The organism is Streptomyces sp. NPDC053426, assembly GCF_055585405.1.
On record NZ_JBVJKE010000019.1, the window covers coordinates 112,489 to 156,535 of the forward strand.

39 protein-coding genes and 1 tRNA gene (1 of these 40 cut by a window edge) are annotated in these 44,047 nt (G+C 71.7%); 22 read left to right on the plus strand and 18 right to left on the minus strand.

What is annotated here, in order from left to right:
- Together ACZ62B_RS31890 and ACZ62B_RS31895 are read right to left on the minus strand one after the other, a co-directional pair.
- Window positions 1–169: the beginning of a YidH family protein gene (locus tag ACZ62B_RS31890; RefSeq protein ID WP_030867186.1), read on the minus strand. Its footprint begins 224 nt before the window's first position; the window shows 169 of its 393 coding nt (coding positions 1–169); it begins with the start codon at window positions 167–169; its stop codon lies beyond the left edge, outside the window.
- Between the two features lie 62 nt (window positions 170–231).
- Window positions 232–780, minus strand: coding sequence for an NUDIX hydrolase (locus tag ACZ62B_RS31895; protein ID WP_469693017.1), 549 nt, complete (start codon window positions 778–780; stop codon window positions 232–234).
- A gap of 289 nt (window positions 781–1,069) precedes the next feature.
- On the opposite strand from ACZ62B_RS31895, the gene ACZ62B_RS31900 reads away from it, so the two are divergent.
- The 4 genes from ACZ62B_RS31900 (at window position 1,070) to ACZ62B_RS31915 (ending at window position 5,062) form a co-directional block, all read left to right on the plus strand.
- On the plus strand, window positions 1,070–2,020 hold the full coding sequence (locus ACZ62B_RS31900) for a DUF982 domain-containing protein (protein WP_469693019.1): 951 nt from the start codon (window positions 1,070–1,072) through the stop codon (window positions 2,018–2,020).
- A 62-nt stretch (window positions 2,021–2,082) separates the two neighbouring features.
- The gene (locus tag ACZ62B_RS31905; RefSeq protein ID WP_344560477.1) at window positions 2,083–3,633 is read left to right on the plus strand and encodes an APC family permease; all 1,551 of its coding nucleotides are present in this window, start codon (window positions 2,083–2,085) and stop codon (window positions 3,631–3,633) included.
- Window positions 3,634–3,708: 75 nt separating this feature from the next.
- Window positions 3,709–4,455 carry a molybdopterin-dependent oxidoreductase gene (locus ACZ62B_RS31910; RefSeq protein WP_468723281.1) on the plus strand — a complete coding sequence of 249 codons (747 nt, stop codon included), beginning with the start codon at window positions 3,709–3,711 and terminating at the stop codon, window positions 4,453–4,455.
- Window positions 4,439–5,062 (plus strand): cytochrome b/b6 domain-containing protein, encoded by a 624-nt coding sequence (locus tag ACZ62B_RS31915; RefSeq protein ID WP_344560479.1) that lies wholly within the window; start codon window positions 4,439–4,441, stop codon window positions 5,060–5,062. Before ACZ62B_RS31910 ends, ACZ62B_RS31915 begins: the two co-directional genes overlap by 17 nt.
- A gap of 80 nt (window positions 5,063–5,142) precedes the next feature.
- Here ACZ62B_RS31915 and ACZ62B_RS31920 read toward each other — a convergent pair whose 3' ends face one another.
- Complete coding sequence (locus ACZ62B_RS31920; protein ID WP_344560480.1) at window positions 5,143–6,540, minus strand: GntT/GntP/DsdX family permease; 1,398 nt, start codon at window positions 6,538–6,540, stop codon at window positions 5,143–5,145.
- 82 nt (window positions 6,541–6,622) lie between these two features.
- A complete protein-coding gene (locus ACZ62B_RS31925; protein WP_344560481.1) occupies window positions 6,623–7,141 on the minus strand; it encodes a gluconokinase in 519 nt (172 codons plus the stop codon).
- Between the two features lie 137 nt (window positions 7,142–7,278).
- On the opposite strand from ACZ62B_RS31925, the gene ACZ62B_RS31930 reads away from it, so the two are divergent.
- A complete protein-coding gene (locus ACZ62B_RS31930) occupies window positions 7,279–7,980 on the plus strand; it encodes a FadR/GntR family transcriptional regulator (RefSeq protein ID WP_344560482.1) in 702 nt (233 codons plus the stop codon).
- 122 nt (window positions 7,981–8,102) lie between these two features.
- Complete coding sequence (locus tag ACZ62B_RS31935) at window positions 8,103–8,819, plus strand: hypothetical protein (RefSeq protein ID WP_469693023.1); 717 nt, start codon at window positions 8,103–8,105, stop codon at window positions 8,817–8,819.
- A 20-nt stretch (window positions 8,820–8,839) separates the two neighbouring features.
- Here ACZ62B_RS31935 and ACZ62B_RS31940 read toward each other — a convergent pair whose 3' ends face one another.
- Complete coding sequence (locus ACZ62B_RS31940) at window positions 8,840–9,214, minus strand: YchJ family protein (protein ID WP_344560484.1); 375 nt, start codon at window positions 9,212–9,214, stop codon at window positions 8,840–8,842.
- A 63-nt stretch (window positions 9,215–9,277) separates the two neighbouring features.
- Window positions 9,278–9,362 (minus strand) — tRNA-Leu (locus ACZ62B_RS31945).
- A 204-nt stretch (window positions 9,363–9,566) separates the two neighbouring features.
- On the opposite strand from ACZ62B_RS31945, the gene ACZ62B_RS31950 reads away from it, so the two are divergent.
- The 3 genes from ACZ62B_RS31950 to ACZ62B_RS31960 all read left to right on the plus strand — a co-directional run bounded on the left by ACZ62B_RS31950 (window position 9,567) and on the right by ACZ62B_RS31960 (window position 12,320).
- Window positions 9,567–10,892, plus strand: coding sequence for a M20/M25/M40 family metallo-hydrolase (locus ACZ62B_RS31950; protein WP_344560485.1), 1,326 nt, complete (start codon window positions 9,567–9,569; stop codon window positions 10,890–10,892).
- A 152-nt stretch (window positions 10,893–11,044) separates the two neighbouring features.
- The gene (gene chpH / locus ACZ62B_RS31955) at window positions 11,045–11,278 is read left to right on the plus strand and encodes a chaplin ChpH (RefSeq protein ID WP_344560717.1); all 234 of its coding nucleotides are present in this window, start codon (window positions 11,045–11,047) and stop codon (window positions 11,276–11,278) included.
- 169 nt (window positions 11,279–11,447) lie between these two features.
- Entirely contained in the window at window positions 11,448–12,320 is an 873-nt protein-coding gene (locus ACZ62B_RS31960; protein ID WP_469693025.1) for a chaplin, read from the plus strand.
- 73 nt (window positions 12,321–12,393) lie between these two features.
- On the opposite strand, the gene ACZ62B_RS31965 is transcribed toward ACZ62B_RS31960, so the two are convergent.
- Window positions 12,394–12,582 carry a DUF5703 family protein gene (locus ACZ62B_RS31965; protein ID WP_026085313.1) on the minus strand — a complete coding sequence of 63 codons (189 nt, stop codon included), beginning with the start codon at window positions 12,580–12,582 and terminating at the stop codon, window positions 12,394–12,396.
- A 47-nt stretch (window positions 12,583–12,629) separates the two neighbouring features.
- Between ACZ62B_RS31965 and ACZ62B_RS31970 the strand changes: the two genes are divergently transcribed.
- Complete coding sequence (locus tag ACZ62B_RS31970) at window positions 12,630–13,340, plus strand: hypothetical protein (RefSeq protein ID WP_469693027.1); 711 nt, start codon at window positions 12,630–12,632, stop codon at window positions 13,338–13,340.
- Window positions 13,341–13,400: 60 nt separating this feature from the next.
- On the opposite strand, the gene ACZ62B_RS31975 is transcribed toward ACZ62B_RS31970, so the two are convergent.
- The gene (locus ACZ62B_RS31975; RefSeq protein WP_468885074.1) at window positions 13,401–15,455 is read right to left on the minus strand and encodes a helix-hairpin-helix domain-containing protein; all 2,055 of its coding nucleotides are present in this window, start codon (window positions 15,453–15,455) and stop codon (window positions 13,401–13,403) included.
- Window positions 15,452–16,438, minus strand: coding sequence for an aldo/keto reductase (locus ACZ62B_RS31980; protein WP_468890027.1), 987 nt, complete (start codon window positions 16,436–16,438; stop codon window positions 15,452–15,454). The genes ACZ62B_RS31975 and ACZ62B_RS31980 overlap by 4 nt, the downstream gene beginning before the upstream one ends.
- 746 nt (window positions 16,439–17,184) lie before the next feature.
- On the opposite strand from ACZ62B_RS31980, the gene ACZ62B_RS31985 reads away from it, so the two are divergent.
- Both ACZ62B_RS31985 and ACZ62B_RS31990 read left to right on the plus strand, forming a co-directional pair.
- Window positions 17,185–18,240, plus strand: coding sequence for an LLM class F420-dependent oxidoreductase (locus tag ACZ62B_RS31985; protein WP_468728585.1), 1,056 nt, complete (start codon window positions 17,185–17,187; stop codon window positions 18,238–18,240).
- A gap of 217 nt (window positions 18,241–18,457) precedes the next feature.
- The gene (locus ACZ62B_RS31990) at window positions 18,458–19,246 is read left to right on the plus strand and encodes a ferritin-like domain-containing protein (protein WP_344560491.1); all 789 of its coding nucleotides are present in this window, start codon (window positions 18,458–18,460) and stop codon (window positions 19,244–19,246) included.
- 34 nt (window positions 19,247–19,280) lie between these two features.
- Here the strand turns inward: ACZ62B_RS31990 and corA are convergent, their stop codons facing one another.
- Window positions 19,281–20,276 (minus strand): magnesium/cobalt transporter CorA, encoded by a 996-nt coding sequence (gene corA, locus ACZ62B_RS31995; protein WP_344560492.1) that lies wholly within the window; start codon window positions 20,274–20,276, stop codon window positions 19,281–19,283.
- Between the two features lie 62 nt (window positions 20,277–20,338).
- Here corA and ACZ62B_RS32000 point away from each other — a divergent pair, with 62 nt between their 5' ends.
- The 4 genes from ACZ62B_RS32000 to mshC all read left to right on the plus strand — a co-directional run bounded on the left by ACZ62B_RS32000 (window position 20,339) and on the right by mshC (window position 23,972).
- Window positions 20,339–21,025, plus strand: coding sequence for a histidine phosphatase family protein (locus tag ACZ62B_RS32000; protein WP_344560493.1), 687 nt, complete (start codon window positions 20,339–20,341; stop codon window positions 21,023–21,025).
- A gap of 89 nt (window positions 21,026–21,114) precedes the next feature.
- Window positions 21,115–21,705 carry a DUF3090 domain-containing protein gene (locus ACZ62B_RS32005; protein ID WP_073933622.1) on the plus strand — a complete coding sequence of 197 codons (591 nt, stop codon included), beginning with the start codon at window positions 21,115–21,117 and terminating at the stop codon, window positions 21,703–21,705.
- Window positions 21,669–22,502: an SCO1664 family protein gene (locus ACZ62B_RS32010; RefSeq protein ID WP_344560494.1), complete on the plus strand. Its 834-nt coding sequence runs from the start codon at window positions 21,669–21,671 to the stop codon at window positions 22,500–22,502. Before ACZ62B_RS32005 ends, ACZ62B_RS32010 begins: the two co-directional genes overlap by 37 nt.
- A gap of 240 nt (window positions 22,503–22,742) precedes the next feature.
- Window positions 22,743–23,972 carry a cysteine--1-D-myo-inosityl 2-amino-2-deoxy-alpha-D-glucopyranoside ligase gene (mshC, locus tag ACZ62B_RS32015; RefSeq protein ID WP_344560495.1) on the plus strand — a complete coding sequence of 410 codons (1,230 nt, stop codon included), beginning with the start codon at window positions 22,743–22,745 and terminating at the stop codon, window positions 23,970–23,972.
- Between the two features lie 74 nt (window positions 23,973–24,046).
- Here mshC and ACZ62B_RS32020 read toward each other — a convergent pair whose 3' ends face one another.
- The 6 genes from ACZ62B_RS32020 to ACZ62B_RS32045 form a co-directional block, all read right to left on the minus strand.
- Complete coding sequence (locus ACZ62B_RS32020; RefSeq protein WP_469693031.1) at window positions 24,047–25,117, minus strand: PAC2 family protein; 1,071 nt, start codon at window positions 25,115–25,117, stop codon at window positions 24,047–24,049.
- A 126-nt stretch (window positions 25,118–25,243) separates the two neighbouring features.
- Window positions 25,244–25,915 carry a FadR/GntR family transcriptional regulator gene (locus tag ACZ62B_RS32025; RefSeq protein WP_344560497.1) on the minus strand — a complete coding sequence of 224 codons (672 nt, stop codon included), beginning with the start codon at window positions 25,913–25,915 and terminating at the stop codon, window positions 25,244–25,246.
- 132 nt (window positions 25,916–26,047) lie between these two features.
- Window positions 26,048–27,664, minus strand: a complete 1,617-nt coding sequence (locus ACZ62B_RS32030) for a glycerol-3-phosphate dehydrogenase/oxidase (protein ID WP_344560498.1) — start codon at window positions 27,662–27,664, stop codon at window positions 26,048–26,050.
- Window positions 27,665–27,672: 8 nt separating this feature from the next.
- Complete coding sequence (glpK, locus tag ACZ62B_RS32035) at window positions 27,673–29,211, minus strand: glycerol kinase GlpK (protein WP_344560499.1); 1,539 nt, start codon at window positions 29,209–29,211, stop codon at window positions 27,673–27,675.
- A 65-nt stretch (window positions 29,212–29,276) separates the two neighbouring features.
- Window positions 29,277–30,071, minus strand: coding sequence for an MIP/aquaporin family protein (locus ACZ62B_RS32040; protein ID WP_073933629.1), 795 nt, complete (start codon window positions 30,069–30,071; stop codon window positions 29,277–29,279).
- 333 nt (window positions 30,072–30,404) lie between these two features.
- A complete protein-coding gene (locus tag ACZ62B_RS32045) occupies window positions 30,405–31,169 on the minus strand; it encodes an IclR family transcriptional regulator (protein ID WP_344560500.1) in 765 nt (254 codons plus the stop codon).
- Between the two features lie 298 nt (window positions 31,170–31,467).
- On the opposite strand from ACZ62B_RS32045, the gene metH reads away from it, so the two are divergent.
- The 4 genes from metH (at window position 31,468) to ACZ62B_RS32065 (ending at window position 39,507) form a co-directional block, all read left to right on the plus strand.
- Window positions 31,468–34,980: a methionine synthase gene (gene metH / locus ACZ62B_RS32050; protein WP_344560501.1), complete on the plus strand. Its 3,513-nt coding sequence runs from the start codon at window positions 31,468–31,470 to the stop codon at window positions 34,978–34,980.
- A gap of 116 nt (window positions 34,981–35,096) precedes the next feature.
- On the plus strand, window positions 35,097–35,798 hold the full coding sequence (locus ACZ62B_RS32055) for an HAD family hydrolase (protein WP_469693035.1): 702 nt from the start codon (window positions 35,097–35,099) through the stop codon (window positions 35,796–35,798).
- 444 nt (window positions 35,799–36,242) lie between these two features.
- The gene (locus ACZ62B_RS32060; protein ID WP_344560503.1) at window positions 36,243–37,850 is read left to right on the plus strand and encodes an ABC transporter substrate-binding protein; all 1,608 of its coding nucleotides are present in this window, start codon (window positions 36,243–36,245) and stop codon (window positions 37,848–37,850) included.
- 73 nt (window positions 37,851–37,923) lie between these two features.
- Window positions 37,924–39,507, plus strand: a complete 1,584-nt coding sequence (locus tag ACZ62B_RS32065) for an ABC transporter substrate-binding protein (RefSeq protein WP_468885066.1) — start codon at window positions 37,924–37,926, stop codon at window positions 39,505–39,507.
- 65 nt (window positions 39,508–39,572) lie between these two features.
- Here the strand turns inward: ACZ62B_RS32065 and ACZ62B_RS32070 are convergent, their stop codons facing one another.
- Together ACZ62B_RS32070 and ACZ62B_RS32075 are read right to left on the minus strand one after the other, a co-directional pair.
- Window positions 39,573–40,244 carry a response regulator gene (locus ACZ62B_RS32070; protein WP_073933635.1) on the minus strand — a complete coding sequence of 224 codons (672 nt, stop codon included), beginning with the start codon at window positions 40,242–40,244 and terminating at the stop codon, window positions 39,573–39,575.
- A 14-nt stretch (window positions 40,245–40,258) separates the two neighbouring features.
- Complete coding sequence (locus tag ACZ62B_RS32075; RefSeq protein WP_344560505.1) at window positions 40,259–41,191, minus strand: RecB family exonuclease; 933 nt, start codon at window positions 41,189–41,191, stop codon at window positions 40,259–40,261.
- A gap of 170 nt (window positions 41,192–41,361) precedes the next feature.
- Between ACZ62B_RS32075 and ACZ62B_RS32080 the strand changes: the two genes are divergently transcribed.
- On the plus strand, window positions 41,362–42,951 hold the full coding sequence (locus ACZ62B_RS32080) for a site-2 protease family protein (RefSeq protein ID WP_469693037.1): 1,590 nt from the start codon (window positions 41,362–41,364) through the stop codon (window positions 42,949–42,951).
- A 59-nt stretch (window positions 42,952–43,010) separates the two neighbouring features.
- The gene (locus ACZ62B_RS32085) at window positions 43,011–43,913 is read left to right on the plus strand and encodes a tRNA (adenine-N1)-methyltransferase (RefSeq protein WP_073933638.1); all 903 of its coding nucleotides are present in this window, start codon (window positions 43,011–43,013) and stop codon (window positions 43,911–43,913) included.
- The last annotated feature ends 134 nt before the right edge of the window (window positions 43,914–44,047 follow it).

Genomic DNA, 44,047 nt, shown 5'->3' on the forward strand with positions numbered 1-44,047 from the left:
GGAACTGGTCCACGGCGAACCCGCCCCCGATCAGCGCGAGCGCGGTGCGCAGCCAGGCGAGGAACGTCCGCTCGTTCGCCAGTGAGAACCGGTAGTCGGGCGTGTCGCCCTCCCGCCGCACCTCGCCGGGCGCGAACCACAACCGAACGTTCCGCACAAAATCGATCACGCCGCGACCCTACCGGGGCCACCCGCACCGGGCCGAGGGCCGGGACGAGGACGGACCCGTACTCAGCCCTCCGACCGCTCCGCCCGCTCCGACCGCTCCGCCCGCCCGGACCGGTACGCCTTGAGCCGCTGATACGCCACCAGCCCGTCCGGAGCCCACTCCCACTCCCCGAGCCGCCGCTCCAGCTCCGCCTCCGACAGGAAGTCCCACCAGGCCACCTCCTCCGGCTGCGGCCGTACGGGCCGGTCGCAGCGCACCTCGTACACCGCCGACCACCAGCTCCGGCCCGCCCCGTCGTCGTACAGGAACGTGAAGACGTGCTCGGGGCGCGGCAGCCCGTTCACGCCCAGCTCCTCCTCGGCCTCCCGCAGCGCCGCCTCGTCGTAGCTCTCGCCCGCGCCGACGACCCCGCCGACGAACATGTCGTACAGGGAGGGGAAGACCTGCTTGGCCGCGGTGCGGCGGTGGACGAAGATCCGCCCCCCGGCGTCCCGGGCGAGGATGAAGGCGCAGCGGTGGCGCAGCCCCCGCGCGTAGGCCTCCCCGCGCGGGGACCGCCCGACCACCCGGTCGTTCTCGTCGACGATGTCGATGATCTCCTCAGCACTCATACGACCATCCAAGCAGCGGCCGGCCCTCGCCCGACGTGGACCCGACGAGGCTCTGACGAGGACCCGACCGCTCACCCCACCCGAGCGGCCGTCCGCCCCCGGACGTCACAAGTAGCCCGTTCGTGACCGCAGTTGACGCGAGTAACACCCGGTACGCCCTTGACGTGATCCGTTCGCTGACGGTTTGCTGTCTGTGATCAGCTCATGGCAATCGGCAGCCGACCACTGCCGCACCGACCACCCGCCGTGAGCCGGCGACCACAAGAAGAGCGCGTGAGGAAGTCCCGCGGTGTCCCCACCCCCGCCTCCCCTCGGCCGTGCCCGCAGACGGGCGGCACAGGCCTTCGACGAGGCCCTCGACGACGCCGAACTCGTCGCCGCGCGGACCGCGCTGGCACAGGGCCGATGGCAGAACACCCGCTCGCTGCTGGTCCGTACGGGGGAGGACTGGGACCGCCGGGGCCACCGCGTCACGGTGCTCGCCCGGGAGTCGTCCAGCGTCGCCTGGGCCCGCGAGTGGCTGCTCGCCGAACCCGACTCCGGTGACGCGTCCGTGCTGCTCGCCCTGGCCCAGGTGCGGCGCGCGCTGCGCGGCAAGGAGAAACCGGCCCGTGCCCGCGAGGCCTGCCACCGGGCGGCGGAGCTGGTGCCCACCGACCCCACCCCCTGGCTCGGACTGCTCCTGCTGGAGTGCGCCCAGGGGGCCGAGGGGGACGTGGTCCGGCTCTTCGAGCAGATCCGCACCCGGTACGCGGACCACCACCACGCCCACCACCTGGTGGTCGCCTGGCTCGCCGAGCGCCGCGTGGAGGCGGGCCCGGACCCGCTGCACGAGGTGTACGACTTCGCCAACTGGGCCGCCGAGCAGGCACCCGCCGACTCGCCGCTGGCGATCCTGCCGGTCATCGCGCACGCCGAGCGCTACCGCACCCTGGCCGCCGCCGGACAGGAACCCGCCGACCCGGTCGCCTCCGGCCACTGGGTCGGCCGCCGTGCCCGGCAGGTGATGAAGGCCGCCTTCGACTGGTGGCTGGAGTGGGAGCACGAAGGCCACCCGCGCCGCCTGGTCGACCTCAACTTCCTCGCCCACGCCAAGGTCTGCGAGGGCCGGGGCGCCGAGGCCGCCGCCCTCTTCCACCGCATCGGAGACCACGCCACACCCACCCCTTGGTCGTACCCCGACCGTGACGCCCTGACCGCCTTCCGCACCGCCCGTGCCGCAGCCCTGGGCACGGTCTGACCCCAGCCCCCACCCCCCGCATCCGCCCGCCGCAACCACAACCGACCAAGGACGGCCTTTCGATGACGACGGACAGTTCGAGCACTTCGAGCAGGAGCAGAGCGACAGCCGACGGCATCAGTACCTTCAAGGGGCAGGAGCGCGCCCTGCGCGCCGACCGCCTCGGCACGGGGGGCCTACTGCTCTCCGTCCTCGCCGCGACCGCCCCCCTCATGGTGGTCGCCGGTGTCATGCCCACCACATTCGCGGTGATGGGCATCGTCGGCCAGCCGCTGCTCTTCGTGATCCTCGGCGTCGTACTGGTCCTCTTCAGCCTCGGCTACGCCGAGATGAGCCGGCACGTCCACAACGCCGGCGCCTTCTACGCCTACATCTCCCGAGGCCTCGGCGGCACCGCCGGATCGGGCGCCGCCCTGGTCGCGCTCGTCGCCTACAACTCCCTCCAGGTCGGCATCTACGGCATCTTCGGCTTCGAGGTCTCCGGCCTCTTCGCCACCTACGCCGACCTCGAGATCGCCTGGTGGATACCGGCGCTCGTGGCCGTCCTCGCCGTCGGCGCGCTGGGCTGGCTGAAGATCGACGTCAACGCGCGCGTGCTCGGCGTGCTGCTGGTCATCGAGGTGCTGCTGGTCGTCGTCTTCGACATCGCCGCCATCGCCGACCCCGGCAAGGAGGGCCTGTCGCTGCACGCCTTCAACCCGGACACGCTCAGCGGCGCCGGCGTCGGCACCGCCCTGTGCTTCTGCATCGCCGCCTTCCTCGGCTTCGAACAGGCCCCCGTCTACGCCGAGGAGACCAGCAAGCCGCACGAGATCGTGCCGCGCGTGATGTTCCTCGCGGTCACCGGAGTCGCCGTCTTCTTCGCCCTCAGCAGCTGGGCGCTCACCGTCGCCACCGGCCCCTCCGGGATCGTCGGCGCCTCCCAGGAGCAGAGCGCCGGCCTGCTGTTCTTCCTCACCGAGGACCGCCTGGGCGGAACCTTCACCGACGTCCTGCACATCCTCTTCGTGACCGGCATGTTCGCGGCCATGCTCAGCTTCCACAACGTCGTCGCCCGGTACGCCTTCGCCATGGGCCGCGAGGGCCTGCTGCCCGCCGCCTTCGGCCGCACCACCGGCACCAGCGGCGCCCCCGGCACCGGCTCCCTGCTCCAGACCGTCATCGCCGCCGTGCTGGTCCTCGCCTTCGCGCTCACCGACGACAAGCCGACCGGCGATCCGACCGCGCCGGTCCTGCACCTGTTCACCTGGGGCGGCAACATCGGAGCCCTCGGCGTGATCGTGCTGATGGCGATCGCCTCCCTGTCCGTCGTCGTCTTCTTCGTCCGGCGCGGCGCCGCGGGCGCGCAGAGCTGGCGGCTGGTCACCTCCGCGCTGGCGGGCATCGCCCTGGTCGTCATCGCCGGCTACACGGTCAAGGACTTCGACGTACTGGTCGGCGCGGGCCCCGACTCCTCGCTGAGCTGGATCCTGCCCGGCATCATCGGGCTCGCCCTGGTCGTCGGCCTGGTCCAGGGCGCCGTCCTGCGCGCCCGCGCCCCCGAGAAGCACGCCCGCATCGGGCTCGGCAACGAGGCGTTCCAGCTCGAGAAGGAGGCCGAGCGCACCTCGTAGAGGAGCCGCTTACGAAAGTCTGACGGGCACCCGCGCTCCCTGGTCCGACGGGAACGCGGGTGCTCGAATGGAGAAGTGAACCCCGAACAGCCACCGCGGCCTCCCGGCGAGGGGGACGCGCGGGGCAAACCCGTCGGCCGCCGCGTCCTCCTCGGCACCCTCGGTCTGGGCGCCCTCGGCGTGGTCACCGCGCCGACCCTCCAGCGCGGCCTGGAATCCTTCCTCGCCGGAGCCTCCGACAAGGACCCCACCGGCCTGACCGGACTGCTCCCCAACGGCGGCGGCTTCCGCTACTACTCGGTCACCTCGTCCGTCCCGCGGAAGAACGCCGACACCTACCGCCTCGCGGTCGACGGCCTCGTCGACCGCCCCACCTCCTACACCCTGGCCGAACTGAAGGCCCTGCCGCAGACCCGCACGGTCCGGGACGTCCAGTGCGTCACCGGCTGGCGGGTGCCGGACACGCCGTTCGAGGGGGTGCGTCTGTCCCGGCTGCTGGACGCCGCGGGAGTGCGCCCTTCGGCCGGGGCGGTGCGCTTCACCTGCTTCGACGGCGCGTACTCCGAGAGCCTCACCCTCGACCAGGCCCGCCGCGCCGACGTCCTGGTCGCGCTGCGCATGCGGGACGAGGACCTCGGCCACGCCCACGGCGGCCCGGTCCGCCTCTACGTGGCCCCGATGTACTTCTACAAGTCCGCCAAGTGGCTCTCCGGCATCACCGTCACCGAGGACGTCGAACCCGGCTACTGGGAGGAGCGCGGCTACGACATCGACGCCTGGGTCGGCCGCTCGAACGGACGCGACGATGAGCCTACGGACTGACACCCCGCCCGCCGCCACCGCCGTACGGCGCTTCGGCCGCGCCGAACGCCGGGTGCACCGCGCCACGGCCGTACTGATGGGCGTCTGCGTCTTCACCGCCGCCTGCCTCTACGTCCCCCAGCTCGCCCAGCTCGTGGGCCGCCGCGCCCTCGTCGTCACCCTCCACCAGTGGTCCGGGCTCGCCCTGCCCGTCCCCGTCCTCGCCGGTCTCGTCTCCCGCGCCTTCCGCGCCGACCTGGGCCGCCTCAACCGCTTCGGCCCGCACGACCGCACCTGGCTGCGGGCCGCCCTGCGCCGCGACAGGCGCCCCTCGTCCCGCCCGGCCGGCAAGTTCAACGCGGGCCAGAAGGTCTACGCGGCCTGGATCGCGGGCGCCACGCTGGTCATGCTCGGCACCGGACTGCTGATGTGGTTCACCCACCTCACCCCGCTGGTGTGGCGGACCAGCGCCACCTTCGTCCACGACTGGCTGGCGCTGACCATCGGCATCGTCCTCGCCGGGCACATCGGCATGGCCCTGGCGGATCCCGAGGCCCGCCGCGGCATGCGCACGGGCTCCGTCGACCGCGACTGGGCGGAGCGCGAACACCCGCTGTGGCGCCCCTGAAACCGCGGCGCCCCTGAAACGGCACGGGCCCACCCGCGTCCCGAGGGGAAGCGGGTGGGCCGTACGCGCACGGTCTTCAGCTAAATGATCAGCGACAGCAGCAGCACCAGGGCACCGGCGACCACCGAGATGACCGTCTCCATGATCGACCAGGTCTTGATCGTCTGCCCGACGTTCAGCCCGAAGTACTCCTTCACCAGCCAGAACCCGGCGTCGTTGACATGGCTGAAGAACAGCGAACCGGCACCGATCGCCAGCACCAGCAGGGCCGCGTGCGTGGTCGACATGTCGGCCGCCAGCGGAGCCACCAGACCGGCCGCCGAGACGGTCGCCACCGTCGCCGAACCGGTCGCCAGCCGGATCGCCACCGCGATCAGCCAGGCCAGCAGCAGCGCCGGGATCGACCAGTCCTCGGAGATCTCCAGGATCATCTGGCCCACGCCGGTGTCGATCAGCGTCTGCTTGAAGCCGCCGCCCGCGCCGACGATCAGCAGGATGCCCGCGATCGGCGCGAGGCTCTTCTCGACCAGCTGCTGCATCCGCTCCTTGCTGAACCCGGCGGGCATGCCGAGCGTGAAGATGCCGACCAGCACGGCCGCGAGCAGCGCGATCAGCGGGGAGCCGATCACGTCGAACACGCGCTGCACGCTGTTCTCGGGGTCGTCGATGACGATGTCGACCAGCGCCTTGGCCAGCATCAGCACGACCGGCAGCAGGATCGTGGCCAGCGTCGCGCCGAAGCTCGGACGCTTCTCCAGGTCCTCGGAGGGCCGCTGCGGGATCATCCGCTCCGGAGCCGGGACGTCCACCCAGCGGGCGGCGTACTTCGAGAACAGCGGACCGGCGATGACCACCGTCGGTATCGCGACGAGCACGCCCAGCGCCAGCGTCACACCGAGGTTGGCGCCGACGGCGTCGATCGCGACCAGCGGGCCGGGGTGCGGCGGCACCAGACCGTGCATCACGGACAGACCCGCGAGCGCCGGGATGCCGATGCGCATCAGGGAGTAGTTGCCGCGCTTGGCGACCATCAGCACCACCGGGATCAGCAGCACCACGCCGACCTCGAAGAACAGCGGCAGACCGATCACCGAGGCGATCAGCACCATCGCCCACGGCATGGAACGGCCGCTCGCCTTGGCGAGGATGGTGTCGACGATCTGGTCGGCACCGCCGGAGTCGGCGAGCATCTTGCCGAGGATCGCGCCGAGGGCGATCAGCACGCCCACACCGGCGACGGTGGAGCCGAGTCCGGCACTGAAGCTGGTGATGACCTTGTCGAGCGGCGCGCCGGCGAAGGCGCCGAGCGCCAGCGTCCCGATGGTCAGGGACAGGAAGGCGTGCAGCTTGAACTTGGTGATGAGCAGGACGATGACGGCGATGCCCAGGAGCACGGCGACGCCCAGCTGGGCGTGGCCGGCCGAGGTGATCGACTCGGGTGCGTCCGCTGCCAGCATCTCAACGCTGAGTCTGGTCACGGTGGTTCCCTTGTTTCTACGGGGGAGGGGAGAAGACCGGGGAGGTGGGGGCACCCCGGGAAATGGGGGTCCGGTCGGGGACCTACGCGGTCGGCTCGGGGAGGGCGTCCAGGGCGGTGGCCGCCCGTGCGCTGATCTCCTCGGGGCTGCCCGCCACGTCCACGGCGACTCCGGCCTCGTCCGGCTCCAGCGGCTGGAGCGTGGCGAACTGGGAGTCGAGCAGTGCCGTGGGCATGAAGTGGCCCTGCCGGTGCGACATCCGGTCCTCGACGAGCGCGCGGTCACCGGAGAGGTGCACGAAGACCACACCGGGCGCGGCGGCCCGCAGCCGGTCGCGGTACGACCGCTTCAGCGCCGAGCAGCTGACCACCCCGCCGAGACCGGCCCGGCCGTGCGCCCAGTCGCCGATGGCGTCCAGCCAGGGCCACCGGTCGTCGTCGGTGAGCGGGGTACCGGCCGACATCTTGGCGATGTTGGCCGGCGGGTGGAAATCGTCGCCCTCGGCGTACGGGACGCCGAACCGGGCCGCGAGCAGGGGACCGATGGTGGTCTTCCCGGTGCCCGCGACGCCCATGACCACGACGACATGGGGGGTGTTCATCGCTGCCTCGCTGTCTGATGTCTTCGTCGACACGTGATGTCGACGCAACTGAAGCTCATTAGATACGACGAATTCAAGAGTCTGTGACATATAAGTCTGACTTTTTATTCCCGTGACCCGCCCCGTACTCTGAGTACATGAGCACCACGGGCCGGGGGCTGCACGGCCGTGTACTGGACACCCTCGGCCCCGAGATCACCGCCGGCGAGTACCCGCCCGGCAGCGTCCTGCGCACCGACGAACTCGCACAGCGTTTCGACGTGTCGCGCTCCGTGATGCGCGAGGTCGTCCGCGTCCTGGAGTCCATGCACCTGGTCGAGTCCCGGCGCCGCGTCGGCGTGACGGTCCTGCCGACCTGCGAGTGGAACGTGTACGACCCCCAGGTCATCCGCTGGCGCCTGGCCGGCGCGGACCGCCCCCGCCAACTGCGCTCCCTCACGGTGCTGCGCTCGGCGATCGAGCCCGTCGCGGCGGGCCTGGCCGCCCGCTACGCCACCCCCGAGCAGTGCGCCGAACTGACCGAGTGCGCCCTCGGCATGGTCGCCAACTCCAGCGGTCACCGCCTGGAGGGCTACCTCTTCCACGACGTGGCGTTCCACCGCGTGATCCTGACCGCCTCCGGCAACGAGATGTTCGCCCGCCTCGGCGACGTCGTCGCCGAGGTGCTGTCCGGCCGCACCCACCACGACGTGATGTTCGAGGACCCCGACCCCGCCGCCGTCACCCTGCACGTCCAGCTCGCGGAGGCGGTCCGCGAACGCGACGCCGCCCGCGCGGAGAAACTGACCCGCGAGATCACCGAGGGCGCCCTCCAGGAACTGGACATCCTGGCGCCCTGACGGCCGTACGGCGTCGGACCCCGGCGCCAGGTTCCTCGCATGATCCCCGGGACACTCCGGAAACTGGACCGCGTCCGCGAGAAGGCGCTCGCGCGCGGCGTACCGTCCTGCGAGGTGGAGAGGTGGCCGGCCGCCGCCCGTCCGTGCGCGACCCTCGCCCCGCACGGGACGGCCCGGTCGTGGGCCGCTTCGGCGGACCGGCACCGCTCCCCGCCGGCTTCCCCGACCTGCCGAAGCGCACCTGCCTGATCGCCTCCCTGGACCTCGCGGCGCTGCCCCTGCCGCGCGACGGCGCGCTCCTGCTCCTCGCCCGTTCCCACGACGACGGCCTGGACGCGGGCGGCGAGGCGGTGTACGTCCCGGCCGGGACACCCGTGGAGGAACGCCCGCTGGATTCCGGCCGCGCGCCGGGCGACGCGGGGGAGGGCCTGGACTCGGTCCTGCGGACGGCGGGGGAACTGCGGCTGCGGTACGACGTCTCCCTGCCGGACAACGAATCCCTCTTCGACCCCGCCGAACACCCCCGCGCCCCGACCCTGCGCGGTGCCTGGAGGGACGTGCGGCACGAGGACCGGCCCCTCCTCGGCGCCTCGCGCCTCCAGCTCGACGGATACTCCGCCGACCCCTACGGCGAGACCGACCTCGTCACCTACGCCGCGTGGACGGAGGCCGACAGGACGGGGAAGCCTTCCCGCCCCGAGGCCTGGGCCCTCCTCGCCCAGTGGTACGGCGGCGCGCACATCGACGGTGACGTCTACTGGACGATCACCCGGCAGAACGCGGCGGAGCGGCGTTTCGACGAGGCGACGGTCATGGGGTTCTTCGAAGGACCGGGGTGAACCCCACCCCGGCACGGGGACTACTCCAGGAACTCCCCGTCGACGTACACCCACGCCCCGTCGACCCGCTCGAACCGGCTGCGCTCGTGCAGCGAGCCGCCCCGGTAGGAGGCCCGGAAGGTCACCGTCCCGCTGGAGTGAAAGGCGGACCCGCCGGTCGTGTCCAGGATCTCCAGCCCGGTCCACCGCATCCCGGGATCGAAGTCGATCCGCTCCGGCCGCGTCCTCGGATGCCAGCTCCGCAGCAGGTACGCCCCGTCCCGCCGCACGAACGCGCAGTACCGCGACCGCATCAGCCGCTCGGCGGTGGGAGCGGCGGCGGCCCCCGAGTGGAACCGACCGCAGCAGGCCTCGTACGCCTCGGGGAGCCCGCAGGGACAGGAACGTGTGGTCATGGTCGGCCTCCGCGAGAACGCCCGAGGGCCGCGACCTCGTGGTCGCGGCCCTCGCGCTTCATGTGTCCGAGGGGGGACTTGAACCCCCACGCCCGATAAAGGGCACTAGCACCTCAAGCTAGCGCGTCTGCCATTCCGCCACCCGGACAAGGTGTCTGTCGCGCCGGGGTTTCCCCCCTGGCGACGACGTAAACATTACCAGGTGTTCCGGGGTGGCCGATCACCCCCGCCCGGCCGCGCCGTCGCGTGAACGGCGGATGACGGGCCGGGCCGGGTCTTGGGGCGCGCCCGCGGGGGAGAGAGGATGAGGGGACGACCCACCAGCGGGAACACCAGCAGCGGGAGGAAGCACGTGAGCGAGACGGACACGGCCAGGAGCGTCACCGGTGAGGACGAGGTCGTGGACCTCTGCCGCGAGCTGATCCGGATCGACACCAGCAACTACGGCGACCACTCGGGCCCCGGCGAGCGCAAGGCGGCCGAGTACGTCGCCGAGAAGCTCGCCGAGGTGGGCCTGGAACCGCGGATCTTCGAGTCGCACCCGGGGCGCGCCTCCACGGTGGCCCGGATCGAGGGCGAGGACCCCTCCCGGCCCGCGCTGCTCATCCACGGCCACACCGACGTCGTACCGGCCAACGCCGACGACTGGACCCACCACCCCTTCTCCGGCGAGATCGCCGACGGATGCGTGTGGGGGCGCGGGGCCGTCGACATGAAGGACATGGACGCGATGACCCTCGCGGTCGTCCGCGACCGGATGCGCAGCGGACGCAAGCCCCCGCGCGACATCGTCCTCGCCTTCCTCGCGGACGAGGAGGCCGGCGGCACGTACGGCGCCAAGCACCTGGTGCACAAGCACCCCGAGCTGTTCGAGGGCGTCACCGAGGCGATCGGCGAGGTCGGCGGGTTCTCCTTCACCGTCAACGAGAAGCTGCGCCTCTACCTCGTCGAGACCGCCGAGAAGGGCATGCACTGGATGCGGCTCACCGTCGACGGCACCGCCGGACACGGCTCGATGACCAACGACGACAACGCGATCACCGAACTGTGCGAGGCCGTCGCCCGCCTCGGCCGGCACAAGTGGCCGGTCAGGGTCACCAAGACCGTACGGGCCTTCCTGGACGAGCTCTCCGACGCGCTCGGCACCGAGCTCGACCCGGAGAACATGGACGAGACCCTCGCCAAGCTCGGCGGCATCGCCCGCATGATCGGCACCACGCTGCGCAACTCGGCGGCGCCCACCATGCTCGGCGCCGGCTACAAGGTGAACGTCATCCCCGGCCAGGCCACCGCGCACGTCGACGGACGCTTCCTGCCCGGCTACGAGGAGGAGTTCCTCGCCGACCTCGACCGCATCCTCGGCCCGCGCGTGCGGCGCGAGGACGTGCACGCCGACAAGGCGCTGGAGACCGACTTCGACGGCCGGCTCGTCGACGCCATGCAGAGCGCCCTGCGCGCCGAGGACCCGATCGCGCGGGCCGTGCCCTACATGCTCTCCGGCGGCACCGACGCCAAGTCCTTCGACGACCTCGGCATCCGCTGCTTCGGCTTCGCGCCGCTGAAGCTGCCCCCGGAGCTGGACTTCGCGGGCATGTTCCACGGGGTCGACGAGCGGGTCCCGGTGGACGGCCTGAAGTTCGGTGTGCGGGTGCTCGACCGCTTCCTCGACGCCTCCTGAGACGGTCGCTCGGTGAGCTCAACAATCGGGCAGACGTACGGAGTTGACTGGGAAGAGTGAATGCGACGATAAGCTCGTAGCCTCATTACTCCGTCCTCGTTAGCCGTGATGTGATCCGCGACTTTGGATCGCTTTGCCAACAAGGAGGAATGATGCTGAAGAAGGTCGTCGCCGTCGCGGCTGCCACCGGTGGTCTGGTTCTCGCGGGCGCGGGCATGGCCGCCGCCGACTCCGGCGCCCAGGGTGCCGCCGTGCACTCCCCGGGTGTCCTTTCCGGCAACGTCGTGCAGGCCCCGATCCACATCCCCGTGAACGCCTGCGGCAACACGATCTCCGTGATCGGGCTGCTGAACCCCGCCTTCGGCAACGTCTGCATCAACAAGTGACGTTGTGTCTCGCCCTCTAGGGCATGCCCGCTGAGGGCTTGAGCCCGCGTCGGCCCCGGAGCGCGCGCCATGCGCTCCGGGGCCGACCGGTCTCATCGAACGTCGGAACACCGGGAATCCGTCGGAACACCGATTCCCGGCACCAGGTCGAAGGCAGGGATTTTCAGCAATGCGACAGGTCACCCGCAAGGGCCTGATGACGATGGCGGCCGCCACGGGCGTACTCGCCGCCGCGAGCGGGGCCGCCCACGCCGACTCCGGCGCGACGGGCCACGCCGCCGGCTCACCCGGCGTGCTCTCCGGGAACACGGTGCAGGCACCGGTGGACGTGCCGGTCAACGTCTGCGGCAACACGGTCAACGTCGTCGGCGTCCTCAACCCGTCCGTGGGAAACTCCTGCGCCAACCAGAGTGGCCCCTCCTCGGACGGTCACGGCGGTTCGCACGCCGACGGGTACGCCGAGGGCTCGCCCGGTGTGCTCTCCGGGAACACGGTGCAGGCACCGGTGCACGTCCCGGTGAACGTCTGCGGCAACAGCGTCAACGTCCTCGCCGTCGGAAACGCCGCCGAGGGCAACGACTGCGCGAACCAGGGCGGCTCGTCCTCGTACGGTCACGGCGGTTCGCACGCCGACGGGTACGCCGAGGGCTCGCCCGGTGTGGGTTCCGGCAACCACATCCAGGTACCGGTCCACGTCCCGGTGAACGTCTGCGGCAACAGCGTCGACATCCTCGCCGCCGGAAACGCCGCCGGGGGCAACGACTGCGCGAACGGCGGCTCGGGCCACGACACCCCGGGACAGCCCAGCGGCCCCGAACAGCCCGGTGACGGGCCGGGCACCCCGGGCACCCCGGACGACCGCACCCCGGACCGTCCGTCGACCGGCGACCAGCCGGGCGCCCACTCCCTCACCCAGCCCCGGCACGACGCGCAGCTCGCGCAGACCGGCAGTGAGCTGCCGATGGGCCTCGTCCTGCCCGTCGGCGCGGGCGCGCTGCTCGCCGGCGCGGTCCTCTACCGCAAGGCGCGGACCGCCGCGTGACACCGGACACACGGAGCGGACCCCGCGACCACGGGGTCCGCTCCGTCGTGTGATTCCGGTCGGGCGTCGAAGATCACCAGGTGGCGCGCACCTGGCGGATGATCCGCCTCCGCAGCCGCACCCTGCGACTGCCGTCACGCATCAGCGTCAGGCGGTACAACTCCCAGTGACCGTACTCTGCATGGTCCGTCAGCAGACGTGCCGTCTCCTTGCGGGAGACCCCGCGCGGTACGTGCACGTCGACAAATTCGTATTCCGGCATCGCATCTATTGTGCGGGCCGGGCCCCGGTACGGATAGCGTCTGCACTATGTCTGATGCTGCGCAGCCCACCGCTGCCGAGGTACGCGCCGCCGCCGAGGCGGTCAAGACCGCGCTCGACCGCCACCTGGCCGCGGTCGAACGCCGGTCGGGGGAGGACGACCCGGCCGTCTACGAGGCGTTCAACCAGCTGGCCGCGGCCGCGGAGGCGTACGACGAACTGCTCTACGACCGCTACGACGAGGTCACCCCCTTCGAGATCCCCGGCGCGGAGGACGCGCCGCCGTACACCGGTCCCGAGGAACCGGCCGCGCTCAGCGTGCTGATCCGCCGCGACTACGCCGTCGTGGAACCCCAGCGGCTGCGCGCGCACGCCCAGCGGATCGAGGCGGCGGACGACGAGACCTCGGAGGCGTCGGGCACCGTCCACGGCGCGCTCGGCCTGCTGTTCGGCGAGTTCGAGCCGGACGAGATCGCCTCCCGGCACAAGGAGTTCGGGCTGGAGGAGGGCGACTCCACGCTCTGGGTGACGGCATCGGACGACCCCGCGGAACCCGGCGAGTGGCTGGAGGCGCCGTTCGAGCAGGTGGACCCGCAGCAGGTGGTGTGCCGCTTCGACGTCAGCGCGGTCTTCGACGACGACGAGGACCTCGACGACGACGAGGAGGACCTCGACGACGACGAGGAGGACCTGGAGGACGAGCTGGACCCGAGCCTGGACGAGGACGGGGACCTGGAACCCCTCGACGCGGACCGCTGACCGCACCCGCCCCGCACGGCGGCGGCACCCCCGGTGCCGCCGCCCGCGCACGGGCCGGGATCAGCCCTCCGCCACCGGAACCTGCGGGGCCAGCAGCACCGGCAGCCGGGTGGTCCGCGGCTTCGCCGTCACCTCGGCCACGGCGCGCGGCAGCGCCTGCTCCACGCCGTGCACCACGGACAGATGCCGGTCGGCCCTGCTGAACGCCGTGTACACCCAGGGACGGCTCAGCGCCTGCACGGCGTCACCGGGCAGCACCGCGACCACCGCGGGCCACCGGCAGCCCACCGCCTGGTGCGCGGTCAGCGCCCACCCGTGCCGCACGGACGACTCCACCCGCTCCCTCGGCACGACGATCTCCTCGCCCCCGCACTCCAGGTGCAGCCCCTCGCCGTCGGCCCGCACCACGCGGCCCGGCAGCGTACGCCCCGGAGCGGGGGAGTGGGCGACCCGGTCACCCGGATCGAACCCGCCGAAGCGCCCCGGCCCCGGATTCAGCCGCTCCTTCAGCGCCGCGTTCAGCACACGCGTCCCCACCGCGCCCCCGTGCCCCGGGGTGATCACCTGGGTCTCCTCGGCCGGCACCCCGATCGCGCGCGGCACCGAGTCCGCCACCAGCTGCACGGTCCGGTGCACGGCCTCTCCCGCGTCCCGCACCGGCACGATCACGACCTCCTTGCCGGGCGCCGCCACCTGGTTCAGCTCGCCGACGCCGATCCCCGAGACCAGCTCGCCCAGCGGTCCGGGATCCGGCCGCCGCGAGGCGATCTGCGGGCAGACCCGCGCCGCCAGCAGATCCGCGAACACCCGCCCGGGCCCCACCGACCACAGCACCCCCGGATCACCGGCCAGCACCAGCCGCGCCCCGTCCGGCAGCGACTCCGCCACTAGCGCGGCGGTCTCCACATCCAGCTGCGGGGCGTCGAGCACCACCAGCAGATCCACGTCCAGCGCCCCGTCGGCGTCCCGCCCGGGCCCCTCGGCACCGGACAGCAGCCCCGCGACGGTGGCGACCCCGGCCCCCTCGGCCAGGCCCGCGAACCGGGCACGCCCCACCGGACCGTGGGCGGCGGCCCAGACCCGCAACCCCAGCCCTCGCGCGGCGCTCACCAGCGCCGCCGGCTCGGCCAGCGAGGCCTCCCCACCGGTGTGCAGCACCAGCCCGTGCCCGGCGACCGCCCGGATCAGCTCACCCGCGGACCCCTCCGCCGAGGCGGCGGCCCGCTCCCATCCCTCATCCGCGCCGTCCCGCCCGGTCACGGAGTTGACCAGCCGGGCCAGCCCGTCGGCCAGACTCTCCTCGGCCAGTGCGTACCGCTCCAGCCCCACCAGCACCCGAACCGGCCGCTCCTCGTCCTCCCCGGCTTCGCCGACGGCGTCCTGGAAAACGAGCACGTCCCCCTCCGCGATGGCGTTCTGCACGGCCTCCTCGGGCTCCGGCACCCCCTGCCGACCCAGCGCGGCGACCAGCGCGGCCATCTCCAGCACGGTGTGCCCGGCGAGCGCGGCCTGCTCCAGCAGCCACACGGTGACCGCCCGCCCCCGCCGCTCGTCGTCCGGCCCTGCCCCGGCGCCGAGCAGCGCACGGGCGAACCCGTCCGCCTGCTCGGGCCGCACCCCGGGAACCCGCAGCAACTGCCAGGGGTCGGCGCGCAGCACGTCGGCGCCCCCGTCCCCGAACACACCGGCGGCCTGGACGGCGAGCCCCTCCGGCGCGCCCCCCTGAACCAGCACCCCCCGCACGTCCTCGACGGCACCGGCGGCCGGGACCACCGGGCCGGGGACCGCCTCCGGCGCCCGCCGCACGGGCTCGGGAGCGGGCCGCCGCGGCGCGGGCCCGGCCTCCTCGAACACGGTGGTGGCCGGCTTCTCACCGCTCTCCACGGCCCGCACGGCGGCCAGCAGATCCGCGGCCGCGCCGCTCAGCTTGCCGCCGGCCTCGATCGGACCCTCCCGCTCCGCCTTCCGCCGCTCGATCCGCTCCCGCTCCACCCGCTGCGCGGCCAGCTCCGCCTCGGCCTCGGACACCTGCGCGGCCTCGGACACCTGCGCGTCCTCGGCGGGCGTCCCCGGCTCCTCGGCGTCCTCCGCGGTCTCGGGCGGCTCCGTGCTCACAGCGTGCTCCAGTCGTGATCGGGATAGCGGTGCACGGGCGCCGACACGTCGTCGAGCGCCCGGCAGATCTCGTCAGGAAGACTAAGCGCCTCCACTGACAATGCCGCCGTGAGCTGCTGCGCGGTGCGCGCGCCGACGATGGGGGCGGCCACACCGGGACGGTCACGGACCCACGCGAGGGCCACCTGCAGCGCGGTCACGGCGAGCCCGTCCGCCGCCGTGGTCACGGCGTCCACGATGCGGCTCGCCGTGTCGTCGAGATACGGCTCGACGAACGGGGCGAGATGCTCCGAGGCGCCCCGGGAGTCCACCGGCGCGGCGTCCTTGCGGTACTTGCCGGTCAGCACGCCCCGTCCGAGCGGCGAGGACGGCAACAGCCCGATCCCCAGATCGAGCGCGGCGGGAAGGACCTCCCGCTCCACGCCCCGCTGGAGCAGCGAGTACTCCATCTGCGTGCTCGCCAGCCGGGTCCGCGCGCCCGGCGCGGCGAGCTGCCAGGTCGCCGCCTTGGCCAGCTGCCAGCCGCAGAAGTTGGAGACTCCGGCGTAGCGCACGCGCCCGCTGCCGACGGCGATGTCGAGCGTCTCCAGCGTCTCGTCCAGCGGGGTGGCGGGGTCGTAGGCGTGGACGTGCCACACGTCGACGTAGTCGGTGCCGAGGCGGGCGAGCGAGGCGTCCAGGGCGGAGAGCAGATGGCCGCGCGAGCCGTCGAACCGGCGGTCCGGATCGGGCACGCTCCCGGCCTTCGTCGAGATGACGAGGTCCCGGCGGGGTACGAGCCCTTCCATCAGCTTGCCGAGCAGGTACTCGGACTCTCCGTCGCCGTACACGTCGGCGGTGTCGACGAGGGTCCCGCCGGCTTCCCAGAAGGTCTTCAAGAGGTCCGCGGCGTCGTGCTCGTCGGTGTCCCGACCCCAGGTCAGAGTCCCGAGCCCGATCCGGGACACACGCAGGCCGGTACGGCCGAGATGCCTCTGCTCCATGAACGCCGAGATTACTGGCCAGAGCGTTTGGTGTGGGGGCCTGTGGACAACGGATTTCCGAGCCGCAGGGCGTTTGTACGGGCCCGGCGCTTTGCGGGTGCCCTGTGCTGGTGTGGACCGGGGGCGCACGGCCCGGCGTGCTGTGCGGGGTGCTCCGCGTTGCTGTGGCCCGGGGGGTGTTCGCGCGGCCCGGCGCTTACGGGGTGCCGTCGCGCCCACCCGTGCCGCCCTGCGGCACGATTGCCCGCGGATTGCGGAGGGCGGCTGCCCGCGGATCGCGGCGCGCAGGGCACGGAATGCGGGGCGCAGACGCGTACGGTCCGGGGCGCGTGCCACGGTGGGCGCACCGCAGTCGCCCGCGGCGGGAAGGGGACGGGGCGGGGGTGGCCGCCCGCAGCGGCTGGCGCGTCCGCACCCCGCACCCCCTCCAAGGAACCCATTTCGCGCCAGTCCGAGGACGGACACCCCCGACCCGGCCCCGACCCACCCACCCACCGCAGGCGCTACGCACGCCCCCACCGAACCGAATGCTGCGCCGCAGGCATAAAACCCGAGCCCCCACCGGGCCGAAAGCGGCGCCGCAGGCACAAGACCCGCACCCCCACCGAACCGAAAGTGGCGCCGCAGGCACAAGACCCGCACCCCCACCGGGGGCGAACAGCGGCGCCGCAGGCACCCCACCCGCCCACCGGAGGTATAGGGTCTCCGCACAAGCGACGTTACTCATCGGTAAGGGGAGAGCCGCCATGCAGCTAGGGATCAACCTCGGCTACTGGGGTGCCGGAATGGACGCGGACAACCTCGCCGTGGCCCAGGAGGCAGACCGCCTCGGATACGCCGTCTGCTGGGCCGCGGAGGCCTACGGCTCCGACGCCGCCACCGTACTCACCTGGGTCGCCGCCCAGACCCACCGCATCGACGTCGGCTCGGCCATCTTCCAGATCCCCGCCCGCCAGCCCGCGATGACCGCGATGACGGCCGCCACCCTGGACTCCCTCTCCCAGGGCCGCTTCCGCCTGGGCCTCGGCGTCTCCGGCCCCCAGGTCTCCGAGGGCTGGTACGGCGTCAAGTTCGACAAGCCCCTCGCCCGCACCCGCGAGTACGTCGAGATCATCCGCAAGGCCATGACCCGCGAACGCCTCACCCACGACGGCGAGCACTGGACCCTCCCCCTCCCCGACGGCCCCGGCAAGCCCATCAAGCTCACCGTGCACCCCCAGCGAGAGCACATCCCCCTCTACATCGCCGCCATCGGCCCGAAGAACCTCGAACAGACCGGCGAGATCGCCGACGGCGCCCTGCTGATCTTCCCCTCCGCCGACCACCTGGAGGACACCGCCGTCAAGCACCTCCGCGCGGGCCGCGAGAAGGCCGGCAAGACCCTCGACGGCTTCGACATCTGCCCCACCGTCCCCCTCGCCGTGGGCGACGACAAGGACGTGACCGCCCTCGCCGACACCTTCCGCCCCTACACCGCGCTGTACGTCGGCGGCATGGGCAGCCGCAAGCAGAACTTCTACAACCAGCTCGCCCGGCGCATGGGCTACGAACGCGAAGCAGCCGAGATCCAGGACAAGTACCTCACCGGCGACAAGCAGGGCGCGGCAGCGGCCGTCCCCCACGACCTGATCGACCAGACCACGCTCCTCGGCTCCGTCGACCGCATCGCCGACCGGATGAAGGCCTACGCCGCCGCCGGAGTCACCACCCTCACCCTCGCCCCGGCCGGCTTCACGCTCGACGAGCGACTGGCGTCGCTCCGCGCCGGCACCGAGGCCCTGGAACGCGCGGGCCTCGCGTAGTCCTCACGGCCGTGGTGGGGGCTCGGGGGTCCACCCCGCCACGGCCGTCACCCACACCAACGCCCGCCGGCCCACCCGGTTACGCTCCCGCGCCCCCGCCCCGTACTCCTTTCGGCGGAGTTGCCCGACACACCTGTTGCCGCCCCCGCCCCCGCGCATTTGACTCTCTCTTTGCGGAACTTCGGAACCGCGAAAGCCCGCGGAGAGGTGGCCCACCATGCTTTCGGCCAAGAGTCTGTTCCAGGAGATCCTCGACAACGACGAGTCCTTCGCCCTGTTCTGCTCCATCGCCGCGAGCGGCGAGTCCCAGGGCGGCTGGGAGAACGCCCGGATCGCCGCGCTGGTCCCCGAGGCCCAGCGCGAACTCGCCCCCAAGATCATCCGGCACGGTGCCGACGAGGACAAGCACGGCCGCATCTTCAACGCCCTGATGAGGAAGCGCGGCCTGAAACCCGTCCCGGTCCCCCCGGAGACCGACTACACGATGCTCCTCGAGAACCAGGGCATCGGCCTGGCCCACGGCCGGCTGAAGCGCGACGAGCCGCTCACCGTGCAGGACGTCGTCACCTACCTCGCCCACAGCAGGGTCACCGAGCAACGCGCCTCCGAGCAGATGGACCTGCTCCGCAAGCACTTCGCCGACCATCCCGACCTCGGCCGCGCGGTCAGGATGATCTCCGACGACGAGGACAACCACCTCGCCTACTGCCACGAGGAGCTGCTGCGCTTCGCGTACGCCGGACACGGCCGCGCGATCCAGCGCACCCTGCGCGCGTGCGCGCTCGCGGAGATCCGCGTCTACCGGGACGTCAGCCTGGCGGTGATGGCCCACATGGGCCGCATCCTCGGCTGGCCCGGGCCCAAGGCGGCGGTCCTCGCGGCAGGCATCCGCGCGGTGTACGCGTACGAACGCCTGGGCGGCTGGCGCCGCATGGTCTCCCTCAGGATGCCCGACCGCCGCAACGCGCTAGGCGGCCCCGCGACCCCGGAACCGGAACTCGCGTGACAGGCCACAGACCACCGGCCACCGGCACAACCCCTCACATCCACCCCCGCCGTTTGAACAAGCGGAACAACAGCACCTCCAGCGCCACCATCACCAGGATCACCACCGGATACGACCACTCCCACCGCAGCTCGGGCATGTGCTCGAAGTTCATCCCGTAGATCCCCGCGAGCATCGTGGGGATCGCGGCCATGGCCGCCCACGCGGAGATCTTCCGCATGTCGTCGTTCTGCCGCACGCTCATCTGCGCCAGATGCGCCGAGAGGATGTCCGAGACCAGCCGGTCCAGTCCCTCCACGGACTCGTTCACCCGGGTGAGGTGGTCGTGCACGTCACGGAAGAAGGGCCGCGCCCTGTCCTCCACGAACGGTACCCCCGCCCCGTACGAGCCCACCCCCGCCAGCCGCGTCATCGGCAGCGCCAGCGGCCCGGTCGCGCGGCGGAACTCCAGGATCTGCCGCTTGAAGCCGTAGATCCGGGAGGCGGTGTGCCGCGACCCCCCGCCGTCGGGCGTGAAGACCTCCGCCTCCAGCTCCTCCAGGTCGGTCTGCAGCTCGGTCGCCACGTCCAGATAGTGGTCGACGACGGCGTCGGCGATCGCGTACAGCACCGACGTGGGCCCCTCGCCCAGCAGCTCGGGCTCCTGCTCCAGCCGCCGCCGTACGGCTTTGAGCGGCGCTCCCTCGCCGTGCCGTACGGTCACCGCGAAGGAGTCACCGAGGAAGATCATGACCTCGCCGGAGGAGACCGTGTCGCTCCGCGGCTCGTACACGACCGGTTTCAGCACCACGAAGAGCGAGTCGTCGTACACCTCCAGCTTGGGCCGCTGATGGGCCTTGAGGGCGTCCTCGACGGCCAGCGGATGCAGACCGAACTCCTGCGTGACCAGGTCGAACTCGTCCGCCGTCGGCTCGTGCAGCCCGATCCAGACGAACCCCCCGGCCGACCGCGCCTCGTCCAGCGCGTCGGAGAAGTCCTGGGGCCCCTCCGACCGATGCCCCTCCCGGTAGATGGCACAGTCGACGATCACGAAGCGCACTCTCCTTTCTCCCGACGGACACCACACCCGCGCGTACGCCTACCCTGGGCCGCATGCCCACGTTGCTCCTGGTCCGGCACGGACGTTCCACCGCCAACACCGAGGGACTGCTCGCCGGGTGGACGCCCGGTGTCGCCCTCGACGACCGCGGTGCCGCCCAGGCCGCCGCACTGCCCGGACGGCTCGCCGGGCTGCCGCTGGCCGAGGTCGTCACCAGCCCGCTCCAGCGCTGCCGGGAGACGGTCCGGCCGCTGCTGGAGGAACGCCCCGGCCTCACCCCGCACACCGACGACCGCATCGGCGAGTGCCACTACGGCGACTGGTCGGGCCGCAAACTCGTCGAGCTCAAGGACGAGCCCCTGATGGAGGTGGTGCAGGCGCACCCGTCGGCGGCGGCGTTCCCCGGCGGGGAGTCCATGCGCGCGATGCAGACACGCGCCGCCGAGGCGGTGCGCGAGTGGAACGCGCGCGTGGAGCGCGATCACGGCGCCGACGCCGTGTACCTCATGTGCTCGCACGGCGACGTCATCAAGTCTCTCGTCGCGGACGCACTCGGACTTCATCTCGACCTCTTCCAGCGGATCGCCGTTGAACCGTGTTCCATCACCGCGATCCGTTACACACGGCTGCGGCCCTTTCTCGTCCGCCTCGGCGACACCGGAGACTTCGCGTCCCTGGCGCCGCGCGAGGAACCGCCGGCCGGTGACGCCACGGTCGGGGGCGGCGCGGGCGCACCGTGATCGTCGGGCGCAGTAGGGTGAAGCGGTCGCACCAGTGCGTCCCCGTTCACACAGCCGCCCGTACCCACGACTCTCAATGGAGACAGGACGTGTCCCGTCAGGTGTTCCTCTACGACCAACCGGAACGTTTCGTGGCCGGCACGGTCGGACTGCCAGGGCGCCGTACGTTCTTCCTCCAGGCCTCCGCCGGCTCCCGGGTGACCAGCGTGGCCCTGGAGAAGACCCAGGTCGCGGCGCTCGCCGAGCGGATGGACGAACTGCTCGACGAGGTCGTGCGCCGCAGCGGCGGCAGCGCCGCCGTGCCCGCGATGACGCCGGCCGAGACCACCGACAGCGCCCCGCTGGACACCCCCGTGGAGGAGGAGTTCCGCGTCGGCACCATGGCGCTCGCCTGGGACGGCGAGGAGCAGCGCATGATCGTCGAGGCGCAGGCGCTCGTCGAACTGGACGCCGACTCCGAGGAGGACCTCGCCGAGGCGGAGGAGCGGCTGCTCCAGGACGAGGAGAACGGGCCCCCGATGCTCCGCGTCCGGCTCACCGGCGCGCAGGCCCGGGCCTTCGCCAAGCGCGCCCTCGACGTCGTCAACGCCGGGCGGCCGCCGTGCCCGCTGTGCAGCCTCCCGCTCGACCCGGAAGGACACGTATGTCCGCGCCAGAACGGATACCGCCGCGGAGCGTGACGGCCGCCGACCCGGCCGCCGCCGTGCTGCTCGCCGAGGGCGAGCTGACCGTGCGCGGACGCATCCGCGAGGCGTCGAACGCGGCGCTGTACTGCACCGTCACCCACGAGGGACGCGAGGCCGCCTGCGTCTACAAGCCGGTCGCCGGGGAGCGGCCCCTGTGGGACTTCCCCGACGGCACGCTCGCCGGGCGGGAGGTCGCCGCCTACGCGGTCTCCGAGGCGACCGGCTGGGGCCTCGTCCCGCCCACCGTGCTCCGCGACGGCCCCTACGGCGAGGGCATGTGCCAGCTGTGGATCGAGACGGCGCCCGGCGCGGAACTCCTCGCCCTGGTCGACGGCGAGGAACCGGAGCCGGGCTGGAAGGCGATCGGCTTCGCCGAGGTCGGTGAGGGCCGCACCGCGCTGCTCGTGCACGCCGACGACGAGCGGCTGCGCCGGCTCGCCGTGCTCGACGCGGTGGTCAACAACGCCGACCGCAAGGGCGGGCACCTGCTGCCCACCGCCGAGGGCCTGCTGTACGGCATCGACCACGGGGTCACCTTCAACGCCGAGGACAAGCTCCGCACCCTCCTGTGGGGCTGGGCGGGGGAGCCCCTGACCGCGGAGGCGCTGGACGTCCTCAAGGGCCTCAGAACGGCCCTCACCGACACCGGCCCCCTCACCGCCGCCCTGACCCCCCTCATCACCCGCGCGGAGATCGACGCCACCCGCGCACGCGTCGAGACCCTCCTCACCACCGGCACCCACCCACAACCGGGCGGCGACTGGCCGGCCATCCCCTGGCCCCCGGTCTGAACGGGACGGCGATCCCGTCCGGAACGGAACCGGCAGCTCGCCCGGAACGGAACGGCGGTCCGTCCGCAACAAGACCGACGACTCGGCCGGAACGGGACGGCGGTCCGTCCGGAACAAAACCGGCCGCCCGTCCGCAACAAGACCGGCAGCACGCCGGACGCCACGGCGCAAGAGCGCCTTCCCGGTCATCCGGCCTGCTCCCGTTCGTTTTCCGAACCGCGGTCCGGTTAGGCTCATGACATGCATGCCTGGCCCGCTTCCGAGGTCCCCGCCCTGCCCGGTCAGGGCCGCGACCTGAGGATCCACGACACCGCGACCGGGGGTCTGATCACCTCCGACCCCGGTCCCGTCGCCCGTATCTACGTCTGCGGCATCACCCCCTACGACGCCACCCACATCGGACACGCGGCGACCTACAACGCGTTCGACCTCGTGCAGCGCGTGTGGCTCGACACCAAGCGGCAGGTTCACTACGTCCAGAACGTCACCGACGTCGACGATCCGCTGCTGGAGCGGGCCGACCGGGACGGCCTCGACTGGGCCGAGCTCGCCGAGCGCGAGACCGCGCTGTTCCGTGAGGACATGACGGCCCTGCGGATGCTGCCCCCGCGCCAGTACATAGGCGCCGTGGAGGCGATACCCGGCATCGTCCCCCTCGTCGAACGGCTGCGCGACCTCGGCGCGACCTACGAGATCGACGGCGACGTCTACTTCTCCGTCGAGTCCGACCCGCACTTCGGCCAGGTCTCGAACCTCGACGCCGCCGCCATGCGGCTGCTGTCCGCCGAACGCGGCGGCGACCCGGACCGTCCGGGCAAGAAGAACCCCGTCGACCCGATGCTCTGGATGGCCGCCCGCGAGGGCGAGCCGAGCTGGGACGGCGGCTCCCTCGGCCGGGGCCGCCCCGGCTGGCACATCGAGTGCGTGGCCATCGCCCTCGACCACCTCGGCATGGGCTTCGACGTCCAGGGCGGCGGCTCCGACCTGGTCTTCCCGCACCACGAGATGGGCGCCTCGCACGCCCAGGCGCTCACCGGCGAGTTCCCCATGGCCAAGGCGTACGTCCACGCCGGCATGGTCGCCCTGCACGGCGAGAAGATGTCCAAGTCCAAGGGCAACCTGGTCTTCGTGTCCCGGCTGCGGCGCGACGGCGTGGACCCGGCGGCGATCCGGCTGGCGCTGCTCGCCCACCACTACCGTGCCGACTGGGAGTGGACCGACCAGGTCCTCCAGGACGCCGTGACCCGCCTCGGCCACTGGCGTGCCGCGGTCTCCCGCCCCGACGGTCCGCCCGCCGAGGCGCTGGTCGAGGAGATCCGCGAGGCGCTCGCCAACGATCTGGACGCCCCGGCCGCGCTGGCCGCCGTCGACCGCTGGACCGTCCTCCAGGAGGAGAGCGGCGGCACGGACACCGGCGCGCCCGGCGTCGTCTCCCGCGCGGTGGACGCGCTGCTCGGCGTGGCGCTGTGACCGGAGTGGCGCTGTAACCGGCCGCGACGACGAAGGGGCGCCCCGTTCACCACGGGGCGCCCCTCCGCTTTCGCTCAGTCCTCCGACGACTCGTCGCCACCCGAGTCCGAACCCGATTCCGAGTCCGAACCCGATTCCGAGTCCGAACCCGGACCCGATTCCGGTCCCGAGTCCGAGTCCGAACCCGGTCCCGCCTCAGGCTTCGGCGGCCTCGGCGGACGGTTCCGCCCGCCCGAACCCTCCCGCCGGTACGGCGTACCGTCCGAGCCGTCCGCCGTGGCATGCCCGCCGGGCGGACCCGACGCCCCGTCACGGCGCCGCAGATAGCGCTCGAACTCGCGGGCGATCGCCTCGCCCGACGCCTCCGGCAGCTCGGCGGTGTCCCGGGCCTCCTCCAGCGTCTGGACGTACTCGGCCACCTCGCTGTCCTCCGCGGCCAGTTGGTCCACGCCCACCTGCCAGGCACGCGCGTCCTCGGGCAGCTCGCCCAGCGGGATCCGCACGTCGATCAGGTCCTCCAGGCGGTTCAGGAGGGCCAGCGTGGCCTTCGGGTTGGGCGGCTGCGACACGTAGTGCGGGACCGCCGCCCACAGCGACACCGCGGGCACACCCGCGTGCGTGCACGCCTCCTGGAGGATGCCGACGATGCCCGTGGGACCCTCGTACTTGGTCTCCTCCAGATCCATGCGGCGGGCCAGGTCCGGGTCGGACGTGGTCCCGCTGACCGGGACCGGCCGGGTGTGCGGGGTGTCACCGAGCAGCGCGCCCAGCACGACCACCAGCTCCACGCCGAGTTCGTGCGCGAAGCCGAGGATCTCGTTGCAGAACGAACGCCACCGCATGGACGGTTCGATGCCGCGGACCAGCACCAGGTCGCGCGGCTTCTCGCCGCCGACCCGGACCACCGACAGCCGCGTCGTCGGCCAGGTGATCCTGCGGACCCCGCCGTCCATGAACACCGTGGGACGGTTCACCTGGAAGTCGTAGTAGTCCTCGGCGTCCAGCGCCGCGAACACCTCGCCCTTCCACTCCCTGTCCAGATGCGCGACCGCGGTGGAGGCGGCGTCACCGGCATCGTTCCAGCCCTCGAACGCGGCCACCATGACCGGGTCGATCAGCTCGGGAACCCCCTCGAGCTCGATCACCCAGCGCCTCCTTCCGACGTGCCCTCGCGTACGCCCCAACCTTACGGCGTGCCCACGGGGCGCCCGCAGCCCCCTCACAAGGGGAGTGACCCCATCACTGCCCCGTGGCGCGCCGGGAAACACCCCTCACAGCGTGGACCGCAGCCACTGCTCCACGCTGGCGATGTGCACCGTCGCCCAGGACCGCGCCGCCTCCGCGTCCCGGTCCCGCAGGGCGGCGAGGATGGCCCGGTGCTCGCGCAGGGTGCGGCCGACGGAGTCCTTCTGGGTGAGCCCGCGCCAGATCCGGGCCCGGGTGGTGGGACCGGACAGGCCGTCGAGCAGGGAGCACAGCACGGAGTTGCCGCAGCCGCGCACGATGCCCCGGTGGAACTCCAGGTCGGCGGCGACCAGGTCCTCCACCGACGGCTCGTCGCCGAGCCTGTCCAACTGCTCCGCCAGCGCGTCCAGTTGCTCCTCGCCGATCCTGGTGGCCGCGAGGGCCGTCGCGGCCGGCTCCAGGATGCGGCGTACGGCGAGGAACTCCAGCACCGTGTCGTCGCGGTGGAAGTCGACGACGAAACTCAGCGCCTCCAGCAGGAGTTGCGGGTCGAGGCTGGTGACGTAGGTGCCGTCGCCCTGCCGTACGTCCAGGATGCGGATCAGCGACAGGGCGCGCACCGCCTCGCGCAGCGAGTTGCGGGACAGCCCCAGCTCGGCCGCGAGCTCGCTCTCCTTGGGCAGCCGGGCGCCGGGACGCAGCGCACCCGAGACGATCATTCCCTTGATCTTCTCGATCGCCTCGTCGGTCACTGCCATACCGCGCCTCCCTGTGGACCAGACCTCCGATGTATCCAGCCCATTATGTACGGGTCGGGGGCGGCTCCGTCGGCGCGGAGCCGCCCCCGACCCGTGTGCCGGCTCCCGTGCGGGGGAGCCGGGGACGGCGGGTCACTTCTTGTCGAGCAGCTCCTGCACGTCGGCGCGGACCTCGTCCGTGGCCAGGCCCCGGATCGTCAGCGTCGTACGGCGGCGCAGCACGTCGTCCACCGTCTCGGCCCACTCGTGGTCCCGGGCCCAGACGACCTGCGCCCAGATCTCCGGGGCGTCCGGGTGGACGCGCCGGGCGAGCGCCGGGTCCTCGTTGGCCAGGCGGGCGATGTCGAAGGCCAGCGAACCGTAGTGGGTGGCCAGGTGCCTGGCGGTGTCCGCCGCCATGCGCGGGCCGGGCGCCGGACCGTCGACCAGCAGCCGGTGGGCCACCGCGCGGGGGTTGGCCACGCCCGGCAGCGGCAGCTTCTTCGGCAGCGAGGCGACCGGCTCGAAGTCGTCGCCCAGCGGGTGGCCGGGCAGCGCCTGGAGCTTCTGCATCACCGTACGGCCGATGTGGCGGAAGGTGGTCCACTTGCCGCCCGCGACGGACAGCATCCCGCCCCGGCCCTCGGTGACGACGGTCTCCCGCTTGGCCTTGGCCGTGTCACCGGGGCCGCCCGGCAGCACCCGCAGACCGGCGAAGGCGTACGTGATCAGGTCCCGGTCGAGCTGCTGGTCGCGGATGGAGAACGCGGCCTCGTCGAGTATCTGCGCGGTGTCCTTCTCGGTGACCGCGACGTCCGCCGGGTCGCCCTCGAACTCCTCGTCGGTGGTGCCGAGCAGCAGCATGTCCTCCCAGGGGAGGGCGAAGGTGATCCGGTACTTGTCGATCGGCGTGGCCAGCGCGGCCTTCCACGGAGAGGTCCGCTTCAGGACCAGGTGCGCGCCCTTCGACAGCCGGATGGACGGCGCGGCGTCCGGGTCCTCCATGCGGCGCAGGTGGTCGACCCACGGGCCGGTCGCGTTGAGCACGAGCCGGGCGTTCACCCCGAACTCGTCGCCCGTCAGACGGTCGCGCAGCTCGGCGCCGGTGACCCGGCCCCGGGTGAAGCGCAGCCCCGTCACCTCGGCGTGGTTGAGGACGACCGCGCCGGACTCGGCCGCCGCGCGGACCGTCATCAGCGCCATGCGCGCGTCGTTCATCTGGTCGTCGCCGTACACGGCCACGGCCTTGAGGTTGTCGGTGCGCAGCTCCGGCACGTCCTGCGCGGCCTTGGCCGGCGAGAGCAGGTGCCCGACGCCGTCGCCGAAGGCGGACAGCGCCGAGTACGCGAAGACACCGGCGCCGAGCTTCGCCGCGCCGTGCGGCCCGCCCTTGTACACGGGGAGGTAGAACGTGAGCGGGTTCGCCAGGTGGGGGGCCACCTGGCGGGAGACCGCACGGCGCTCGAAGTGGTTCTCCGCCACCAGCTTCACCGCGCCGGTCTGCAGGTAGCGCAGACCGCCGTGGAGCAGCTTGGAGGAGGCGGAGGAGGTGGCGCCGGCGAAGTCACCGGCGTCCACCAGGGCCACCCTGAGGCCGGACTGCGCGGCGTGCCAGGCGGTGGAGATGCCCAGGATGCCGCCGCCGATCACGAGAAGGTCGTACGACGCCTTGGAGAGCTGCTCCCGGGTCTCGGCACGGCTCGGGTTCGAGCCGGACGCCGGGTGTGTCCCCAGGGCAGGTACGGACTGCAGGGTGGACTGGGTGGTCATGGCGGTTCTTACTCCTCGTCCTCGAGCCAGCCCATGGTCCGCTCCACGGCCTTGAGCCAGCTCTTGTACTCACGGTCGCGGGTCTCCGCGTCCATGCGGGGGGTCCACTCGGCGGCCCGCCGCCAGTTGGCGCGCAGGTCGTCGGTGCTGTTCCAGAAGCCGACGGCGAGGCCGGCGGCGTAGGCGGCGCCGAGGCAGGTGGTCTCGGCGACCATCGGACGCACCACGGGGGCGTCCAGGAAGTCCGAGAGCGTCTGCATCAGCAGGTTGTTGGAGGTCATGCCGCCGTCGACCTTGAGGGCGGTCAGCTCCACGCCGGAGTCCTTCGTCATGGCGTCCGCGATCTCCCGCGTCTGCCAGGCGGTGGCCTCCAGCACGGCGCGCGCGAGGTGCGCCTTGGTGACGTACCGGGTCAGGCCGGCGATCACACCGCGGGCGTCGGAGCGCCAGTACGGGGCGAACAGGCCGGAGAAGGCCGGCACGAAGTAGGCGCCGCCGTTGTCCTCGACGGTCAGGGCGAGGGTCTCGATCTCGGCGGCGGTGGAGATCAGGCCCATCTGGTCGCGCATCCACTGCACCAGCGAGCCGGTGACGGCGATCGAGCCCTCCAGGGCGTAGACCGGCTTCTGGTCGCCGATCTGGTAGCCGACCGTGGTCAGCAGGCCGCTGTAGGAGTTGATGATCTTGTCGCCGGTGTTCATCACCATGAAGGTGCCGGTGCCGTACGTCGACTTGGTCTCGCCCTCGGCGAAGCAGGTCTGGCCGAACAGGGCCGCCTGCTGGTCGCCCAGCGCGGAGGCGACCGGGATGCCGCCGAGCAGCTCGCCCAGCCTGCCGCCGGTGATCTCGCCGTAGACCTCGGCGGAGGAGCGGATCTCGGGCAGCATCGCCAGCGGGACGCCGATGGACTCGGCGATCTTCTCGTCCCACCGCATGGTGTGCAGGTTCATCAGCAGCGTGCGGGAGGCGTTGGTGACGTCGGTGACGTGGTGGCCGCCGTCGACGCCGCCGGTCAGGTTCCAGATGACCCAGGTGTCCATGGTGCCGAAGAGGATGTCGCCCGCCTCGGCGCGCTCCTTGAGGCCGTCGACGTTGTCGAGCAGCCAGCGGGCCTTGGGGCCGGCGAAGTAGGAGGCCAGGGGCAGGCCGGTCTCGCGGCGGAAGCGGTCCTGGCCGACGTTGCGGCCGAGCTCGCGGCACAGGGCGTCGGTGCGGGTGTCCTGCCAGACGATGGCGTTGTGGACCGGCTCACCGGTGTTCTTGTCCCACAGCACGGTGGTCTCGCGCTGGTTGGTGATGCCGATGGCCTTGATGTCGTCGCGGGTGATGCCGGCCTTCTCGACGGCCCCGGCGACGACCTCCTGGACGTTGGTCCAGATCTCGGTGGCGTCGTGCTCGACCCAGCCGGGCTTGGGGAAGATCTGCTCGTGCTCCTTCTGGTCGACGGAGACGATGCGCCCGTCGCGGTCGAAGACGATGCAGCGGGAGGAGGTGGTGCCCTGGTCGATGGCGGCGATGAACGGGCCGGCGGTGTGGGCGTCGGTCACTGTGTGCTCCTGGAGTTCCTTGGTTACGGGGCGGTACGTACGGCGCTGCGGAAAGGTGCCGGGGCCTACGCGAAGGCGACGTTGTAGAGGCCGGCCGCGAGGGCGCCGCCGATCAGCGGGCCGACCACCGGGATCCAGGCGTAGGACCAGTCGGAACCACCCTTGTTCGGCAGCGGCAGCAGGGCGTGCACGACGCGCGGGCCGAGGTCACGGGCCGGGTTGATGGCGTAACCGGTCGGGCCGCCCAGCGACAGGCCGATCGAGACGACGACGAGCGCCGTGATCAGACCGCCCAGCACGCCCAGGCCGTTGCCCGCGTCGTTCAGGCCCTGGGTGAGGATGGCGAGCAGCAGCACGAAGGTGCCGACGATCTCCGTGGCGAGGTTCTGCACCGTGTGCCGGATCTCCGGGCCGGTGGAGAAGACGCCGAGCACCGGGCCCGCGCCCTTCTCCTGCGCCTCGACCGCCTTGGCGGCGGTGGCCTGAGCGCCCGGGCCGCCGACGATCTCCTTGTCGGTGAGGTGGGCCAGGAACTGGCCGTAGTAGGCGACCCAGACCAGGGTGGCGCCGATCATCGCGCCGAGGAACTCTCCGGCGAAGTAGACCGGAACGTTGCTCCACTCGCCGTCCTTGACGGCGAGCGCCACGGTGACGGCCGGGTTGAGGTGGGCGCCGGAGAGCGGTGCCGAGATGTACACCGCCGTCATGACGGCGAAGCCCCACCCGAAGGCGATGGCGAGCCAGCCGGCGTTACGGGCCTTGGAGGCCTTCAGCGTCACGGCGGCGCAGACGCCGCCACCGAGCAGGATGAGTATGGCGGTACCGATGGTCTCGCCGATGAAGATGTCGGAGCTGGACACCCGCGACTCCTTTGTCCTTCGTCCAGGGAAGCCGACCCCCGGGTCCCACCGGGGATTGGCGCCCTCAGGGGTGAGAGCGATGCCGGCCCTTGGCGTTGTCACACTCTAACTCGTATTGCCGGTAGGTGTTCGACAATGCCGACCGATGGACGGGAGTCTTTCCCGGCGCCCCGCGGGCGTCAAGAGTTTGGTTATCGAAAACGCGATCGTTATTGATCGCCCCGGGTTATCGATCTTCGCGGCGGTTGCGCCGGCTCGCGCCCGGTCTGTCCGCCCCCGGGCATGACGGTGACCGGAACGCCGTACGGCGTCCCGGTCATCCGTGTGTTCCGCTCAGAAGCGCCCGGCGCCCAGGTCCCGCGACACCGCGCGGGCGCAGTCCCGCACCGCCGCGATCAGCCCGGGCCGCAGCTCGCCGTCCCGGCGCAGTCGCTCCACCGCCCCCGTGATGCCCACCGCGCCCACCGGCATGCGCCGCCGGTCGTGGATGGGGGCGGCGACGGCGGCGACGCCCTCCCAGGTCTCCTCCACGTCCGCCGCGTAACCACGCGCGCGGGTGAGGTCGAGGATGCGTTCGAAATCGTCCGGATCGCACACCGTGCGGTCGGTGAAGGCCTTGCGGTCGGCCTCCAGGGCCTCGCTGTGGGCCACCGGGTCGTAGGCCGACAGCACCTTCCCCAGGGCGGTGGAGTGCAGCGGCTGCATGGCCCCTATCTCCAGGACCTGCCGGCTGTCGTCCGGACGGAAGACGTGGTGCACGATCAGCACGCCCTGCTGGTGCAGCACGCCCAGGTAGACGCTCTCGCCGCTGGAACGGGCCAGGTCGTCCGTCCACACCAGGGCGCGCGCCCGCAGCTCGTGCACGTCGAGATAGGTGGTGCCCAGGCGCAGCAGCTCGGCGCCCAGCTGGTAGCGCCCGGAGGCGTCGTCCTGCTCGACGAACCCCTCCTGCTGGAGGGTGCGCAGGATGCCGTGGGCGGTGCCCTTGGCGAGGCCCAGCGACGAGGCGATGTCCGACAGGCCGAGCCGCCGCTCGCCGCCCGCCAGCAGGCGCAGCATCGCCGCCGCCCGTTCGAGCGACTGGATGTTCCGTGCCATCGCCGTACTGCCTCCGTCCCCTTCGGCCGTCTACCCGCGACCGCCGCTGCCGCTGTTCGGCATTGTCGAACACTACCGGTCGATGCCGACCTCCCGCCAATGGTCGGTCGCGATCGGTTCCGCCACCCGTGCTCCATGCGTCGGTTGTCGGCCATCATCGTCCGCCCCGTGGACGCCCTGAACATCAGGGAGCGGTCCCGGATACCCTGGCGTGGTGCGCCCAGCCGGGGACGCTCCGTGAGGGGATCCCGGGCAGCCGCAAAGCCGACAGCCGTCGCACCCAGAGGGAGCCCCTTTCATGGCCTCGTTGCCGCAGACCCCTTCCGCCGACAGCCGGACCCGTGTGTCCGCCCTCCGAGAGGCGCTCGCCACCCGGGTGGTGGTCGCCGACGGAGCCATGGGCACCATGCTCCAGGCCCAGGACCCCACGCTCGAGGACTTCCAGAACCTCGAGGGCTGCAACGAGATCCTGAACCTGACGCGCCCGGACATCGTCCGTTCGGTCCACTCCGAGTACTTCGCCGCCGGGGTCGACTGCGTCGAGACGAACACCTTCGGCGCCAACCTCACCGCCCTGGGCGAGTACGACATTCCGGAGCGCGTCGCCGAGCTGTCCGAGGCGGGCGCCCGCATCGCCCGCGAGACGGCCGACGAGTACGCCGCGCGGGACGGCCGCACCCGCTGGGTGCTGGGCTCGATGGGACCCGGCACCAAGCTGCCCACCCTCGGCCACACCACCTTCACCGCCATCCGGGACGCCTACCAGCAGAACGCCGAGGGCCTGCTCGCGGGCGGCGCGGACGCGCTGCTGGTGGAGACGACCCAGGACCTGCTGCAGACCAAGGCCTCCGTGATCGCCGCCCGCCGCGCGATGGAGACCGCCGGGTTCGAGGTCCCGCTGATCGTGTCGGTCACGGTCGAGACCACCGGCACCATGCTGCTCGGCTCCGAGATCGGCGCCGCGCTCACCGCGCTGGAACCGCTGGGCATCGACATGATCGGCCTGAACTGCGCCACCGGCCCGGCCGAGATGAGCGAGCACCTGCGCCACCTGGCCCGCCACTCCCGCAGCCGGCTGTCCTGCATGCCCAACGCCGGCCTGCCGGAACTCACCAAGGACGGCGCCCGCTACCCGCTGTCCCCGGAAGAGCTGGCGGACGCCCAGGAGAACTTCGTACGCGACTACGGCCTGTCCCTGGTGGGCGGCTGCTGCGGCACCACGCCCGAGCACCTGCGGCAGCTCGTGGAGCGCGTGCACGGCCTGGCCCCGGCGGAGCGCGACCCGCGCCCGGAGCCCGGCGCCGCCTCCCTCTACCAGACCGTCCCCTTCCGCCAGGACACCTCCTACCTGGCGATCGGCGAGCGGACGAACGCCAACGGGTCGAAGAAGTTCCGCGAGGCGATGCTCGAGGGCCGCTGGGACAACTGCGTGGAGATGGCCCGCGAGCAGATCCGCGAGGGCGCGCACATGCTGGACCTGTGCGTGGACTACGTGGGCCGCGACGGCGTCGCCGACATGGAGGAACTGGCCGGACGCTTCGCCACCGCCTCCACCCTGCCGATCGTCCTGGACTCCACCGAGGTCGACGTCATCCGGGCCGGGCTGGAGAAGCTCGGCGGCCGCGCGGTGATCAACTCGGTGAACTACGAGGACGGCGCGGGACCCGAGTCCCGGTTCGCCCGCGTCACCCGGCTGGCCCAGGAGCACGGCGCCGCGCTGATCGCGCTCACCATCGACGAGGTGGGCCAGGCCCGTACCGCCGAGAAGAAGGTCGAGATCGCCGAGCGGCTGATCGACGACCTGACCGGCAACTGGGGCATCCGCGAGGAGGACATCCTCGTCGACTGCCTCACCTTCACCATCTGCACCGGCCAGGAGGAGTCCCGCAAGGACGGCCTGGCCACCATCGAGGGCATCCGCGAGCTGAAGAGGCGCCACCCCAGGGTGCAGACCACGCTGGGCCTGTCGAACATCTCCTTCGGCCTCAACCCGGCCGCCCGCATCCTGCTGAACTCGGTCTTCCTCGACGAGTGCGTCAAGGCCGGCCTGGACTCGGCGATCGTCCACGCGTCGAAGATCCTGCCCATCGCCCGCTTCAGCGAGGAAGAGGTCACCACGGCCCTCGACCTCATCTACGACCGGCGCCGCGAGGGCTACGACCCGCTCCAGAAGCTGATGGCGCTCTTCGAGGGCGCCACCGCCAAGTCCCTCAAGGCCGGCAAGGCCGAGGAACTGGCCGCGCTGCCCCTGGAGGAGCGCCTCAAGCGCCGCATCATCGACGGCGAGCGCAACGGCCTGGAGGCCGACCTGGACGAGGCCCTGCGGACCCGCAAGGCCCTCGACATCGTCAACGACACCCTCCTGGACGGCATGAAGGTGGTCGGCGAGCTGTTCGGCTCCGGCCAGATGCAGCTGCCGTTCGTGCTCCAGTCAGCCGAGGTGATGAAGAACGCCGTCGCGCACCTCGAGCCGCACATGGAGAAGACCGACGAGGCCGGCAAGGGCACCATCGTGCTGGCCACCGTGCGCGGCGACGTGCACGACATCGGCAAGAACCTGGTCGACATCATCCTGTCGAACAACGGCTACAACGTCGTCAACCTGGGCATCAAGCAGCCGGTCTCCGCGATCCTGGACGCCGCCGACGAGCACAAGGCCGACGTCATCGGCATGTCCGGGCTGCTGGTGAAGTCCACGGTGATCATGAAGGAGAACCTGGAGGAGCTCAACCAGCGCGGCCTGGCCACCGACTACCCGGTGATCCTCGGCGGCGCCGCCCTCACCCGCGCCTACGTCGAGCAGGACCTGCACGAGATCTACCAGGGCGAGGTCCGCTACGCCCGCGACGCCTTCGAGGGCCTGCGCCTGATGGACGCCCTCATCGGCATCAAGCGCGGAGTGCCCGGCGCGAAGCTGCCCGAACTGAAGCAGCGCCGGGTCCGCGCGGCCACCGTGGAGATCGAGGAGCGGCCCGAGGAGGGGCACGTCCGCTCCGACGTCGCCACCGACAACCCCGTTCCCACCCCGCCCTTCCAGGGCACCCGCGTCGTCAAGGGCATCCAGCTCAAGGAGTACGCGAGCTGGCTCGACGAGGGCGCCCTCTTCAAGGGCCAGTGGGGCCTGAAGCAGGCCCGCACCGGCGACGGGCCGACCTACGAGGAGCTGGCCGAGACCGAGGGCCGGCCCAGGCTGCGCGGACTGCTCGACCGGCTCCAGACGGAGAACCTGCTGGAGGCGGCCGTGGTCTACGGCTACTTCCCGTGCGTCTCCAAGGACGACGACCTGATCATCCTGGACGAGCAGGGCAACGAGCGCACCCGCTTCACCTTCCCGCGCCAGCGCCGCGGCCGCCGGCTGTGCCTGGCGGACTTCTTCCGCCCGGAGGAGTCCGGCGAGACCGACGTGGTCGGCCTCCAGGTGGTCACGGTCGGCTCGAGGATCGGCGAGGAGACCGCCCGGATGTTCGAGGCCAACGCCTACCGCGACTACCTGGAGCTGCACGGGCTCTCCGTACAGCTCGCGGAGGCCCTCGCCGAGTACTGGCACGCGCGCGTGCGCTCCGAACTCGGCTTCGCGGGCGAGGACCCTGCCGCGATGGAGGACATGTTCGCCCTGAAGTACCGGGGCGCCCGCTTCTCCCTCGGCTACGGCGCCTGCCCCGACCTGGAGGACCGCGCCAAGATCGCAGCGCTGCTCGAGCCCGAGCGCATCGGCGTGCACCTGTCCGAGGAGTTCCAGCTGCACCCCGAGCAGTCCACGGACGCCATCGTCATCCACCACCCGGAGGCCAAGTACTTCAACGCCCGCTGAGGCGCCAGGAGCCACACCAGGCGTTCTGAGCGCACACGACGTACACTGGTCGGTCCACCGCAGGCCGGTTCCCCCGTGGGAACCGGCCTGGTCGTCCCTGCGAAGGAGGTACGCGGATGACCAGTACGGTCCCCGCGCTCGGAACCCGGACGGCCGAGGGCTCGGCCCTGCAGGCCGTCCTCCTCGACATGGACGGCACCCTGGTGGACACCGAGGGATTCTGGTGGGACGTCGAGGTCGAGGTCTTCGCCTCCCTCGGCCACACCCTCGACGAGTCCTGGCGCCATGTCGTGGTCGGTGGCCCCATGACCCGCAGCGCGGGGTTCCTCATCGAGGCCACCGGCGCCGACATCGGCCTGCCCGAGCTGACGGTGCTGCTCAACGACGGCTTCGAGGACCGCATCGACCACGCCCTGCCGCTGATGCCGGGCGCCGCGCGGCTGCTCGCCGAGCTGTCCGAGCACGAGATCCCGACGGCGCTCGTCTCCGCCTCCCACCGGCGCATCATCGACCGGGTGCTGAAGACGCTGGGCCCGCAGCACTTCGCGCTGTCGGTCGCCGGCGACGAGGTACCGCGCACCAAGCCGCACCCCGACCCGTATCTCGCGGCCGCCGCCGGGCTCGGTGTGGACCCCGTGCGGTGCGTCGTCGTCGAGGACACCGTGACCGGTGTCGCCGCCGCCGAGGCGGCGGGCTGCCAGGTCGTCGCGGTGCCCTCGGTGGGCCCGATCGTCCCGGCCGTCCGGCGGACGGTCGTACCCTCCCTGGAAGTCGTGGACCTGACATTCCTGCGCGGTCTGATGACGGAAATGCGCTAGGCGTTCACCCAGCGCAGCGGTGTTACCGCCGGAATTCCCGCCACTCGGCTTCTCGGGCCCGGACGCACGCGCCCGAAAGAATTCGCCCCGCTTGCCGATGGCTGAATTGCGGCACCGTCGAGCCCTTTTCACATGTGAGGTTCACCACATGGAGGGGGGTCGACAACGATGTCCTCCTGTGCTTTCCGCACCATTTCGGAGGTCATCGGTACGCCCTTGTGTCCTGATTCATGAGAAGCTGCACCAATCATTCCCCGGTCGCCTTTACCGGTGCGTTCACACCCGGTCTCACTGCGTGATGTGCCCTCAACTCCGGCGGCTGCGAACCCTCCTGCGGGCGCGGACTAATGTCATCGCGAGAACCTCGCCCCCATCCCCGTGTTCCGCTGCGACAACCCCCGCATGCCGGATACACGGAGTCGACAGTCCTGGAGAAACTCGAGCATGAACCGCAAGACTTTGGTGCTGGCGGCCGCGATGGGCCTGCTCTCGCCGGTGCTCGCCGCCTGTGGCGACAGCGAGGGCGGGAGCGGAGGCGGCGACGCGATCGTCGTGGGCACCACGGACCGGTTCACCGCATCCAAGGAGGACGGTCCCGCGCCCCTCGACCCGGCCTGGGCCTATGACGTCGGTACCTGGAACATCCTGCGGCAGACCGTGCAGACCCTGATGGTGCAGCCCCGCGGCGACGGCGAGCCGGTGCCCGAGGCCGCCGAGTCGTGCGGATTCACCGACGCCGGCAACGAGCGCTACAGCTGCACCCTGCGCGACGGTCTGAAGTTCTCGAGCGGCGACGCGATCACCGCGGAGGACGTGAAGTTCTCCATCGAGCGCGCCCTCTCCATCAAGGGCGACAGTGGCGTGTTCGCGCTGCTGTCCACCATCGACACCGTCGAGACGCAGGGCGACCGCGAGGTGATCTTCCACCTCAAGAGCGCCGACGCCACCTTCCCGTACAAGCTGTCCACCCCGGTCGCGGGCATCGTCAACCCGGACAGCTACGACAAGGACAAGCTGCGCGAGGGCTTCGAGGTCGACGGTTCCGGCCCGTACACCCTCGAGGGCAAGGTCGAGGACGGCACGATGGTCAGTGCCACCTTCACCAAGAACCCCTCCTACAAGGGCGCGCTGGAGGTGAACAACGAGAAGGTCGAGATGGTCTCCTACGACAGTGCCGAAGCCATGGGCGAGGCGCTGGAGAAGGGCGACATCGACCTCATGACCCGCACCATGTCGCCGGAGCAGATCCAGAAGCTCAGCACCGCCACCGACGACGAGATCGAGCTGGTCGAGTCGCCCGGTCTGGAGATCCGGTACCTGGCGTTCAACACCGAGGCCCCCAGCGTGGAGGACGAGGCCGTCCGCCAGGCGATGGCCCAGCTCATCAACCGCAGCGAGCTGGTCGGCAACGTCTACGGCTCCCAGGCCGAGCCGCTGTTCTCGCTGGTCCCCGCCGGTGTCACCGGTCACTCCAACGCGTTCTTCAACAAGTACGGTGAACCGAGCGTGTCCAAGGCCCGCGAGCTGCTGGAGGATGCCGGCGTCAGCACCCCGGTGAAGCTGACGCTGCACTACACGCACGACCACTACGGTCCCGCCGCCAAGACGGAGTTCGAGCAGCTGAGCAAGCAGCTCAACGACAGCGGTCTGTTCGAGACCGACATCAAGAGCGAGACCTGGACCAAGTTCAAGACCGCCGCCCAGAACGAGAAGTACGACGTCTACGGCATGGGCTGGTTCCCGGACTACCCGGACGCCGACGCCTTCACCGCTCCCTTCCTCGACACGGACAACTTCCTCAGCTCGCCCTACGCCAACAACAAGATCATCAAGGAGCTGATCCCCGAGTCGCGCCGCCAGGCCGACCGGCTGTCCGCCTCCGACAGCCTCACGGAGATCCAGGACATCGTCGCCGACGAGGTCCCGGTGCTCCCGCTGTGGCAGGGCAAGCAGTACGTCGCCGCCCGCGACGGCATCACCGGCACCGCCTACGCGCTCAACTCCTCCTCGACCCTCCAGCTGTGGGAGCTCGGGCGCGGCGTCAGCGAGTGACGGAACCGCACGAAACCGCACGAACCCGGACCGGTGGCGCGGTCCGGGCAGCAAGAACGACAAGGCATAGCACGTGAATTTGCGTAACCCGTGGCCAGTCCTGCCCATCGTGGCGGGGCTGGCCTCCGGCCTGTTGACCGGCTGTGGCACCGAGAGCGGCGACACGGGGGCCGACGGCTCCGACGTCGTGGTGGGGATGTCCGACGACGTCCTGTCCACCGACCCCGCCTCCGGCTACGACCCCGGCTCCTGGCTGTTGTTCAACAACGTCTTCCAGTCGCTGCTCGGCTTCCCCAAGGGAGCCACCGAGCCGCAGCCGGACGCCGCCGAGAGCTGCGGCTTCGCGGACGCCGGCACCAAGGTCTACCGCTGCACGCTGCGGGACGGACTGAAGTTCAGCAACGGTGACCCGCTCACCTCGAAGGACGTGAAGTTCTCCTTCGACCGCATGCTGAAGATCAACGACCCCGACGGGCCCGCGATCATGTTCTCCACGCTGGAGAAGGTCAGCACCCCCGACGAGAAGACGGTCGTCTTCGAACTCAACACGCCCGACGCCACCTTCCCCAGCAAGATCGCGTCCGGCGCCGGTTCCATCGTCGACCACCGCGAGTACGACGCCGACGGACTGCGCGAGGACGGGGAGGCGGTCGGCTCCGGCCCGTACCGGCTGGACTCGTTCGCCAACGACCGCGCCGTCTTCTCCGTCAACGAGCACTACCGGGGCAGCGCCGAGACCAAGAACTCCGGCGTGACCCTGGAGTTCTTCCACGGCGACCAGAACGCCCTGAAGAAGGCCGTGCAGGACGCCGAGGTCGACATCGCCTACCGCGGCCTCACCGCCGAGGCCATCAACGACATCGACCGCGCCGACGACGGCACCGGAGGCGTCGAGATCGTCGAGGGCAGCAGCGCCGAGGTCCAGCACCTGGTCTTCAACATGGACGACCCGGTCGCCGGGAAACCCGGCGTGCGCCGGGCCATCGCCCATCTGATCGACCGTGACGCCCTCGTCCGGGACATCCACCAGGGCACGGCCAGCCCGCTGTACTCGATCGTCCCGGCCGGCATCGGCGGCCACAACACCGCCTTCTTCGACACCTACGGCGCCCGGCCCTCCAAGGCCAAGGCCGCCGCCGCGCTGGAGGAGGAGGGCATCACCGGCAAGGTGAAGCTGACCCTGTGGTCCACCCCGTCCCGCTACGGCCCGGCCACCGACCAGGAACTGAAGGCGATCGCCGGACAGCTCAACGCGAGCGGACTGTTCGACGCCGACGTCGAGTCGGTGCCCTTCGCCCAGTACGAGAAGGACATCGCGGCCGGCGAGTACGGCGTCTACGTCAAGGGCTGGGTGCCCGACTACCCGGACGCCGACAACTTCACCGGGCCCTTCTTCGGCGAGGGCAACGTGCTGGACAACAACTACGACGCCGGCCCGATCACCGACTCGCTCCTCCCGCGCACGGCCGCCCAGAGCGACCGCTCCGCCACCGAAGAGGACTTCGGCCGGATCCAGGACATCGTCGCCGAGGACGTCCCCGTCCTCCCGCTCTGGCAGGCCAAGCAGTACGCGGTCGTCCGGGACGGCGTGTACGGCCTGGAGTACTGCCTCGACGCCTCGACCGTGTTCCGGTTCTGGGAACTGAGCAAGGGCTGACGCCGCCCGCACCGGTACGACGAGGGCGCCCTCCTCGACAGGGAGGGCGCCCTCGTCGTACCGCGCTACTGCGCGCCGGGGCGCACCAGCCCGCTCTCGTAGGCGTACACCGCCGCCTGCACCCGGTCGCGCAGCCCCAGCTTGGTCAGCACATGGCCGACGTGCGTCTTGACGGTGGTCTCGCTGACGAACAGATCGGCGGCGATCTCCGCGTTGGACAGCCCGCGCGCCACCAGCTTCAGCACCTCGACCTCACGCTCGGTCAGCGTGTGCAGCGTGTCCGGCACCGGCTCGTCACCGGACGGCAGATGCGTGGCGTACTTGTCCAGCAGCCGGCGCGTGATGCTCGGCGCGAGCATCGCCTCCCCGGCGGCCACCACACGGATCGCCTGCACCAGCTCGTTGGCCGGGGCGTCCTTCAGCAGGAAGCCGCTGGCCCCCGCCTTCAGCGCCTCCACCACGTACTCGTCGAGATCGAACGTCGTCAGCACCAGCACCTTCGCCGGCCCGTCCCGCTCGGGCCCGGTGATCTGCCGGGTCGCCTCCACCCCGTCCATCCGCGGCATGCGGATGTCCATCAGCACCACATCGGGCTGCAGCGCCCGCACCTGGTCCAGGGCCTGGAGGCCGTCTCCGGCCTCGCCGACGACCGCGAGGTCCTGCTCGGCCTCCAGAATCATCCGGAACCCGGTGCGCAGCAGCGGCTGGTCGTCGACCAGTAGGACGCGGATGGCCACGTAAGTCTCCTTCGCTAGTCCGGCCCCATTCTGCCCTGTTGGGCCCCGCCGGACTCGGGCGCCCTCACCGGCAGGGGGTACGGCGGGGGAGTGCCGCCGAACTCCGGGCAGTGCGCCTGGTGGTCGCACCAGCCGCACAGCTTCGTGGGACGCGGGCGCCAGACACCCGTCTCGGTCGCCAGCCGGATGGCGTCCCACAGCGCGAGCAGCTTGCGCTCCACCCGCTCCAGATCCGCGAGCACGGGATCGTAGGTCACCACGTCACCACTGCCCAGGTACACCAGCTGGAGCCGGCGCGGGACCACCTTCTTCAGCCGCCACACCACCAGGGCGTAGAACTTCATCTGGAACAGCGCGCCCTCGGCGTACTCCGGCCGGGGCGCCTTGCCCGTCTTGTAGTCGACGATCCGCACCTCGCCGGTGGGCGCGACGTCCACCCGGTCGATGATGCCGCGCAGTCTCAGCCCCGACTCCAGCTCCGCCTCGACGAACAGCTCCCGCTCGGCGGGCTCCAGCCGGCTCGGATCCTCCAGCGAGAACCACCGCTCGACCAGCCTCTCCGCCTCCGCCAGCCAGCGCGCCAGCCGCTCGCCCTCCGGATCGTCGGCGAACAGCTCCATGACCTCCGGCCTGGTCTCGCGCAGCCGGTCCCACTGGCCCGGCACCAGCGACTTCGCCCGGGGCGCGGTGCGGTCGGCGGCCGGGGCGTCGAAGAGCCGCTCCAGCACCGCGTGCACCAGCGTGCCCCTGGTCGCCGCCTCGCTCGGCTTCTCCGGCAGCCGGTCGATGACCCGGAACCGGTACAGCAGCGGGCACTGCATGAAGTCACTCGCACGCGAGGGGGACAGCGACGAGGGCGGTATGGCGGCGACCGTGTCCGCCCGTACGCCCACGGTGCCCGGACCGCCGCCGTCGGCCCGCTCCTCGCCCTCGATGCTCGTCTCCATGCCCACAGACCTTACGGCCCGCCACTGACAGCGCGTGACGACGGGGAGGGAAGGGGAAGGAGGGAAGAGACAGGGTGCCGGAGCGGAACGCGCGGCGCGGGCCGCATACCATCGACACGAGACCCTCCCGTCCGGCAGGCACGGGAGACGCGGCGAACGAGGGGACACCGGTGGACGTAAGCGGCGGGCGCGGACAGCCGCGACCCGGCAACGACGGGTCGCCCGACCACACGGGCCCTCGCCCCCCGGCCCCCGACCCCTTTGCCCACGGGCCCGAACACCCCCGGCCCCCGGCGGCCGCGGACTCCGCGCCCGCGAACCGCCCCACCGGCGAACACCCCGAGGGCACCCCTGAACACCCGCGCCCCTCGGACACCACGCCCGGCGAACCCCCCGAGCCCACGGGCGGCCCCACCGACGAGCAGTCCGGCCGCCGCTCCGGCGTCCCCGCCGCCGACGGTCACGCCCCCTCCGGGCCGAGGCCCCCGAGCGCCGGGACCGGCGAGTCCCCGGCGTCCGCGGGCGGGCCCGGTGACGAGCGTGGTGGAGGACGGTCGTCGGCCCGCTCCGGTGGCGGGCAGGCGGGGCCGCCGCAGCGGCCGCAGGAGAAGCAGCGGGGCGGGCTGCTGATGGGACGCCCGTTCGGAGTGCCCGTGTACGTGGCACCCAGCTGGTTCCTCGTCGCCATCCTCATCACCTGGGTGTTCGGCGGACAGATCGACCGCGTGCTGCCCGAGCTCGGCGCCGCCAGCTACCTCGTCTCCCTGTTCTTCGCGGTCGCCTTCTACGCCTCCGTCCTGGTCCACGAGCTCGCCCACACCCTCGCCGCCCTCCGCTTCCAGCTCCCGGTGCGCCGCATCCAGCTCCAGTTCTTCGGCGGCGTCTCCGAGATCGAGAAGGAGGCCGAGACCCCCGGCCGCGAGTTCGTGCTGGCCTTCGTCGGCCCCCTGCTCTCCCTCGTCCTGGCCGGCCTCTTCTACCTCGGGCTGCTCGCCGTCGACCCCAGCAGCGTCCCCGGCGTCCTGCTGGCCGGCCTGATGATCTCCAACCTCATCGTCGCCGTCTTCAACCTCCTGCCCGGCCTCCCCCTGGACGGCGGCCGCATGCTCCGCGCCGTCGTCTGGGCGATCAGCGGCAAACCCATGACCGGCACCATCGCCGCCGCCTGGGTCGGCCGCGCCCTCGCCGTCGCCGTCCTGATCGGCCTCCCGCTGCTCACCCAGTCCGGCGCCCTCGGCTCCGACGCCGTCGACAACGTGGGCATGGACACCGTCCTGGACGCCCTGCTCGCCGCCATCCTCGCCGCGATCATCTGGACCGGCGCCGGCAACAGCCTGCGCATGGCCCGGCTGCGCGAACACCTCCCCGAACTGCGCGCCCGCAACCTCACCCGCCGCGCGGTGCCCGTCGAGACCGACACCCCCCTCTCCGAGGCCCTGCGCCGGGCCAACGCCGCCGGCGCCCGCGCCCTGGTCGTCGTCGACCCCGACGGCGTCCCCCTCTCCCTGGTCCGCGAGGCCGCCATCGTCGGCGTACCCGAACACCGCCGCCCCTGGGTACCGGTCGGCGGACTCGCCCAGGACCTCACCGACGGCATGCACGTCTCCGCCGAGCTCGCCGGAGAGGACCTCCTGGACGCCCTGCGCGCCACCCCGGCCACCGAGTACCTGGTGGTCGAGGACAGCGGCGAGATCTACGGCGTCCTGTCCGCGGCCGACGTCGAGCGGGCCTTCGTGAAGGCGATGGCGCGGCCCAGCTGAACCTCCCGCCCGCACCGGTGGTGGTCGGCGCCCCCTCCCGGGACGGGTAGGCTGTTCACATGTCCGAACCGACCGGTGCCGCCCGCAGGCGCGGGCCCTTCAAGGTCGGGGACCAGGTTCAGCTGACCGACCCCAAGGGCCGCCACTACACGTTCACGCTCGAGGCCGGGAAGAACTTCCACACCCACAAGGGTTCCTTCCCCCACGACGAACTGATCGGCGCTCCCGAGGGCAGCGTTGTCCGCACCACCGGGAACGTCGCCTACCTCGCGCTGCGCCCCCTGCTCCCCGACTACGTCCTGTCCATGCCCCGCGGGGCAGCCGTCGTCTACCCCAAGGACGCGGGGCAGATCCTCGCCTTCGCCGACATCTTCCCCGGCGCGCGCGTCGTCGAGGCCGGCGTCGGCTCCGGCTCGCTCAGCAGCTTCCTGCTGCGCGCCATCGGCGACCAGGGCATGCTGCACTCCTACGAGCGCCGCGAGGACTTCGCCGACATCGCCCGGCAGAACGTCGAGCGCTACTTCGGCGGCCCGCACCCCGCCTGGCAGCTCACCGTCGGCGACCTCCAGGACAACCTGTCCGACACCGACGTCGACCGCGTCATCCTCGACATGCTCGCCCCCTGGGAGTGCCTGGAGGCCGTCTCCAAGGCGCTCGTCCCCGGCGGCATCCTGTGCTGCTACGTCGCCACCACCACCCAGCTCGCCCGGACCGTCGAGTCCATCCGCGAGATCGGCTGCTTCAACGAGCCGACCTCCTGGGAGACGATGATCCGCAACTGGCACATCGAGGGCCTGGCCGTCCGCCCGGACCACCGGATGATCGGCCACACCGGCTTCCTGCTCACCGCCCGCCGCCTCGCCGACGGCGTCGAGCCGCCCATGCGCCGCCGCCGCCCCGCCAAGGGCGCCTACGGCGAGGACTACGCGGGCCCCAACGCCGACGGAGGCGCCGCCCGCTGACGCGGCCCGCCACCCCCACAACGAACAGGCGCCGTGGGGGGGGGGGGGGGGGGGAGGGGGGGGGGGGAGGGGGGGGGGGGGGGTGGGGGGGGGAGGGGGGGGGGGCGGGGGGGGGGGGGGAGAAAAGCGCACAC

Coding starts and splice junctions, on each gene's coding strand:
- ACZ62B_RS31895 (WP_469693017.1), bottom strand. CDS start 780: ATGAGTGCTGAGGAGATCATCGACATCGTCGACGAGAACGACCGGGTG.
- ACZ62B_RS31905 (WP_344560477.1), top strand. CDS start 2,083: ATGACGACGGACAGTTCGAGCACTTCGAGCAGGAGCAGAGCGACAGCC.
- ACZ62B_RS31915 (WP_344560479.1), top strand. CDS start 4,439: ATGAGCCTACGGACTGACACCCCGCCCGCCGCCACCGCCGTACGGCGC.
- ACZ62B_RS31925 (WP_344560481.1), bottom strand. CDS start 7,141: ATGAACACCCCCCATGTCGTCGTGGTCATGGGCGTCGCGGGCACCGGG.
- ACZ62B_RS31930 (WP_344560482.1), top strand. CDS start 7,279: ATGAGCACCACGGGCCGGGGGCTGCACGGCCGTGTACTGGACACCCTC.
- ACZ62B_RS31940 (WP_344560484.1), bottom strand. CDS start 9,214: ATGACCACACGTTCCTGTCCCTGCGGGCTCCCCGAGGCGTACGAGGCC.
- chpH (WP_344560717.1), top strand. CDS start 11,045: ATGCTGAAGAAGGTCGTCGCCGTCGCGGCTGCCACCGGTGGTCTGGTT.
- ACZ62B_RS31960 (WP_469693025.1), top strand. CDS start 11,448: ATGCGACAGGTCACCCGCAAGGGCCTGATGACGATGGCGGCCGCCACG.
- ACZ62B_RS31965 (WP_026085313.1), bottom strand. CDS start 12,582: ATGCCGGAATACGAATTTGTCGACGTGCACGTACCGCGCGGGGTCTCC.
- ACZ62B_RS31970 (WP_469693027.1), top strand. CDS start 12,630: ATGTCTGATGCTGCGCAGCCCACCGCTGCCGAGGTACGCGCCGCCGCC.
- ACZ62B_RS31980 (WP_468890027.1), bottom strand. CDS start 16,438: ATGGAGCAGAGGCATCTCGGCCGTACCGGCCTGCGTGTGTCCCGGATC.
- ACZ62B_RS31985 (WP_468728585.1), top strand. CDS start 17,185: ATGCAGCTAGGGATCAACCTCGGCTACTGGGGTGCCGGAATGGACGCG.
- ACZ62B_RS31990 (WP_344560491.1), top strand. CDS start 18,458: ATGCTTTCGGCCAAGAGTCTGTTCCAGGAGATCCTCGACAACGACGAG.
- ACZ62B_RS32000 (WP_344560493.1), top strand. CDS start 20,339: ATGCCCACGTTGCTCCTGGTCCGGCACGGACGTTCCACCGCCAACACC.
- ACZ62B_RS32010 (WP_344560494.1), top strand. CDS start 21,669: ATGTCCGCGCCAGAACGGATACCGCCGCGGAGCGTGACGGCCGCCGAC.
- mshC (WP_344560495.1), top strand. CDS start 22,743: ATGCATGCCTGGCCCGCTTCCGAGGTCCCCGCCCTGCCCGGTCAGGGC.
- ACZ62B_RS32025 (WP_344560497.1), bottom strand. CDS start 25,915: ATGGCAGTGACCGACGAGGCGATCGAGAAGATCAAGGGAATGATCGTC.
- ACZ62B_RS32030 (WP_344560498.1), bottom strand. CDS start 27,664: ATGACCACCCAGTCCACCCTGCAGTCCGTACCTGCCCTGGGGACACAC.
- ACZ62B_RS32045 (WP_344560500.1), bottom strand. CDS start 31,169: ATGGCACGGAACATCCAGTCGCTCGAACGGGCGGCGGCGATGCTGCGC.
- metH (WP_344560501.1), top strand. CDS start 31,468: ATGGCCTCGTTGCCGCAGACCCCTTCCGCCGACAGCCGGACCCGTGTG.
- ACZ62B_RS32055 (WP_469693035.1), top strand. CDS start 35,097: ATGACCAGTACGGTCCCCGCGCTCGGAACCCGGACGGCCGAGGGCTCG.
- ACZ62B_RS32060 (WP_344560503.1), top strand. CDS start 36,243: ATGAACCGCAAGACTTTGGTGCTGGCGGCCGCGATGGGCCTGCTCTCG.
- ACZ62B_RS32075 (WP_344560505.1), bottom strand. CDS start 41,191: ATGGAGACGAGCATCGAGGGCGAGGAGCGGGCCGACGGCGGCGGTCCG.
- ACZ62B_RS32085 (WP_073933638.1), top strand. CDS start 43,011: ATGTCCGAACCGACCGGTGCCGCCCGCAGGCGCGGGCCCTTCAAGGTC.